Below are 56957 nucleotides of genomic sequence, written 5' to 3' on the forward strand. Positions count from 1 at the left end.
CCGAGACTTCGTGCAATAGCGCGGATTGCGAGACCCGCCGCGATCCCGCGAGAGATTTCTTCGCGCTCCGCCAGCCCGAGCGCCGAGGCCGCTCTACGCCTTGCTGACGGAGCAATGCCGCCGTGTAAGGATACGATCCGCTGAACGCCGGTCTTGTTCCGGCGGTCCAGTGCCCGCGAGATCGACGAAATGCTCTGACCTTGCTTCCATCGCTCCCAAAGCTCGGCCTTCTGCGCTGACGTAAACCAGATCCGTGACGTCACCATGCAACACCTCCTCATCCTCTCAGATTAAGAGTGTTGCGGCGACCTATTGAACCCACCCGGTCATGACCGACATTCGCCGCGCCCTTCCGGCAACGACGGAACTGGCGACGCTGGGAACATTGATCGGTGCTTTGTTCGGCGTGCCGCTTGGCGTGCTGGCCGCGGTCAAGCGCGGCAGCCTCATCGACCAGGTCGTGCGCATCATTGGCCTGATCGGCTATTCCGTGCCGATCTTCTGGCTCGGGCTGCTGGCGCTGGTGCTGTTCTACGCCAAGCTGCAATGGGTCGCCTTCCCGGCGCGGCTCGACGTCGTCTACGAATACACCTTCACGCCGATCACCGGCTTCTATCTGCTCGACTCCGCGATGCAGGGACAGTGGGATGTCTTTTACGATGCCTTCCGCCACATCATCCTGCCGGCCTCGCTGCTCGGCTATTTCTCGCTCGCCTACATCAGCCGCATGACGCGCTCGTTCATGCTCAACGAGCTCACCCAGGAGTACATCGTCGCGGCGCGCGCCAAGGGCCTGTCGGAAACCCGCATCATCTGGGGCCACGCGCTGCGCAACGCCGCCGTGCCGATGGTGACGGTGATCGCGCTGTCCTATGCCGGGCTGCTCGAAGGTTCGGTGCTGACTGAGACCGTCTTCTCGTGGCCTGGCATCGGTCTCTACATCACCAATTCGCTGCAGAACGCCGACATGAATGCCGTGCTCGGCGGAACCATCGTCATCGGCTCGGTCTTCATCGGCATCAATCTCCTGTCCGACCTGCTCTACCGCGTGCTCGATCCGAGGACCAAGACAGGATGAGCGCCGAGACCATCCAGAGCCGTCGCGACTGGCTGCTCAGCGAGCGGCCGGCGTCGCGCATGCAGGCAAGGCTCGGCCGCGCCTATGTCGCGTGGCGGCGCTTTTCCGCCAACCGGCTGGCCTTTCTCGGCCTGCTCATCATCATCGCCCTGCTGGTCGTTGCCGCCCTTGCCGGCGTGCTGGCGCCCTATTCGCCGACATTCGGCGACCTCAAGGGGTCGCGCCTGCTGGCGCCGAGCGCCGAGCACTGGTTCGGTACTGACGATCTCGGCCGCGATATCCTTTCGCGCATTCTCTATGGTTCGCGCTGGACGCTTTATGTGGTCATCCTGGTCGCCATCATAGCGGCGCCGATCGGCCTTTTGGTCGGCACTGTCGCTGGCTACGCCGGCGGCTGGATCGATGCCATCCTGATGCGCATCACCGACATCTTCCTCGCCTTCCCCAAGCTGATCCTGGCGCTCGCCTTCGTCGCCGCGCTTGGGCCCGGCATCGAAAACGCGGTGCTTGCCATCGCCATCACATCCTGGCCGCCCTATGCCCGCATTGCCCGCGCCGAAACGCTGACCGTGCGCAATTCCGATTACATCAAGGCCGTGCAACTGATGGGCGCCTCGCCTTTCCGCATTGTGCTGCGCCACATCATGCCGCTCTGCATCTCATCGCTGATCATCAGGGTGACGCTCGACATGGCCGGCATCATCCTCACCGCCGCGGGCCTCGGCTTCCTTGGCCTCGGCGCGCAGCCGCCACTGCCAGAGTGGGGCACCATGATCGCTTCGGGCCGCCGCTTCGTGCTCGACCAGTGGTGGGTGGCCGGCGCGCCGGGCTTCGCCATTCTCATCGTCAGCCTTGGCTTCAACCTGCTCGGCGATGGCCTGCGCGACGCGCTCGATCCCCGCAGTGGTGACCAATGAGCACGCAGTCAAAGGGTACTCTTCTTGACGTCGACGATCTGCGCGTCACCTTCCCGACCCGCACCGGGCTGATCGAGGCGGTGCGCGGCGTCTCCTTCTCGCTCGGTCGCGAACGGCTCGGCATCGTCGGCGAGTCCGGTTCTGGCAAATCGCAGACCGGCCGCGCCATCATGGGCCTAACGCCGCCGCAGGCCCGGATATCGGCAAACAAGCTCGCCTTCGACGGCATCGACCTGCTCGCCGCGTCGCCACGCGAACGCCGGGCGCTGCGCGGAAAACGCATCGCCATGATCCTGCAGGATCCGAAATATTCGCTCGACCCGGTGATGAGCATCGGCCGCCAGATCGTCGAGACGCTCCGCACGCATGAGAAGGTCGGCAAGGCCGAGGCGCGCGACCGCGCGCTGGCCATGCTGGAGGCGGTGCAGATCCGCGACCCCGCCCGTGTCTTCGACCTGCATCCGCATGAAGTGTCAGGAGGCATGGGTCAGCGCGCCATGATCGCCATGATGCTGATCGCCGGACCGGAAATGATGATTGCCGACGAGCCGACTTCGGCGCTCGACGTCACCGTGCAGCTCGACGTGCTCGGCATCTTAGACCGGCTGGTCAGCGAGCGCGGCATGGGGCTGATCTTCATCTCGCACGATCTGCGCCTGGTCTCCTCCTTCTGCGACCGCGTCATCGTCATGTATGCCGGTAAGGTGGTCGAGCAGCTCAAGGCGTCGGAACTCGGGCGGGCCCAGCACCCCTACACGCGCGGCCTGCTCAACTGCATGCCCAGGATCGGCTTCGAACGGCATCCGCTGCCGGTGCTCGACCGCAAGCCGGAGTGGGCGGCATGACAGCAGCGATTGCCATCGACGGGCTGGAAGTGATCTTCGACCGTTTTCGCGCGCTGAAAGGTGTCAGCCTCGAAGTCAGGTCAGGCGAATCCTTCGGCCTGGTCGGCGAATCCGGCTCCGGCAAATCGACGCTGCTGCGGGCCATCGCCGGCCTCGCGCCGGTCGCCTCTGGCAGCATTACCGTCAATGGCAAGAAACTCGGGCCACGCCGCGACAAGGCTTTTTACCGCGAAGTGCAGATGGTCTTCCAGGATCCGTATGGGTCGCTGCACCCGCGCCAGACCGTCGATCGCCTGCTGCAGGAACCGCTTGCCATCCATGGTTTTGCCGACGGCGAAAAGCGCATCCAGCGAGCGCTCGATGAGGTCGGTCTCGGCAGCGGTTTCCGCTTCCGCTACTCGCATCAACTGTCGGGTGGCCAGCGCCAGCGTGTGGCGATCGCGCGGGCGCTCATCCTCGAACCCTCGATCCTGTTGCTCGACGAGCCGACCTCGGCGCTCGATGCCTCGGTGCAGGCGGAAGTGCTCAACCTGCTGGAAGAAGTCCGCCGGCGGCGCAAGCTGACCTTCCTGATGGTCAGCCACGACCTCGCCATCGTCACCCATATGTGCGAACGGCTGATGGTGATGCAGGGCGGCGAGGCGGTTGAGAATCTGACGGCGGCCCAACTTGTCGCGCACCGCGTGACAGAGGATTATACGCGCAATCTGCTTAGGGCCAGCGAGGGTTTCGTCCGCACGGCTTGAGCGGCTTCAGGCCGCTCCGCCTTCCGTTCACCGTGCTGCCCCGGCTTCGGCTCCTTGATCCTGAACCAGGTGACATAAAGCGCCGGCAGGAACAGAAGCGTGATCGCCGTGCCGGCGATGATGCCGCCCATCATGGCATAGGCCATCGGGCCCCAGAACACTTCGCGGGCGATCGGGATCAGCGCGAGACTCGCGGCCGCCGCCGTCAACGCGATCGGCCGCATGCGGTGCTCGGTCGCCTCGATGACGGCCGCCCAGCGGTCCTTGCCCTCGCGCACCAAATCCTCGATCTGCACGATCAGGATGACCGAGTTGCGGATCAGGATGCCGATCAGCGCCAGCACGCCGAGGATGGCGACGAAGCCGAGCGGTGCCCCGCTCGGCACCAGCGCCGCCACCACACCGATCAGGCCGAGCGGCGCCACCGCAACGACGAGGAACAGGCGCTGGAAGCTCTGCAGTTGGATCATGAGGATGGTCGCCATGATGAACAGCATCAGCGGCACCACGGCGGCGATCGGGCCCTGGCTCTTGGCGCTTTCCTCGACTGAGCCGGCGGTGGCGATCGAATAACCCGGCGGCAGCTTGGCGATGAAGGCGTCGACCGAAGGCTTCAGCTCGTTGACCACGGTGGCCGGCAGCACGTCGCCGACCAGCCCGGCGCGCACGGTGATGGTTGGAATGCGATCGCGCCGCCACACTGTCGGCTGTTCGAGCTCGTAGCGGAAATTGGCCACCGCGGCGAGCGGGATGGATTCGCCCGTGCCGGTCGGCAGCTGCATGTTCTGCAGCGTTCCGATCGAGCCGCGCTCGGCCTCGCGCGAACGGGCCACCACATTGATCAGGTAGGTGGCGTCGCGCACCTGGGTGATGGTGGCGCCGCCGACCGTGCTGTTCAGTGCGCTGGCAATGTCGGAAGAGGTGATGCCGAGCTGGCGCGCCTTGTCCTGCAGCACATCGACCCTCAGCACACGCTGCGGCTCGTTCCAGTCGAAGGTCGGCGCGCCAAGCTTCGGATTGGCGGAAATCACGCCGGAGAACTGCTGTGCCAGCTCCCGCACCGTCTGGATATCGGGGCCGCTGACGCGGTACTGCACCGGGCGCCCGACCGGCGGCCCCAATTCGAGCGGCTTGACGAAGGCGTCTGTGCCGACGAACTCCTCGCGCAGCAGCCTTTCCAACGCCGGCTTGACCCGGTTGCGCGCCTCGATGCTCTTGGTGACGATCACGGTCTGGCCGAAATAAGGATTGGCCGGCTGCACGTCATAGGCAAGCACGAAGCGCACCGCGCCCTGGCCGATATAGGAGCTGAAATGGTCGATGTCGGGATTGCCGACCAGCGCCCGCTGCTCGAAGCGTTCCATCTGGTCGCGGGTCTCGGCGATCGATGAGTTCTGCGGCAGGTTCCAGTCGACGATCAGCTCCGGCCGGTCGGAGGGCGGGAAAAACTGCTGCTGGACAAGGCCGAAGCCGGCGATCGAGGCGGCAAACAACAGCACCGTGGCGATGATGGTCAGCCAGTGATGGCGCACGGAGCCGACCAGGACACGCCGGAACAGCGATGTGAAACGGCCAGGCTGGTCGTGATGTTGCTGCTTCATGGTCGCCGGCAGGATGGTGACGCCGAGCAGCGGCGCGAACAGCACCGCGACGATCCATGACACCAAGAGCGATACCGCGATGACGACGAACAGCGTGAAGGTGTATTCGCCGGCGGCGCTGTTGTTGAGGCCGATCGGAATGAAGCCGGCGACCGTCACCAGCGTGCCGGTCAGCATCGGGAAGGCGGTCGAGGTGTAGACATAGGTCGCCGCCTTGCGCAGATTGTCGCCGACCTCCAGCCGCGCCACCATCATCTCGACCGCGATCATGGCGTCGTCGACCAGAAGGCCGAGCGCGATGATCAGCGCGCCGAGCGAAATGCGCTGCAGCGAGATGCCGAGATAGGCCATGACCGTGAAGGTGATGGCCAGCACCAGCGGGATCGACAGCGCCACCACGAAGCCGGCGCGCATGCCGAGGCTGATGAACGACACCGCGAGCACGATGGCGACCGCCTCGAACAGAGCGCGCGTGAAGCCGGAGACGGCCTCCTCGACGATCACAGGCTGGTCGGCGACCAGATGCACGCCGACGCCGATCGGCAGGTCGGCCAACACCTTGTTCATCTCCTCATGCAGGGCCTCGCCGAATTGCAGCAGGTTGGCGTTGGGCTTCATACCTATGGCCAGCCCGATCGCATCCTCGCCGTTGAAGCGGAACAGCGCCGTCGGCGGATCGACATAGCCGCGGGAAATCGTCGCCACGTCGCTCAGCCGGAAGAAGCGGTCATTGACGCGCAGATTGATGGCGCGCAGGCTGTCCTCCGAGGTGAACTGGCCGCCGACCCGCACGCTGATGCGCTCCGGCCCCGACTGGATGACGCCCGACGGCGTTATCGCGTTCTGCGCCTGCAGGCTGGCCACGATCGCCTGCTGATTGAGGCCAAGGGCTGCGATCTGGCGGGTCGAGAATTCGAGATAGATCGCCTCGTCCTGCGCGCCGACGAGATCGACCTTGCCGGCATTGGGCACGGTCAGGATTTTTGTGCGTACATCCTCGACATAGTCGCGCAACTGGCGCGGCGTCAGCCCGTCCGACGTGAAGGCGTAGATGTTGCCGTAGACATCGCCGAAGCGGTCGTTGAAGAACGGTCCCTGCACGCCTTGCGGAAACTGCCCCTTGATATCGTTGACCATGTTGCGCACCTGAATCCAGTTCGGCACAACATCGCGCGCCTTGGTGGTGTCCTTCAGGTTGACGAAGATGACGGTCTGGCCGGCGGTGGTGACGGACTTGGTGAAGTCGAGGCTGTCGAGCTCCTCGAGCTTCTTCTCGATGCGGTCGGTCACCTGCTGCAGGGTCTCCTTGACCGACGCGCCCGGCCAGTTGGCCTGGATGATCATCGTCTTGATGGTGAAGTTGGGGTCTTCCTCGCGGCCGAGATTGAGGTAGGAGAACACGCCGGCGACGACGAAGACCAGCATGAAATACCAGACCATGGAACGATGGCTGAGCGCCCAGTCGGAGAGGTTGAAGCCTTTCACGTGGCCCCTCCTTCGAGAATCCTGACTTTTTGTCCCTCGGCCAGGCTATGTACGCCGGCGGTGACGACGCGCATGCCGGCCTCCAGTCCTTCGGCGACGGTAAAGGTGGCGGCGCCCTTGGCGGCAACCTTGATCTCGTGCGCGCTGACGCTCGATGTCTGCGGATCGACGATCCACACTCTGTCGGAACCGTCCTTTTCGAGCAGCGCCGACAGCGGCAGTTCGATCGTCGGCGCCACCTTGGTCATGCGCGTCGCGGTCACCGTCGAGCCGAGCCGGAAGGCCGGCGGCGAATCCGTCAGCGTCAGCCGGACGCGGCGGGTGCGGGTCGAGCCCTCGGCCTGTGGTGCTATCTCGCGCAGCTTGGCCTGGGTCTCGATCGTCGGCAGCGATTGCAGGATGACCTGGAACGGCGTGCCGGCGACGAGATCACCGGTCAACTGGTCGGGAATATCGACCACCGCTTCGCGAAGATCGGAGCGTGCCACAGTGACGACAGTCTGGCCCGCCGAGACCGTCTGCCCGACCTCGGCGCCGGTAGCGGTGACGACGCCGTCGAAATCCGAGAACAGTCTGGCATAGCCAAGCTGCTCCCGCGACTTGGCAAGCGCGGCCTTGGCCCGCTCGACACCGGCCTCGGCTGCCTTGCGCGCCTGTTGTGCGGCATCGAAGACGGCCTGCGAGGTGTTGGCGGCGGCAAGCAGCTGGCGTTGGCGTTCCTCGCTGGCGGCGGCGTTGGCGAACTGTGCCTCGGCATTGGAAAGTTCGGCCATGGCCGCCTGGACGGCCAGCTCCAGCGCGGTCGGGTCGAGCGCGGCGATCGTCGTGCCCTTGCTGACGATGTCGCCGACCTTGACGTCGCGCGAGACGACCCGGCCAAGCAGGCGGAAGGCCAAGTCTGCAGTGTACTGTGGCTCGACCGAGCCGGCGAAGCCGAAGGTCTGGGTGGTGCGCGGTTCGACCACGACCGACAGCACCGGCCGGACGATCTCCGGCGGCGGCTTTTCATCCGACTTCGAGCAGCCGGCGAGCGCGCCGAGCGCAAACAGGCCAAGCAGGATGCGCGGCAGCCGGTTCATTGGCCCGCTCCCGATATCTCGACCGTCTGTCCAGGGCTGAGCAACTGTCCGCCTGATGTAACGATGCTTTGGCCTTCGTCCAGCCCCTTGGCGATCACGACCGTGCCCGATTCGAAAGCCAGCACCTCGACCGGCGTCGTGGTCACCGCCTTGGTCGCGGGGTCGACCACCCACACCGCCGGATTGCCGGCGCTCGACGTCAGCGCCTGCCAGGGCAGCAGGACAGCCTTCGTCGGCTTGGCGCTGACCGAGCCGATGACCGCCGCCCCCAGCGGCATGCCGGCGGGCGTGTCGGGAATGCTGACCTTAACCCGGATCGAACCCGAAGCCGGATCGACCACCGGCGAGATTTCGCGGACCTTGCCCGTCGCCTTGACCTGGGGGTCGGACAGCAGCGTGATCGTCACCGCCGGAGCGGCCGGCGACCTGGCGACCAGAGTTTCCTGGACGTTGAACACCGCATCGCGGTCGCCGTCCTCGGCGACGGTGAAGACGGTTTGCGCTGCTTGCACCACCTGCCCCGCTTCGACCTGGCGGGCGGTGATCACGCCCGCGGCGCCTGCCTTGAGTTCGGTGAAGGACAGGTTCTGCTGGGCGTTGGCGAACGCGCTCTGCGCTGCATCGACGCTGCCTTGCGCCACCTTCAGCGCCTGGTCGGCCGCGTCATAGTCGCGCCTGGTGGTGAAACCCTGGGCCAGAAGTGTCTTCTGCCGCTCGAAGGCGGCAGCGGACTGGGTCAACTGCGCCTGCGCGGCGTCGAGGTCGGCCTGCGCCGAGCGCAGATCGGACTCCTGCTCCTGTGGATCGATGCGGGCGAGCACGGTACCTTGATCGACATGCTGGCCGACATCGACAAGCCGCTCGGCGACGCGGCCGCCGACCCGGAACGACAGATTGTTCAGCGTGCGCGCGGCGATCACCCCGGTCAGCGAGGTCCGCGGCGCAAAGTTGGCGATCGCCACCGTCTCCGTGCGCACCATCACCGGCAGCTTTTTTGCCGCCGCCTCCTGCTTCTGGCAGCCGGTCAGCAGCATCGCCGCCGTGCAGGCAAAAATTGCCGAGGCGGCTGGAAAAGACAAAAGGCTGGAAACTTTGACCGATGGCGGCGAGACGGACGATGTCGCGTTCCTGCTCATGGGCTCCCTCAGCCGCGGGCCGATCGCGATACCTCGCGGACAATCGGGAGGATAATCGATCCTCGGAAAAAGAAAACCGGTCTCGCATGCGTATCGCCAGACTGGTTAAGGGCATGTCGGAGCCGCAGGCCCAATCGACCGCCGGTGGTGCCGACTTGAGGAAAACGTGAAATAAGGTCAGAAGACGGTGATCAAACGAGAACGGGCGCCAGCCCGATGAGGGATATCATGAAGAATTCAGCCATTTCCGAACGCAAGAACCAGTCGATCTCACGCGGCGTCGGCATGACCACGCAGATTTACGCAGACCGGGCTGAAAACTCGGAGATCTGGGATGTCGAGGGTCGCCGCTATATCGACTTCTCGTCGGGCATCGCCGTTGTCAATACCGGACACCGCCACCCCAAGGTGATCGAGGCGGTCAAGGCACAGCTCGACCGCTTCACCCACACCTGCCACCAGGTGGTACCCTATGAGAGCTATGTGCGGCTGGCCGAACGGCTGAACGCCATGCTGCCCGGCAAGTTCGAGAAGAAGACGATCTTCGTCACCACCGGTGCCGAGGCGGTCGAGAACTCCATCAAGATCGCCCGCAACGCCACCGGGCGCCCGGCGGTCATCGCCTTCGCCGGCGGCTTCCACGGCCGCACCTTCATGGGCATGGCGCTGACCGGCAAGGTCGTTCCTTACAAGGTCGGCTTCGGCGCCATGCCGGGCGACGTCTATCATGCGCCGTTCCCGGTGGCGCTGCATGGTGTATCGGTTGCCGATTCGCTGGCCGCGCTCGACCGCCTGTTCAAGGCCGATGTCGATCCGGCCCGCGTTGCCGCCATCATCGTCGAGCCGGTGCAGGGCGAGGGCGGGTTCTATGAAGTGCCGCGCGATTTCATGGTGGCGCTGCGCAAGCTCTGCGACCAGCACGGCATGCTCTTGATCGCCGACGAGGTGCAGACCGGCTTTGCCCGCACCGGCAAGATGTTCGCGATGGACCATCACGACGTGGCGGCCGACATCACCACCATGGCCAAGAGCCTGGCCGGCGGTTTCCCGCTCGCCGCAGTCACCGGCCGCGCCGAAATCATGGATGCGCCCGGCCCCGGCGGGCTCGGTGGCACCTATGGCGGCAGCCCGATCGGTGTCGCCGCCGCCCATGCAGTGCTCGATGTGATCGAGGAAGAGAAGCTCTGTGACCGGGCCAACACGCTGGGCGGGCGATTGAAGCAGCGGCTGCAGTCGATCCGCGACGAGGTGCCTGAAATCGTCGATATCAGAGGCCCGGGCTTCATGAACGCGGTCGAGTTCAACGACGTCAAGAAGGGCCTGCCGTCGGCCGAGATCGCCAACGCGGTCAGGCTGAAGGCGCTCGACAAGGGCCTGATCCTGTTGACCTGCGGCGTCTACGGCAACGTCATCCGCTTCCTCGCCCCGATCACCATCCAGGATAGCGTCATGAACGAGGCGCTCGACATTCTGGAAAGCTCGATCCGCGAAGTCTGCGCCGCCTGATTTGGAATGTGCCGGTCTGGAGGGGCGGGATTATCCCGTCGCTCTGGCCGGCTCCTTCTCAAGGAAAGCGGCCAGCGCCGCTTTCAGGCCCTCGGGGCCGGCAGCGACGGTCTGCGGCGTCGGCGAGAAGCCGGCGCCGAGCATCTTGCGGCCAAGCATGTGGTCGCCGGGGCGGTTGACCGATTCGATGCCGAGCAGCCGGTCGCCGGCATAGTGGTAGATAGAGAACCTGTTGTCGGGCAGGTCGCCCAGCACGACGTGGCTGTCGCCGCCAGCGGTCAGGCCGACCATCTGCAGCTTCATGTCGCCAATGTCGGACCAGAACCACGGCACCGCCGAATAGGCGTCCGCGTGGCCGGTGATCGTGCGTGCGGCAAGCCGCGCCTGGTCGGTGGCGTTCTGCACCGATTCCAGGCGCACGTCGCCGCCGGTGAACCAGTGCCGGTAGGAAGCGGCGTCGCCGATCGCCAGGATTTCCGGCGCCGAGGTGCGCATCTGATGATCGACACGAATGCCGTTGGCGATGGCGAGGCCGGCGGCCTCAGCCAGTTCGACGTTCGGCACGGCGCCGATGCCGACAATGACCATGCGTGCGGGCAGCCTTTCACCTGACGAGGTGACCGCGGCCGTGACATGACCATTTTCGCCCTCCAGTCTTGCAACGCTGGTGCCGGTGAGGATGCGCACGCCGATCGCTTCCAGCCGTCGCCGGACATGGCTCGCCACGACCGGCGCCACGGCGCGGCCGAGCAGCCGGTCGACCGCTTCGACAACCGTCACCGTCCGTCCGGCTGCCCTGAGCGTGGCGGCGATCTCCAGCCCGATGAAGCCGCCACCGAGGATGACGACCTCGTCGCTCCGCGCGCTGAGGTCGCGGATCAGCCGCGCATCGGCGAGCGAGCGCAACGACACCACGCCGGACAGATCGGAGCCGGGCAGCGGCAGGGTGCGTGGCCGCGAGCCGGTCGCCAGGATCAGGTGGTCGAAGGCAAGCGCGCCGCCGCCGGCAAGCTCCAGGAGCCGCCCGCCGACATCGATCCGGTCGACCTTGACGCCCGGCCGATAGTCGATCGCGCCGCCGCTGTAGAAGGCTTCGCCGCGCAAGGGCTGCGGTTTCGCCTCAGCATCCTTGATGAAGGTCTTGGACAGCGGCGGCTTGTGATAGGGCAGTTCGTTCTCGTCACTGACGAGGATCAGTGGCCCGTCATATCCTTCCTCGCGCAGGCTCGCGGCCGCTTGCACGCCCGCATGACCAGCACCGACAATGACCACACCGTTCTTCATCGCAGCCCAAATTCCTCGACAGATTCTAGGACGTCTCGCCAGATGGCATCTGCCTGACACCGCCGCGAGAGCATGCGTTCGGGTCGCACCCGGAATGGCGTCTGTCAATCATGTGGTTCCACGGCGCGACTGACGCAGAAGCGGATAAAGTTGACAGTTGTAGTTTAGAATAGTTCTAAACTATTGTTTCAATTGAATTTTATCACTTTCGCCAGTTGACTTCCAGCGGCGCCGACGCTTTATGGAGGGCTAGCGCATCAAGCGCATCCCTTTGATGTCTGGGCCTTGAACCCTTTCGATTGGAGGCATTTCGGTGTCTTTCTACGCCAGCCGCGCCGTCGCGTGGTCCCTATCCCTTCCGGTTGCATGCGCATGCCCTGGCGTGGGCCGTCCGTTGCCGCGCCATTGGCGCCGGCTTTTCACTGAATTTCGAGGAGATAGCAGTCATGAGAGCGATGATCACGGCACGGTATGGCGGCAGGCTTGCAGCGATCGGCGCCACGGCACTGCTGACGGCGGCGGTGTTCGTACTGCCGGCCAAGGCGGAAACCGACGTGAAGGCGGTCATCAAGACCTATGCCGATATTGGGCTCGCCAAATATGAGGACTCGCTGACCACGGCGCAGGCGCTCGACAAGGCGGTCGACGCGCTGCTCGCCAAACCCTCGGTCGAAACGCTCAATACGGCTCGCGAAGCCTGGAAGGCGGCCCGCGTTCCCTACCAGCAGACCGAAGTCTACCGGTTCGGCAACAAGATCGTCGACGACTGGGAAAGCGAGGTGAATTCCTGGCCGCTGGACGAAGGCCTGATCGACTATGTCGCCAGGAGCTACGGCACCGAGTCGGACGCGAATTCGCTCTATACGGCCAATGTGATCGCCAACAAGGAGATCGAGATCAACGGCAAGAAGGTCGACGCCTCGAATCTGACGCCGGAATTCCTCTCCGGCACGCTCCAGGAAGCCGGCGGCATCGAAGCCAACGTCGCCACCGGCTATCACGCCATCGAGTTCCTGCTCTGGGGCCAGGACCTGCACGGCACCAATCCGGGGGCCGGCGAACGCCCTTATACCGACTACGATCTCAAAAACTGCACCGGCGGCAATTGCGACCGCCGCGCCCAGTACCTGAAGTCGGCGAGTGACCTTCTGGTTTCCGACCTGCAGAAGATGGTCAACGACTGGAAGGAAGACGGCGCCGCGCGCAAGAACCTCGTCGATGGCGAACCGAACACCGCCATCTCGATCATCTTCACCGGCATGGGCTCGCTGTCCTATGGCGAACTGGCCGGCGAGCGCATGAAGCTTGGTCTGCTGCTGCATGATCCGGAAGAGGAGCATGACTGCTTTTCCGACAACACCTACAACTCGCATCTCTACGACGCCATCGGCATTCGCGCCGCCTATCATGCCAGCTACACCAGGCTCGACGGCACCGTTGTTTCGGGTCCTTCGGTGTCGGATATGGTGAAGGCGGCCGATCCGGCGATCGACAAGGAGCTGTCGGACAAGCTCGATGTCAGCGTCGCCAGGATGGAGGCGATCAAGGCGCGGGCACTGGCCGGCGAGGCCTATGACCAGCAGATCGCCGAGGGCAATACGCAAGGCAACGCCACCGTGCAGGCAGCGATCGACGCACTGGTCGACCAGACCAAGTCGATCGAACGCGCTGTCGGCTCGCTGAAGCTGAACGACATTGCCTTCGAAGGCTCCGACAGTCTCGACGCGCCGGACAAGGTGTTCAAGTAAGAGCCGTCATGGCATGACCCGGAACCGGAGATCCGCGTAAGCGAAGAAGTGGAAGCCGGTTTTCGGAAAAGGTCACGCCCGACCAGGAAATACCAGCCAAACGGTGCCGGAGCGCCGTCAGCCAGAGCAACGTAATGCTGATCTGCCATTGCAACATCATCACCGAGAAGGAGATCGAGCAGACGATCATCGGGCTGCTGGATCAGGACCCCTGGCAACTGATCGTGCCGGCCAAGGTCTATCACGCCATGCAGAAGCGCGGTCGTTGTTGCGGCTGCTTTCCAAATGTGGTCGAAACCATCATTCGGGTCACCGAAAATTACCACGCCCGCTCGGAGGCGAGCGGCGTGGATGTCGTCTCACACCTGGATCGCGTCAGAGGCCTGCGCGTCCAATACGGGAGCAGAACCCATGAAAGGCGAAAAGCAGATCATCGAGCGGCTTAATGAGGCTCTGTTTCTGGAACTCGGTGCCGTCAATCAATACTGGGTGCATTTCCGTCTGCTTGAAGACTGGGGATATGCCAAGTTGGCGAAAAAGGAACGCGCGGAATCGATCGAGGAGATGCACCATGCCGACCGGCTCGTGGCCCGCATCATCTTCCTCGAAGGCCACCCGAACCTGCAGTCCGTGGCGCCGCTGCGCATCGGGCAGAATGTGAAGGAAGTGCTCGAATCCGATCTCGCCGGCGAGTATGACGCGCGCACCGCATACAAGCGGTCGCGCGAGATCAGCGAGGAAGCCGGCGATTACGTGACGATGAAACTGTTCGAGGAATTGCTGGCTGACGAGGAGAGTCACATCGACTTCCTCGAGACGCAACTCGACCTGCTTGCCTCGATCGGCGAGGAAAAATACGGCCAGCTCAACGCCGCATCGGCGGACGAGGCGCATTAAGGGCATGTTGGAATGCGGCGCCTGCTAGAATTCGTGCGCCGCTTGCGGCGGGCCGAAGGCTCGCCGCTCCGTCAGAAGACACCAGCCAGGTTGGCCGGCAGGCGCTGCGTCATCTTCGTGGTGGCGTTCACCTCTTCCGCGATGGCCGGCGACCCTCAGCCTCCCGGCCTCGCCACCACGCGCACCGACCTCGATGCGAAGGATCAGGCGCGCGTCACCGCCATCATCAGGCCGACCACTGACTTTTCCAAACCCGAGCAATTCGAGCTGATGCAGGGTGGCGCCGGGACGTCGCGGAAGGACTCCAGCCGCGATTCCTTCTCGCAATCCTCGGCCAACATCACCTTCGAGGAAGAGGGCACCTTCAAGTTCGGCAACGCCCTTTTCCGCAAGAACTGGGTGTCGTCGCCATCCTCGACGCAGGCATCGGACGGCCTTGGTCCGCTGTTCAACGAACGCGCCTGCCAGAACTGCCATCTGAAGGATGGCCGCGGCCATCCGCCGGAAGGCGACGCCGGCACCACGTCGATGTTCCTGCGACTGGCGCGCGAGGCGAGCAGCGCGCAGGAGAAAGCCGCGCTTGCCGACCACAAGGTGCTCAATTTCCCCGACCCGGTCTATGGCGCGCAGTTGCAGGAACTGGCCGTGCCCGGCCTGCGTGGTGAAGGCAGGATGCATGTCGCCTATCAGGAACGGAAGGTGACGCTGGCGGACGACAGCGTGGTTTCGCTGCGTAAACCCACCTATTCGGTCGCCGATCTTGCCTATGGGCCGCTTGATCCGCGCACCACGCTGTCGCCGCGCCTGACCCCGCCGATGATCGGCCTTGGCCTGATCGAACAGATTGCGCCGGCGGACATCCTCGCCAACGCCGACCCGGACGACCGCAACGGTGACGGCATTTCCGGCAGGCCGAACATCGTGCGCGACGGCCAGGGCGGCGAGCCGACGCTTGGCCGTTTCGGCTGGAAGGCGCAAACCGCTTCGATCCGACAGCAGGCGGCGGATGCCTTTGCCGGCGATATCGGCATCTCGACGCCCGAAATGCCGAAACATTGGGGGGATTGCACCGCCGCTCAGCCAGAATGTCTCGCCATGCCGAACGGCGTGCAGGGGCGCCTCGGCCCGGTCGAGGCACCGCCGCCGGTGATGGATCTCGTGACCTTCTATTCGCAGAACCTGGCCGTGCCGGCACGCCGCGGCCTCGACACAAGGCGAGTGCTGGCCGGCAAGAAGGTCTTCTACGAGATTGGCTGCATTGCCTGCCACACGCCGAAATTCGTCACCCGTCGCGACACGCCCAACAAGGCGCAGGCGTTCCAGCTGATCTGGCCCTATTCCGATTTCCTGCTGCACGACATGGGGCCTGGTCTGGCCGATGGCCAGGCCGTTGGGGAAGCGACGGGCAATGAGTGGCGCACGCCACCGCTGTGGGGCATCGGCCTCACTGAAACGGTCAACGGCAACTCTTTCTTTCTGCATGATGGACGCGCGCGCACCTTGGCCGAGGCGATCTTGTGGCACGGCGGCGAGGCGCAGAAGGCGCGTGACCGTTTTGCCGCCGCCAGCGCCACTGACCGCGATGCCCTGGTCAAATTCCTGGAGTCACTCTGATGCTCAAGCGTTCCGCACTGGTTCTCGTTCTGCCTCTGGCTCTGCTGGGCGTCTTCCCGGCGTCAGCGGCGGTGAAAGCCTCCGACATCATCCAGCGAGCGATCGATGGGTTTGTCCGCCCGGCCTATGCCAGCCTGCACCAGCATGCGGAAACCTTGACCGGATCCGTGCGCAAGCTCTGCACCACGCCCTCGCAAGGGGAGCTTGATGTGGCACGTGCCGAATTTTCAGCCACGGTCGATGCCTGGTCGTCAGCCGAAATCATCGGCTTCGGGCCGATCAAGGAGAACAACAGGCTGGAACGCATGCTGTTCTGGCCGGACCGCAAGGGCATCGGCCTGAAACAGGTGCAGGTTGCCTTGGCGGACAAGGATCAGACCGCCACCGATCCCGCTCAACTGGCCGGCAAGAGCGTTGCCATACAAGGGTTGGGCGCGCTGGAGTTCGTCCTTTATGGCGACGGCGCCGATGCGCTGACCGGCAAAGGCGGTTCCTATCGCTGCGCCTATGGCGCTGCGCTTGCCGGCAACATCGAAACCATGGCCGGCGACGTCAGCGATGCCTGGAACAAGCCGGACGGATTTGCCGCCCTTTGGGCCAATCCGGGGCCGCGGAACCCACTATACCGCGACGGCAACGAGGCGGTGACGGAACTGGTCGGCGTCTTCATCAATGAGCTGGAAATGGTCCGCGATGTCCGCCTGAAAGGCTTTTTCGGCGGCAGGCCGGATGCGGACAAGCCGAAACAGGCGATCTACTGGCGCTCGCAAAACACCACCAATTCACTGGCTGGAAACCTCGCCGGCATCGATACGCTGTTCCAGGCTTCGAAGCTTGGCGACGCATTGCCGCCCGATGCGCGCTGGATGGCGGAATCGATCCAGATCCAGCTGGTCAACGGCGTTGCCACCGCCAAGGCCGTCAAAGGTCCAATCGACAAGGCACTCGCCGATCCGGCGCTGCGTGACAAACTCGACCATTTCGCGCTGATCACCTCCAGCCTGTCGACCCTGTTCGGCACCAGGCTGACCGCCGAATTCGGCCTGACCGCCGGCTTTTCGTCGCTGGATGGGGACTGAGCATGATCCCGAAAAGTGGAAGCCGGTTTTCGGAAAGATCATGCTCAAGAAGCGAGACTGATCCTTGAAAACGCCACTCATGGATCGCCGTGATTTCCTCAGGGCCGCCGGGGCAGGCTTCATGGCCGCAATGGCGCCGTCGGCATGGGCGAAGACACTTGCCGCCGACGCCGTCTTCGCCACCGCTTTCGTCAAGCGCGATGGCAGTTATGGCGCTGCCGTGCTGTCCGAGGCCGGCAAGGTCCTGCATGCGATCGATCTGCCCGATCGCGGCCACGACGTCACTTTCGATCCGGTGTCGAAGCGTTCGGTGGTCTTTGCTCGCCAGCCCGGTACCTTCGCGGTCGTTTTCGATCACACCGGGCGCGACGCGCCGCTGACCATCGCCAGCATCACCGGCCGGCATTTCTTCGGCCATGGCGTGTTCTCGACCGACGGGACGCTGCTTTACGCCACCGAGAATGACTTCGACAGCGCCGCCGGCGTTGTCGGCGTCTATGATGCACGCGCGAAATTCAACCGTATAGGCGAGTTCCCGACCTATGGAATGGGGCCGCACGAGCTTCTGCTCATGGGGGACGGCAGCACGATTGCCGTCGCCAATGGCGGCATCGAGACCCACCCGGACTACGGCCGCGCCGAACTCAACATCGCGACCATGAAGCCGTCCTATGTGCTCATCGACCGCGTCACCGGCGACCTTGTCGAAAAGCACGAATTGCCGGCAGCACTACACCAGCTGTCGATCCGCCACATGGACACGGACCAGACCGGCACCGTCTGGTTCGGTTGCCAGTACAGGGGACCGGGCACCGATCGTCCACTGTTGGTTGGCCGCGCCGCGCGCGGCAAGGATTTGCAGTTGCTCGACATGCCGCGGGACGTGCTGACCGGCTTCCGCAACTATATCGGCTCCGTCGCCGTCAATCCGGTTGCCGGCACCGTCGCCGTCTCGTCGCCGGAGGGCAATTCGCTTGCCGTGATCGATGTGGCGAGCGGCAAGGTCGTCTCGACCAGCGCACTGGTCGAGGTCTGCGGCGTGGCGCCCGACGGAACCGGCTTCATGGCGACGACCGGCACTGGCGAGATCGTCGCGGGCAGTGGTGCGACACGCTCCGAGCCAGACTATGTCTGGGACAACCATATGCTGCGTATCGAGCCAGTCGCGTAGATGCTTTTCCGGCCAGGCCGAAGCGAAGCCGCTTAACAAATTATGCACTATCCCCTTGCGGTGGCGCGCCGTGGCGGGCACAGGGAAACGGTTTCTCGAACCGGTCGTTTCATGAAAGTGCTCGCCATCGACTGTGCCGCCAATCTCTGCGCCGCTTGCGTCTATGACGCGGAGGCGAAGCAGGAACTCGGCCGCTCGGTGCTCGATCTCGGCAAGGGCCATGCCGAGCACTTGATGGCCGTCATCGCTGAAGCGCTCAAAGCAGCCGCTACCAACTATTCCGGTCTTGGCGCCATTGCCGTCTCTGTCGGCCCCGGTTCCTTCACCGGTCTGCGTGTCGGCGTCTCGACCGCGCGCGGTCTGGCGCTGGCGTTGAAGATTCCGGCGATCGGGGTGACAACGCTCGAGGCACTGGCGGCTGAAGCAGCCGTGACATTTCCCGGTCGCGCCGTGCTGGCGGCGCTCGATGCCGGGCGCGAGGAAATCCATGCCGCCCTTTACGATGAAATGTCGGTTTTGACTTACGGTCCGGCGGTGACCACCTTGGCGGATGCCGTCACCATGGCGACGGAAAGCTCGTCGGTGCTTGCCGGCACTGCGGCAGCGCAGATTGCCGCATCGGCCGGGCGCGCCTTCGATATCGGCCCTCGGACGGCTACCGCCGATATTCTCACATACGCTCGGCTGGCTACCGCCAAGGGGGAGGGCGAAAGGCCGAAACCGCTCTATCTACGCGGCGCGGACGCCAAGCCGCAGGCCGGGTTCATATTGTCGAGGCTCGGACCATGATCCCGAAAAGTGGAAGCCGGTTTTCGGAGAAGATCATGGTCAAACAAGAAGACGGAAGTTAATGCGCATACCTTTTCTCCAGCCGCGTCGTCGGGACTATGCGCTCGAGCCGCTGAAGATCGCCGACAGCCCGGCGGTCTCGCTGCTGCACCGCGAGGACTTTGTCCGCCCGTGGACCGACGGCGAATTCGCCGCCTTGCTCGAACAGGATACCGTGTTCGGCTATGCCGCGCGCGAAACCGGGCAGGGCTCCAAGCCGCCGGTCGGCTTCGTGCTGGCCAGGCTGGCCGCCGGCGAAGGCGAGATCCTGACCGTCGCGGTGGCGCGGTCCCATCGCCGGCAGGGGCTTGGCTGGCAGTTGATGGATGCAGTGCTGCGCGAACTGCACGCGCAGCGCGCCGAAGCGCTCTTCCTCGAAGTCGACGAGACCAATGTCGCCGCGATCGCGCTCTATCGGCGGCTGGGCTTCCGCGAGGTCGGCAAGCGTCCGAATTACTACAAGTCGCCCGAGCGCGGCCCGACCGGTGCGCTTGTCATGCGCCGCGATCTTCGCTAGCCAGAGGCCGGGATAGGGCGATGATCAAGAAAATCAGGATTTTCCTGGCGCTGGGCCTCGTTGTCGCCGGTTCGCTGATACTCGTGCCGCTGCAGATCCTGTCGATGAAGACCGGCTGGTGGCCGGAAACGTTCATCCTGAAGATCTGGCACAGGCTGATCATCAGGGCGCTCGGCATGCACGTCCATGTCCACGGCACGCTTTCGACCAAGCGCCCGTTGCTGGTGGCCGCCAACCACGTCTCCTGGACCGATATCATGGTGCTCGGCTCCATGGTCGATGTGAAGTTCATCGCCAGGGCGGATATGGAAGGCTGGCCGCTGATCGGCATGCTGTCGAAGCTGCAGCGCACCGTCTTCATCGAGCGCGAGCGCAAGCGCTCGTCGGGCGACCAGGCGAGCGAGATCGCCAGCCGCATGGCCAAGGGCGACGCCATGGTGCTGTTCGCCGAGGGTTCGACCGGCGACGGCAACGTCGTCCTGCCCTTCAAGAGCACGCTGTTTGGCGCCGCCTCGATGGCGATTTCCGAAGGCGCGGCGGAGCAGGTGTTCATCCAGCCGGTGGCGATCGCTTACACGCGCCTGCATGGCGTGCCGCTCGGCCGCCGGCACCGGCCGCTTGCCGCCTGGATCGGCGATGAGGACCTGATGCCGCATCTCAGGGTGCTGCTGGCGGAGGGCGCCCTCGATGTCGAGGTGCATTTCGGCGAGCCGATCGCCTTTTCCAAGGGCTCGAACCGCAAGGAAACGTCGAAGCTGATGGAAAGCAAGGTGCGCGAGATGATGCACGCGGCGCTTGCCGATCCTCGCCCCAGCCGTTAGCCGGGCTGCGCGTCCGCCGGCAAGCATGACGGTGGCAGCGGAGAATCGTCTGTTTTTTGTCACGGAAAGGCGTTAGAAGCCGCCGGATGGACTTGAACACGATAGAGCGTGACGACATCGACGCCACCGCCGAAGGGATGGCCGCGCCGGCTGGAGCGACCAGGAAGGTCTTCATCAAGACCTATGGCTGCCAGATGAACGTCTATGATTCGCAGCGCATGACCGATGCGCTGGCCGCCGACGGCTATACCGCGACCGACACCATCGGCGAGGCCGATCTGGTGCTGCTTAACACCTGCCACATCAGGGAGAAAGCGGCCGAAAAGGTCTATTCCGAGCTTGGCCGTATTCGCGAGATGAAGGCAGAACGCGCCGGCACCGGGCGCGAAATGCTGGTCGGCGTCGCCGGCTGCGTGGCGCAAGCCGAAGGGGCCGAGATCATCCGCCGTTCGCCGGCCGTCGATCTGGTCATCGGCCCGCAGACCTATCACCGGTTGCCCGACGTATTGGCGCGGGTGCGCGGCGGCGAAAAGATCGTCGAAACCGACTACGCCATCGAGGACAAGTTCGAGCATCTGCCCCAGCCGAAGCGCGCCGAGGTCATCAAGCGCGGCGTCACTGCATTCCTCACCGTGCAGGAAGGCTGCGACAAGTTCTGCACCTTCTGCGTCGTGCCTTATACCAGGGGCTCCGAAGTGTCGCGGCCGGTGGCGCAGATCGTCGCGGAGGCGCAGCGTCTGGCGGAAGCCGGCGTGCGCGAGGTGACGCTGCTCGGCCAGAACGTCAATGCCTGGCATGGACAGGGCGAAAATGGCGAGGAATGGGGCCTTGGCCGGCTGCTGTTCAGGCTCGCCGAAATACCCGGGCTGGCGCGCTTGCGCTACACCACCAGCCACCCGCGCGACATGGATGACGAACTGATCGCCGCCCACCGCGATCTGCCGGCGTTGATGCCTTATTTGCATCTGCCGGTGCAATCGGGCTCCGACGGCATCCTCAAGGTGATGAATCGCCGGCATACGGCGAAGGACTATCTGGCGCTGCTCGACCGCATCCGTGCCGCCCGGCCGGATATCGCGCTTTCCGGCGACTTCATCGTCGGTTTCCCCGGCGAGACCGAAGCGGATTTCGAGGCGACCATGGAACTGGTGCGCGAGGTCAATTACGCCTCGGCCTTTTCGTTCAAATATTCGCCGCGCCCCGGCACGCCGGGCGCCGAGATGGCCGATCACGTGCCGGAAACCATCAAGGATGAGCGCCTGCAGCGGCTGCAGGCACTGCTCGTGAAACAGCAGCAGGACTTTGGCTCGAGCCTCGTCGGCAGCACCATCGACACGCTGATCGAGAAGCCCGGCCGCCAGGCCGGCCAGAAGGTTGGTCGCTCGCCTTGGCTGCAGCCGGTTATTGTTGATGAAAAGGCCGGCGAAATCGGTGACATTATCCAGGTGCGAATCACGAAGACGGGCTACAACAGCCTGTTCGCCGAATTGGCCTGAGGGTCTCGGCAGATGAGGAGAGACGGTTGAGCGCAGCAGAGCTGAAGAACCTGCCCCCGGTACCGGCATCTGGGGCTTCTGACATGGCGCACATCGTTCTGACTTTCGACAACAACAAGCTTGCTAGCGCCCTTTACGGTCAGTTCGACGAAAATCTCGCCAGGCTCGAGCAGAAGCTCGGCGTCGACATTCGCTCGCGCGGCAACCAGCTGACCATCAAGGGGTCCGCTTCGGCCGCCGAGCAGGCGCGCCGCGCCCTGGATAATCTCTACGGCATTCTGCAGAAGGGCGTCGATATCGGTCAGTCCGACGTCGACGGCGCCGTGCGCATGGCGGTCGCCGCCGATGATCAGCTGACTCTGCCGACGCTGGAGCGCAAGGGCAAGGTCTCCGCCGCCCAGATCGCCACCCGCAAGAAGACCATCTATGCCCGCTCGCTGAACCAGGACGCCTATATGCGGGCACTGGAGCGGTCGGAACTCGTGTTCGGCATCGGTCCGGCGGGCACCGGCAAGACCTATCTGGCGGTGGCGCATGCGGCGATGCTGCTCGAACGCGGCATGGTCGAACGCATCATTCTCTCGCGGCCAGCGGTCGAGGCCGGTGAGCGGCTGGGCTTCCTGCCGGGTGACATGAAGGAGAAGGTCGATCCCTACCTGCGTCCGCTCTATGACGCGCTCTACGACATGATGCCGGCCGACAAGGTCGAGCGGGCCATTGCCGCCGAGGTGATCGAGATCGCACCGCTCGCCTTTATGCGCGGCCGCACGCTGGCGCATGCCGCGGTCATTCTCGACGAAGCGCAGAACACCACGCCGATGCAGATGAAGATGTTCCTGACGCGTCTGGGCGAGAACTCGCGCATGATCGTTACCGGCGATCCAACCCAGATCGACCTTCCCCCAAGCACCAAATCCGGCCTGGTCGAAGCCTTGCGTGTGCTCGACGGCGTGGCGGGCGCGGTGACCGTGCGCTTCAACGATGTCGACGTGGTTCGCCATCCGCTGGTGGCGGAAATCGTCAGGGCGTACGACCGGGACGCCAAGCTGGCGCGCGGCCTCGGCGCCGAGAATTGATTTGACGATGCGGCTTCATGCCTGAGGACATAAAACCGGTCGAGGGGGAGATTTCGCTGCCCGTCGACATCGACTTGGCCGTCGAAGCGGGAAACTGGCCTGAAGAGGCCGGACTTTTGCGGCTGGTCGAACGGGCTGCCGGTGCCGCTTTCGCCGAAACCGGCGCGGCGGGACGCTCCGAACTCAGCGTCGTTTTTTCCGACGATGCCCATATACGCACGCTCAATGCCGGCTGGCGCGGCAAGGACAAGCCAACCAACGTCCTGTCTTTTCCGGCTTTTCCGTTTCCCAAGGGTGGCCCGCTGCCGCCGATGCTGGGCGATATCGTGCTGGCCGCTGAAACGGTCGCGCGCGAAGCGGCACTGGAAGAGAAGCCCTTGCAGAACCATATCTCCCATCTCGTCATCCATGGCCTGCTGCATCTCCTGGGCTATGATCACGAGACCGACGCCGAGGCCGAGGAGATGGAGGCCATCGAACGCGCTGCGCTCGCGAGGCTTGCCATTCCCGATCCCTACGCGTAACTAGAAAAGACCAATTGACCGGACGACGATGAACGACAAACCAGAGACTGCCGCCCGCCCCGACGCCGGCAGTGCTACCAAGGCTTCCGATACTTCGGAAGAGGGATCAAGTCCGAGTACCGTTACCGGCAGCGCTGCCAGCGACTCTTCGCCTGCCGGTCCCTCCCTGTTCGAACGCGTTTTGGGCTTGTTCCGGCAACGCAATGGCACCAGCCTGCGTGAGGAAATCGCCGGCGCGCTTGCCGAAACGACGAGCGATGCCGGCGCCTTCTCGCCCGGTGAACGCGCCATGCTCAACAACATCCTGCGGCTGCGCGAAGTGCGCGTCGAGGATGTCATGGTGCCGCGCGCCGACATCGAGGCGGTCGAGATCACGACGACGCTCGGCGATCTCCTGGGCACCTTCGAGCAATCCGGCCATTCCCGCATGCCGGTCTATTCCGAGACCCTCGACGACCCGCGCGGCATGGTCCATATTCGCGACGTGCTGGCCCACATCACCAAGATCGCGCGGGTCAAGAAGGGCCGCACGAGCAGGAAAACCCCTGCCGCCACGGTTCTCGATCTCGCGCAGGTCGACCTCGCGCGCACCATTGGCGACCTCAACCTGATCCGCCCGGTGCTGTTCGTGCCGCCGTCGATGCTTGCCTCCGACCTGATGGGCCGCATGCAGACGACGCGCACGCAGATGGCGCTGGTGATCGACGAATATGGCGGCACCGATGGCCTCGTCTCGCTGGAAGACATCGTCGAGATGGTCGTCGGCGACATCGAGGACGAGCATGACGACGACGAGCCGATGATCACCCAGAGCGGTGACGGCGTGTTCATCGTCGACGGCAAGGCCGAGATCGACGATGTCGCCAAGATGATCGGTGGAGATTTCGCCGCCGGCGAACACGGCGAATATGTCGACACCATCGGCGGCATGATCTTCAACACGCTTGGCCGCGTTCCGGCCCGGGGCGAGGTGGTGCAAGCCATTCCCGGTTTCGAGTTCCACGTGCTCGATGCAGATCCGCGCCGCGTCAAGCGTGTGCGCATCGTGCAAATCCAGAAGGCTGAACGCCGCCGGCGCGCCACCGCCCGCGCCGAGCGAGCGTGAGCCTTTCGCGCGCCCGATGACGCTGGACGACCCGTTCAAGCACTCAAGTCTGGGCTCCGGTGTCTTCTACAAGGATCCGCGTGCCGCGCTGGACTGGCTTGAAGCTGCTTTCGGCTTCGTGCGCAGCATGGTGATCAGCGATGCCGAGGGAAAGCTGGTCCATTCCGAGATGCGGTTCGGCGACAGCTGCATCATCGTCGATTCCGAATGGGCCGACTACGTCGCCAGTCCGGCTTCGGTCGGCGGCAGGAACACGCAGTGCGTCTATGTGCGCCTGAAGGATGGGCTGGACGCCCATTGCGAACAAGCCAGGGCAAAGGGCGCGGAGATCATCCAGGAGCCCGCCGATCAGTTTTATGGCGAACGTCAATATCGGGCCCGTGATCCCGAGGGGCATGTCTGGACCTTCACACAACCCATTCGCCTGGTTCCGCGCGAGGAGGCGGAGCGATTGAGCGGCCTGCGCATCGACGGCTGGCATCGCTAGGCTCGGCCCGGGCGTGCTTCTCGCCAGATCGCTGCCGTTTGGAGCGCGGACCACGGCCTGTTAAATCTTGCTTCCTGATTCGCGCGACTCGGAAGTATGCATGGAGCGCCTTGCCGGCCGGATAATTCTGCTTTGGGGTTGGCAGCGAGCGCTCGTGGCGTTTCTCGCGGGGGCGCTGGCGGTGCTTGGCCAGGCACCTTACGATTTCTTCGCTGCCTGTTTCATCTCGTTTCCCTTGCTGGTCTGGCTGCTCGACGGCGCCACCGGGGAAGCCTCCGGCAGCCTGTTCCGGCGCCTGCGGCCGGCTTTTGCCGTCGGCTGGTGGTTCGGCTTCGGCTATTTCCTTGCCGGCCTGTGGTGGATCGGGTCGGCGCTGCTGGTCGAGGCCGACAGCTTTGCCTGGGCGCTCCCCTTCGCGGTGGTCGGCATTCCCTTCGGGCTCGCCTTTTTCTACGGCTTTGCGGCAATGGTGGCGCGGCTTTTGTGGAGCAGCGACATAGGCCGTATTGCCGCCCTTGCCTTCGGCTTCGGGCTGGCGGAATGGCTGCGCGGCTTCCTGTTCACCGGTTTTCCCTGGAATGCGATCGGCTACGCCGCAATGCCCGTTCCCTTGCTGATGCAGAGCGTCTCGGTCACCGGCATGATCGGCATGAACGTGCTCGCCGTGTTCCTCTTCGCGCTGCCGGCTCTGCTGGTGGCGCGCCGGCATCTTCGCCTCGGCGCGGCGCTGTTTGTCATCCTCGCCGCTGCACATGCCGGCTTCGGCTATGTCAGGCTTACCGCTCCCGAGAAGCCGGCGGCGCGCAGCCTGGATGTCCGCATCGTCCAGCCGGCCGTGGACCTGTCGGAAAAGTGGGACGCCTCGGTGCGCGACCGCATCTTCGCGGTCCTGATGGGCCTGTCGGCCAAGGCACCGGATCCCGGTCATGCAAAGCCGCAACTGATCCTGTGGCCGGAAACCTCGGTGCCATTCCTGTTCACCGAGCGGCCCGACGCGTTGACGGCGCTGGGCGACATGCTGGGCGATGGCCAGACGCTGATAGCCGGCGTCGTGCGCGAGGAAGGCGGCTCGGCCGCCAGCGCCGACAGCCGCTACTACAACTCCGTGGTGGCGATCGATGACAAGGGTGAAATCACTGATGCCGTGGACAAGGTTCATCTGGTGCCGTTCGGCGAATACCTGCCTTTCGCCGATCTGCTCGAGCGTTTCGGCATCGAGCAAATGGTTGCCGGACCGATGACATTTACCGCCGGCAACGAGCGGCATGCCCTCACGCTGCCGGGCGGCATCCGCGCGCTGCCATTTATTTGTTATGAGGTGATTTTTCCCGATCTGGTGGCAGTTGACGCAACGTCAGCGCAGCTTATTGTGAACGTCACAAACGATGCCTGGTTCGGCGATACGCCGGGTCCGTACCAGCATTTCAGGCAGGCTCAGATTCGCGCGGTGGAGAATGGATTGCCATTGTTGCGTGCTGCCAACAACGGCATCTCGGCCGTTGTCGATCCACGCGGACGCATCGTCGATGCGCTGGCGATCGACGCGCGCGGAGCCATCGATGCACATGTGCCGATTTCCGAACAGAGGATCGTATCCTCCGACCAGCGGTGGATTAACGGAATGCTGATCATGTTGCTGTTTGCCGTTGCGGCGGCGCTGTTGAACGTAAGGCAAAGGCTACGGGTGAATTGACAGCCCGCACATTAGAAACTCATACTGTAACGCCTGAAATTTCTCGAAGTCGGTTGATCGTTCTGTTGGGGCAGTTGCCTCCGGCTCCATTTGGGCAGGAAAAAAATAGAGAAAGCCGAAAAAATTCGGCGAGGAAAAAATGGCAGAAGACAACAAGAAGAAACCGAATCCGATCGATATCCATGTCGGGAGCCGCATCCGGCTTCGCCGCAATATGCTGGGAATGAGCCAGGAGAAACTGGGCGAGAATCTCGGCATCACATTTCAACAAATTCAGAAATATGAAAAGGGCACCAATCGCGTCGGTGCCAGCCGCCTGCAGGCGATCGCTTCCATACTCGGCGTGCCTGTCGCCTTCTTTTTCGAGGATGCGCCGGGCCAGGAGGCTGTTGCGGGCCGTGGCTTTGCCGAAGATGCGTCGATGGCTTTCGCCGTCGAATTCTGCGGCAGTCCCGAAGGACTTCAGCTCAACCGGGCCTTTGTCAAGATCGCCGACGCCAAGGTGCGCCGCAGGATCATAGATCTGGTCAAGTCCCTCTCCGCCGACGATCCCGACTGATCCGCAATACCGTTGCACCGGCGGCGACTTGCCGCCGGTGGCACAAGATAACTGCATTGACATTCATGCCAGGACGGCGGCACCGCTTGACGAGCAGCGCTCCGCCCCGCTAACACGTGGCGCGCCAAAATCGGCAGCCTGCCGATCGTTTTTCAAGAGGGGACACCCGTGACGCGGCAGAACTACTTCTTTACCTCGGAATCCGTTTCCGAGGGCCATCCCGACAAGGTCTGCGACCGGATCTCCGACGAGATCGTCGATCTGGTCTATCGCGAAGCCAAGAAGACCGGCATGGATCCGTGGAAAGTCCGCGTCGCCTGTGAGACGCTGGCAACCACCAACCGCGTCGTCATCGCCGGTGAGGTGCGCGTCCCCGAGACGCTGCTGAAGAAGGACAAGGAAGGCAACATCCTGAAGGATGCCGCCGGTCACCCGATCGTCAATCCGGCCAAGTTCAAGTCGGTCGCCCGCAAGGCGATCCGTGAAATCGGCTACGAGCAGGCCGGCTTCCACTGGAAGACGGCGAAGATCGAGGTCCTGCTGCACGGCCAGTCGCCCGACATCGGCCAGGGCGTCGACAATGCTTCCGACCGTCAGGGCGAGGAAGGTGCCGGCGACCAGGGCATCATGTTCGGCTATGCCTGCCGCGAGACGCCGGATCTGATGCCGGCGCCGATCTACTACAGCCACAAGATCCTCGAACTGCTGGCCGCCGCACGCCACGAAGGCAGCGGCGAGGCCGGTAAGCTCGGGCCAGACGCCAAGAGTCAGGTCACTGTTCGCTATGTCGACGGCAAGCCGGCGGAAGCGACGCAGATCGTGCTCTCCACCCAGCACCTGGATGCAAGCTGGGATTCCAAGAAGGTGCGCCAGGTTGTCGAACCCTATATCCGCGAGGCGCTGGGCGACCTCAAGATCGCCGACAATTGCATGTGGTACATCAACCCGACGGGCAAGTTCGTCATTGGCGGACCGGATGGCGACGCCGGGCTGACCGGCCGCAAGATCATCGTCGACACCTATGGTGGTGCGGCACCCCATGGCGGCGGCGCCTTCTCCGGCAAGGACACCACCAAGGTCGACCGTTCCGCGGCCTATGCGGCCCGCTATCTGGCCAAGAACGTCGTCGCGGCGAAACTCGCCGACCGTTGCACGATCCAGCTTTCCTACGCCATCGGCGTCGCCCAGCCGCTGTCGGTCTATGTCGACCTGCACGGCACCGGCAAGGTCGACGAGGCCAAGCTCGAGGAAGCGCTGCGCACCGTCATGGATCTCTCGCCGTCCGGCATCCGTCGCCATCTGGATCTCAACAAGCCGATCTATGCCAAGACGTCGTCCTACGGCCATTTCGGCCGCAAGGCCGGCCGGGATGGGTCTTTCTCCTGGGAGAAGACCGATCTCGCCAAGGCACTCAAGGACGCGGTTGCCGCCTGATAGCGGCGCCAAGGCCTCGCTATGGAACCGAAGGACAGACCACGTCGCGCGACCGAAGCATTTTTCGGTCGCCGGCGCGGCAAGGCCATGCGTCCGCAGCAGGCGGCCGCGCTGGAAAGCGGCTTCGGCAGATACCGGCTCGATCTGACGGCTGAACCGCCGGCTGATCCGCGCTCTCTGTTTGAAGCGGATGTTTCGGCCGTTCGCCTCGAAATTGGCTTTGGCGGCGGCGAACATCTGCTGCATCGTGCCACCGAGGCGCCGACGATCGGCTTTATCGGCGTCGAACCCTTCGTCAACGGCATGGCCAAGATGATGATGGCGGTCAAGGAAAAGCCACTCGCCAATCTTCGGGTTTATGACGACGACGCCACCCGGCTGCTCGACTGGTTGCCGCAAGCTTCGCTCGACGGCATTGACCTTCTCTATCCGGATCCCTGGCCGAAGAAGAAGCACTGGAAGCGCCGTTTCGTCAGCCCCGTCAATCTCGACCGTTTCGCGCGCGTCCTGAAGCCGGGTTCAAAATTCCGCTTCGCCTCCGACATCGACACCTATGTAAACTGGACTTTGCTGCATTGCCGGGCGCATGGCGAGTTCGCGTGGCAGGCTTCGGAGGCGGCGGACTGGCATCGTCCCTATGACGGCTGGCCCGGCACACGCTACGAGGCGAAGGCCATTCGTGAGGGCCGGCGGCCGGCCTATCTTACCTTCGTGCGAGGCTGATCCCGATTCGCCGTTGAAAAGGTGACGCGCACGCGCAGGCCGCGATCGTCCTTGCCCGCCGACAGATCGAGCCGGCCGCCGAACAGCGCCCCGATCTCCTCTACGATCGGAAGGCCCAGTCCAGCGCCCGGCTTGCCGCCGGCATCGCCGCGCACGAAGCGCTGGCGCACGCTGTCCAGTCTGTCCGCCGCGATGCCGGGTCCGGTGTCTTCCACTTCCAGAACGACATCAGCGCCGCTACCGAAAACCTTGACGGTCGCCTCCGTCCCGCTGCCGGCATAGGCAAGCACATTTTCGATCAGATTGCGGATCATCTCGCTCAACAGCATCGGCTCGCCGCGGACAAACAGCGACCGCTCGCCCTCGAAGCCGAGGTCGATGCCGGCACTGCGGGCGTGAGCGACAAAGTCAGCGGTCAGCGTCTGCGCAAGTTCGGTCAGATTGATCGCGCCAAGGCTCTTCAGCCGATCGGACAGCGCTTCGTCGACCTTGGCAAGCAATAGGAGCTGGGCGATGACCCGCTCGGCATGGGCGATCGCCTCGTCACCGATCGCGGCGGCATGGCGTGCTTCTTCAATCGAACGAGCGCGCGCCGAAAGCGCCAGCTGTGTGCGGATGATGGCCAGCGGCGTGCGCAGCTGATGGCTGGCATTGCCCGTGAAATGCCGCATCGCGCCGAGCGCCGAACCAAGTCTTCCCATGAACGAGTTGACGGTGTCGACCAGCCCGCGCACCTCCTTTGGCACGGATTGTTCGATCGGGTGCAAATCGTCGGGGTTGCGCTCGGCAATGGCATCGCGCAGCCGATAGAGCGGCCTCAGCGAAAAGGTGACGGCGAGCCACACGATCGCCGCTGCCCCGCCGATCAGGATGGCCAGGCGCAATGCGGAGCGTAACAGGATGGTCCGGGCCAGTTGCGAGCGGGCAATCGTCGTTTCGGCGACGGTAACGACAAAGGGAACGGAACTCGCCCCCGTCGAAGCGGCGCGGGACAGCGATGTCAGCCGGATAGGCTCGCCGCGAAAACTGCCATCGGCATAGCCGCTTTCCTCGCGCGCAAGCCCTTTGATCACCGGCAACGTCTGATAGCCGGTTATGAAGACGCCACTGGGGCCGTCGACGCGGTAGAAGACGCGGTCCTGTGCCGCCGATGTCAGCATTTCGAGCGCCACATAGGGAACGTCGACCTCCAGCATGCCGTTCTCGGCCACCACAATGCGCTCGGCAATGGCCAGCGCCGAGCCGGCCAGCACTCGGTCTGATACGGCGTTTGCCGTGTTCACGGCCTCGCGATAAGTATCGGCGAGCGCAATCAGGCCCATGATGACCAGCGGCACCAGCAGCCAGACCAGCAGCCGCCGTCGCAGTGAATATGGCATTGTCTGCACCATCAGGCGCTTGGGATCTTTTCGAGATAGTAGCCAATGCCACGTGCGGTTCTGACCGTCAGTCCGTAAGGCGCCAGCCGCTTGCGCAGGCGGCTGGCATATTGCTCGATGGCGTTGGCGCTCAGATCCTCGTCGAAACCGGCAAGCGATTCGATAATCGCCTGCTTGGCCACCACCTTGCCGGCGCGCATGAACAGCGTTTCGAGCAATGCCAGCTCGCGCGCGGGAATGTCGATTGCTGCTCCCTGGGACGAGAAACTGCGCGTGTTGAGGTCGAGCACTACCTCGCCAAAGGCAACGGTGGCTGCCTTGAGGCCGGCGCGACGGCGCAGCAGCGTGCGGACCCGCGCCTCCAGTTCGCCCACATCGAAGGGCTTGACCATGTAGTCGTCGGCGCCAAGGTCGAGCCCCTTGACCCTTTCGTCCAGCGAGTGGCGTGCCGACAGGATCAGCACCGCCGCGTCATGCTGGCGGCCGCGCATGGTGCGCAACACCTCGAGACCGTCCATCTGGGGCAGGTTGAGGTCGAGAATGACGAGGTCGAACCGCTCGGTGGCAAGTACGGCCACGGCCGACGCACCATCGCCGACCACGTCGACGGCGTAGCCGCTGCCTCTCAGCACGGCCGCAAGCCCACCGGCCAACGTCTGATTGTCCTCTACCACCAGAATGCGCACTGGGTTCTCCCTGCAGGGACGATGCCTATTCGACAGGCAAAGGTCCAGAGCCGCTTCATTTGCGTCTGTCGCGTGTCGCCGTTGTACGACCCGCATTGTTGATGCATGGTCTGGCGACCATGCGCTTGGCCATCCTCATCGTTCTGGTTTGTCTTTCGGCGCCCGCGCGGGCGGAGGTCACCCTCTTTCCCGCACTTGACGGCGCTTCGAATGCACGCACACTGGTCGTCTATTCCTCGCTTGACGTGCCGTTGGCCAAACCGATGATCGACGGCTTCCAGAGGGCCAATCCCGATGTCGCCGTGCGCTACGAGGATTTGTTGACGACCGACATTTATGATCGTGTCGTGGCCGAAACGGACGCCGGCAAGGGCACCGCCGACATCGCTTTTTCCTCGGCCATGGATCTCCAGGTCAAGCTCGCCAATGACGGCTATGCTCAGGAAAGCCGTCTGCCGCTCTCCGATCGCTGGCCGCGCTGGGCAAACTGGCGCGACACTGCCTATGCGCTGACCTTCGAGCCCGCGGTGTTCGTCTATCACAAGCCGAGCTTCAAGGACGTTGCGCCGCCGGCCACGCGCGGCCAGCTCGTCGATTTCCTCAGGACGCAGGGCGACAAGATCTATGGCCGCATCGCCACTTACGACATCGAGCGTTCCGGCGTTGGTTTCATGTTCATGGCGCGCGACCAGGAGCAGTATCCGGACATCTGGTCGGTCATCCGCGCCATGGGAGCGGCAGGTGTGAAGCTCTATTCGACCAGCTCCGCCATCCTCGAGCGGATCGCCGATGGCCGCTTTGTGCTTGGCTACAACATCCTGGGTTCTTATGCCGCCGATTGGGCCGCCAGAGATCCCGACGTCGGCATTGTCCTGCCCAAGGACTATACGGTGGTGATGTCGCGCATCGGGCTGGTGCCGACCGGCTCCCACTCCCCCGACCTCGGCCGCCGCTATCTCGAATATTTCATGTCCGCAGAAGGACAGACGGTGATGGCGCGCGAACTCGAGATCGCTGCCGTCAATCCAGAGGTTTCGGGTGAGAACACGGCAAACAGGATGCAGGAGGTTCTCGGTGCGCAGTTGCGTCCGGTCCCGGTCAGCCCGGGGCTGATGGTCTATCTCGACCAGGTAAAGCGCATGCGCCTCATCGAACGCTGGAACGCGGCGCTGCGCAGTCCCTGATAGCGCGATCTTCCTATCCTGTTGCATCGGTGTCAGTCTGATGTCAGGTTGCCATGCTAGGTAGGTTTTGGCCCATCCGTGGAGGCGGCGAGGCTCGGAAAGTTCGGGAGGACTTCGAACACGTTTCCGCAAAGACTACCGATGGTCGGCGCTCCCGCCGTGCAGGTAGCCTGGAAACGCTGCCCATAGTGGCCGGACCCTGACCCGGCCAGCTCCTTCCTTGTTATTTCGGGACGCTGCCTGACGCAGGCTTCGAAACTGAACAAGCATTTGCCCCGCACATGCGGGTTGCAAGGGAGGAACGGCAAATGAAGCAATTCGTGTTGGCATCCATCATCGCGGGCGCACTCGCCCTGCCGGCCGCAGCGGCCGACTACAAGATCATGGCTCCCGCAGCCCCCGGCGGCGGTTGGGACCAGACGGCGCGTTCGATGCAGACCGCGCTCCAGGACGAAAAGATATCGAGCAGCGTGCAGGTCAACAACGTTCCCGGAGCCGGCGGCACCATCGGCCTCGCGCAGTTCGTCAATCAGGCCAATGGCGATCCGACCCAGCTCATCGTCGGTGGCTATGTCATGGTCGGCGCGATCCTTACCAACGCTTCGCCGGTGACGCTCGACCAGATCACCCCGATCGCCCGCCTGACCGGCGAATATGAAGCGATCGTTGTTCCGGCCGCGTCAGACATCAAGGATATGGCTGGGCTGGTTGCCAAGCTCAAGGCTGATCCGGGCGCGGTCTCCTGGGGCGGCGGCTCTGCCGGAGGTACCGACCACATTGCTGCGGGCCTGCTTGCCAAGGCCGTTGGCGTTGACCCCACCAAGATCAACTACATCGCCTTTTCCGGCGGCGGTGAAGCTCTTGCCGCCATTCTTGGCGGTCAGGTGACGGTCGGCATTTCCGGCTATGGCGAATTCGAATCGCAGATCAAGGCCGGTCAACTCCGCATCATCGGCATCTCCAGCGAAGCCAAGGTAGAAGCCATCGATGCGCCGACCTTCAAGGAAAGCGGCGTGGATGTTTCCATCCAGAACTGGCGCATGGTTGCTGCCGCTCCTGGCCTCTCCGCCGATCAGAAAGCCGCCGTGCTTGCCGACGTCGACAAGATGGTGCAGTCGGCGACGTGGAAGAAGATTCTCGCCGACAAGGGCTGGGCCAACACCTATCTCGCCGGTGACGAATTCTCCGCCCAGCTCAAGAAGGACACCGAAGCGACGGCGGCGATCCTGAAAGATATCGGTTTGGTGAAATGAGCCAGACTGACCACCAGCAAGCGAAGCGCCGCCCGGATCGGGCGGCGCTTGTCATCGCCGCCGCCCTCGCCATCGTGGCCGTGGTGATTGCGTGGAGCACCGCCAGCCACGGTGTCGGGGCCAATTATGCGCGCGTTGGCCCCACGACCTTTCCATACTTCATTGCCGCGGTGTTCCTCGGTCTGTCGATCTGGACGGCTTTCGAAGCCTTTCGCGGTGATTTTCCCGAACGCGAACATCAGGAGATCAGTCCGATCCTGTGGATCGTCGGCGGCCTCGTGGCCCAGATGCTGCTGCTGAAGGTGGCCGGCTTCGCGATTGCCACGGGCCTGCTCTTTGCCGCGACCGCGCGCGCATTCGGCCGCGGCCCGTTGTGGCAGACGATCCCGATCGGCCTCGTGCTGTCATTCGTCATCTGGATCATCTTCGCCAAGGGGCTGCAGCTTTCGCTGCCTGCCGGCCCGCTCGAACAGCTGTTCTAGCGATTTTCGTGGGAGTTCGGCCCTGATGGATACGTTCGGTCTGCTGGCGCAAGGGTTGTTGACGGCTCTCGAGCCGATGAACCTGCTCTATGCGCTCATCGGTGTCACGCTCGGCACGGCTGTCGGCGTTCTTCCCGGCATTGGCCCGGCGCTCACCGTGGCGCTGCTTTTGCCCGTCACCTACAAACTGGACCCGGCTGGCTCGCTGATCATGTTTGCCGGCATCTACTATGGCGGCATGTATGGCGGCTCGACGACGTCGATCCTGCTCAACACGCCGGGCGAAAGTGCCTCGATCGTTACCGCGCTGGAAGGCAACAAGATGGCTCGCGCCGGGCGCGGCGGGCCGGCACTTGCGACGGCCGCCATTGGCTCTTTCGTCGCCGGCCTGATTGCCACTATCGGCCTCGCCTTCATCGCGCCAACCATCGTCAAGATGGCTTTGTCGTTCGGTCCGGCGGAATATTTCGCGCTGATGATCCTCGCCTTCATGACTGTTTCGGCCGCCTTCGGCGACTCCACGCTGCGCGGTCTCACCGCGCTGTTCATCGGTCTGGGGCTCGGGTTGATCGGCATTGACTTGCAGACAGGGCAGGCGCGTCTCGCCTTCGGCATTCCCGACCTGCTCGATGGTATCGAGGTGACCACGCTTGCGGTGGCGCTCTTTGCCATCGGCGAAGCGCTGAGCGTTGCCGCCGGCAAGAGCAGCAGTTCAACCATCCAGGCGGTCAAGGGTTCGGTCTGGATGACCCGCGAGGACTGGCGCCGCTCATGGAAGCCTTGGCTGCGTGGCACCGCCATAGGCTTTCCGATCGGCGCCATGCCGGCTGGTGGCGCCGAAATCGGCACGTTCCTTTCTTACTCCGTGGAAAAGCAGCTTGCGGAAAAACCGGAAGAGTTCGGCCACGGTGCGATCGAAGGCGTTGCAGGTCCGGAAGCGGCCAACAACGCTTCGGCTGCCGGCACGCTGGTGCCGTTGCTGACGCTGGGACTGCCGACCACGGCCACGGCCGCGATCATGCTGGCTGGCTTCCAGCAGTTCGGACTGCAACCAGGCCCGCTGCTGTTCGCCACAAACCCTCAGCTTGTCTGGGGTCTGATTGCCAGCCTGCTCGTTGCCAATCTGATGCTTCTGGTGCTCAACCTGCCGCTGATCGGTGTCTGGATCAAGCTTTTGACCATACCGACGCCTTGGCTCTATGCCGGCATCCTGACGTTTGCGACGCTCGGAACGATCGGTGCCAATGCGGCTGTATCGCAGGTCAACGTCCTAGGGCTGTTCACCTTGCCCGTTTCGTTCGAACTGGGCATGCTTTTGGCGTTCGGTCTGCTCGGTTACGGCCTGCGCCGCTTCGGCTATCCGATTGCGCCGGTCGTAGTGGGATTGATCCTGGGGCCAATGGCGGAGCAACAACTGCGCCGCGCGCTGGCCATCAGCCAGGGCGATCTGTTGATCCTGATCGGATCTCCGATTGCGGTGATCCTGTTGCTGCTGGCGGCGACTGCGGTGCTTTTGCCGCTCTATCTGCGAGCCCGTGGCCGGGGCAAGGTTCTGGCTCAGCTTGGTGCCAGTGAGGACTGACAGGCTCTAGAAGCGCCGGATTCGGTGGAAATCGCGCGGCTCGATGCCCAGCGCCATCAGGTCCCGATTGTCGGGGCGGCGACCACGCTCAACAGCGGCGGATACGGTAATTGCGCTGCCAAACAGGCGGATCAGTTCGCCAATGGCGCCAAACGGCTTGTAGGTGTTCATTTGTTTTCTTCCTTGCTGCCGTGCATCATCGAAATTGCACGGCTTGCCGGACATAGGTACTGGAAAGGCAGCCGGTTAGTGGCGCAACTGCATGCTTGCCATGCGCTTGCTGCAACAGTCGGTTGAATTCCGTTCGGGGGGCGCCGCCGCCTACGGGACTTGAAAGGCGCGCCACCTTCGTTTATATCAGCTTCAAATTCTTGGTCGGTATGACGAAGAGTGGGTCCACCCGGTCCCGCTCTTTTTTATTACCTGCCGATAGCTTCGAATCGAACGACAGGGATCGAATGACTGCAACGGCAAGCGAGGGCGACGAACGCATCATCCGCGAGAGCGGCATCGATGCGCGCATCGCGTTGATCGTCCAGCCGGTGCTGCGCGCGATCGGCTTCCGCCTTGTGCGGGTGCATCTGTCGGGCCAGAACGGGCTGACGCTGCAGATCATGGCCGAGCGCGAGGACGGCACCATGACCGTCGAGGATTGCGAAGAGGTCAGCCGCGCGGTGTCGCCGGCGCTCGATGTCGATGATCCGATCGAAAAGGCCTATCATCTCGAGGTCTCGTCGCCCGGCATCGACCGGCCATTGGTCCGCAAGTCTGATTTCGCGACGTGGACGGGTCATCTGGTCAAGATGGAAACATCGATCATTGTCGCCGATCGCAAGCGGTTCAAGGGCAAGATCGTCGAGGCCGGAGAAAATGACGTGCTGATCGAGCGCGACAAGGCCGCCTATGGCGAAGAGCCGACGGTGCGCGTACCTTACGATGCGATCGCCGAAACCCGGTTGATCCTGACCGACGATCTCATCCGTGACGCGCTGTCGAAGGACAATAGGGCGCGCAAGGAAGCGAAGAAACGCCGCGGCGAGCCGGAAGACGAGGCGACAGAGGGCGCGGAAAACGAAACCGAACAGGAAATGTGATTGGGCTGCCGGGCGCAAAGGCTCGGCAACAAGCTCGGGAGAAAAAAACATGGTTGTAAGCGCCAACAGGCTTGAACTGCTGCAGATCGCCGATGCGGTCGCGCGTGAAAAGTCGATCGACAAGTCGATCGTCATCGCCGCCATGGCCGATGCGATCCAGAAGGCGGCGCGCTCGCGTTACGGCCAGGAGACCAACATCCGAGCCGACATCAATCCCAACACCGGCGAGATGAAGCTGCAGCGGCTGATGGAAGTGGTCGAGAAGGTCGATGATTACGCCACGCAGATCGCCATATCCTCGGCGCGTGAGCGCAATCCCGACGCCCAGCTCGGCGACTTCATCGCCGAACAGCTGCCGCCGATGGATTTCGGCCGCATCGCCGCCCAGTCGGCCAAGCAGGTCATCGTGCAGAAGGTGCGCGAAGCCGAGCGCGACCGCCAGTACGACGAATACAAGGACCGCATCGGCGAAATCGTCAACGGCACGGTCAAGCGCGTGGAATACGGCAATGTCATTGTCGATCTCGGCCGTGGCGAGGCGATCATCCGTCGCGACGAGCTGATCCCGCGCGAGAACTACAAATATGGCGATCGCGTCCGCGCCTATGTCTACGACGTGCGCCGCGAGCAGCGCGGCCCGCAGATATTCCTGTCGCGCACCCATCCGCAGTTCATGGCGAAGCTGTTCACCATGGAAGTGCCGGAGATCTATGACGGCATCATCGAGATCAAGTCGGTCGCCCGCGACCCGGGCTCGCGTGCCAAGATCGCCGTCATCTCGCGGGACTCCTCGATCGATCCGGTCGGCGCCTGCGTCGGTATGCGCGGCAGCCGCGTCCAGGCGGTCGTCGGCGAATTGCAGGGTGAGAAGATCGACATCATTCCGTGGTCGCCTTCCGCCGCGTCCTTCATCGTTAACGCGCTGCAGCCGGCCGAAGTCGCCAAGGTCGTGCTCGACGAGGATGCCGAACGCATTGAGGTCGTGGTTCCCGACGACCAGCTGTCGCTGGCCATCGGCCGCCGCGGCCAGAACGTGCGGCTCGCCTCGCAGCTCACCGGCTGGGATATCGACATCCTGACCGAGGCTGAGGAATCCGAGCGCCGTCAGAAGGAATTCGTCGAGCGCTCGTCGCTGTTCATGGAAGCCCTCGACGTCGACGAGATGGTCGGCCAGGTCCTGGCTTCCGAAGGCTTCACCAGCGTTGAGGAAGTCGCCTATGTCGACGCCGGCGAGATCGCCTCGATCGATGGCTTCGACGACGACACCGCTTCGGAGATCCAGACCCGCGCCCGCGAGTATCTGGAGAAGATCGAGGCGGAGCACGACGACAAGCGCAAGGCGCTGGGCGTCAAGGACGAGCTGCGCGAAATCCCCGGCATCACCACCGCCATGATGGTGACGCTCGGTGAGGACGGCATCAAGACGATCGAGGATTTCGCTGGCTACGCGGCCGACGACCTGACCGGCTGGAAGGAACGCAAGGACGGCGAGACAAAGGTATTTCCGGGTGTGCTCGCCAGCCATGGCGTGACGCGCGCCGATGCCGAGCAGATGGTTCTGGCTGCCCGCCTCAAGGCTGGCTGGATCACCGAAGACGAGCTTGCAGCCGAAGAAGAACCGGCTGACGAAGCCGTTGGTGCGTGAGGTGAAACCGCATCGCACCGAACCCGCCCTTGGACGAGATGAACGATCGCACCTGCATCGTCACCCGCAGGCAGGCCGAACCGGATGAACTGATCCGATTCGTCGTCGGCCCGGATTCGGCCGTCGTTCCAGACATCAAGAGAAATCTGCCCGGCCGTGGTTGCTGGGTGAGCGCCGACCGCCTACATATCGACAAGGCTGCGGCGAAAAACCTCTTTGCCCGCGCCTTCAAGGCACAGGTGGTCGTGCCGCCCGATCTTGGCGGTATGGTCGACGGGCTGCTCTCCAGATACGCTCTGGGCATGCTGGGGCTTGCACGCAAGGCAGGCGCAATTTCGCTTGGCGCCACCAAGGTGGAGAGCGCGGTGCGCGGCGGGCTGGCGCTTTTCGTGCTCCATGCGGCCGAGGCATCCGACGACGGCGTACGCAAGATCAGCCAGGCGCGGCGGGCGACAGTCCATCTCGGCGGGCCTGCTATCCTTGCCTACAAACTTTTCTCCGAGGCCGAGTTGAGCTTGGCATTGGGGGGTACAAATGTGATACATGCTGCCGTTCTCGCGGGAGACGCGGGCAGGGCGGTCCAGAAGCGCATGGTTGCGCTCGACCGGTATCGGGGCGGTTCCCCGGACGATCTGGCAATGCTTGCGGCTGTTGCTGACGAAGATGATGCCGCAGAGGATATGGAATGAGCGATACGAAATCGGGTGACGACAATACGCTGAGTGTGACGCCGAAGAAGACCTTGACGCTGAAGCGCCCCGGTATGGAACAGGGCACTGTGCGCCAGAACTTCTCGCACGGCCGCACCAAGCAGGTCGTCGTCGAAACCAAGAAGCGCAAGTTCTCGATGCCCGGCGACAAGCCGGAGCCGGTTGCCGCACCTGTGTTCACGCCGAAGCCGCCGGTCGTGGCAGCGCCCGTCGTGCAGGAAGCGCCCAAGGCGCCGCCGCCACCGCCGCCGCCTCCGGTCGAGCGCAGCGGCATGGTGCTGAACGAACTGTCGCGCAGTGAAATGGAAGCGCGCCGCAGGGCGCTCGAAGGCTCGAAGGTGCGTGAGGTCGAGGACCGCCAGCGCGCCGCCGAGGACGCCAAGCGCCGCGCCGAGGACGAAGAGCGCCGCAAGCGCGAACGCGAGGAATCCGCGCGCCGCCAGGCCGAGGAAGAGGCGCGGTTGCAAGCCGAGGCCGAGTCCCGCCGTCGGGCCGAGGAAGAGGCACGCCGCCGCGCGCCGCTGGCCGCTGAACTGGCGACGGTCGACGACGAGGAAGAGGTCAAGCCGAAGCGGACTGGCGCCGGTGTGCCGGTGCGCCGTCTGGTCACGCCCGAAGTGGCGCGCCCGGCCAAGCCGACCAAGAGCGAGGAAGATCGCCGCCGGGGCAAGCTGACGCTGAATTCAGCATTGTCCGACGAAGACGCGCGGGCTCGTTCGCTGTCGTCGATGCGTCGCCGCCAGGAGAAATTCAAGCGCGCGATGCACAATGAGCCGCGCGAGAAAGTCATGCGCGAAGTGATCCTGCCAGAAACCATTACCATCCAGGAACTTGCGCAACGCATGTCCGAGCGCGCCGTCGACCTGGTCAAGTTCTTCATGAAGCAGGGCCAGATCCTGAAGCCGGGCGACGTCATCGACGCCGACACGGCAGAGCTGGTCGCGACCGAATTCGGCCATACGGTTCGCCGCGTCGCCGAGTCCGACATCGAGGAAGGCCTGTTCAACATCGCCGACAATGCTGAGGACCTGGTGTCGCGACCGCCCGTGGTTACGATCATGGGCCATGTCGATCACGGCAAGACCTCGCTGCTTGACGCCATCCGCAACGCCAATGTCGTGTCCGGCGAGGCCGGCGGCATCACCCAGCACATCGGCGCCTATCAGGTCGAGAAGAATGGTCACAAGATCACCTTCATCGACACGCCCGGCCACGCCGCCTTCACGGCAATGCGCGCCCGCGGCGCCCAGGCCACCGACATCGCCATCCTGGTGGTGGCAGCCGACGACAGCGTGATGCCGCAGACGATCGAGTCCATCAGCCATGCCAAGGCGGCCGGCGTTCCGATCATCGTGGCGATCAACAAGATCGACAAGCATGATGCCGATCCGCAGAAGGTGCGTTCGGAGCTGTTGCGCCACGAGGTCTTCGTCGAATCGATGGGCGGTGAAGTGCTGGACGTCGAAGTGTCGGCGACCAAGGGCACCAATCTCGACAAGCTGCTGGAGGCGATCCTGCTGCAGGCCGAAATTCTCGACCTGAAGGCCAATCCGGACCGCACCGCCGAGGGTGTTGTCATCGAAGCTCAGCTCGACAAGGGCCGTGGCCCGGTTGCCACCGTGCTGGTGCAGACCGGCACGCTGATGCCGGGTGATATCCTTGTCGCCGGCAACGAATGGGGCCGGGTGCGTGCGCTGGTCAACGATCGTGGCGTGCAGATCAAGGAAGCGCCGCCGGCAATGCCGGTCGAAGTGCTTGGCTTGCAAGGCACGCCACAGGCCGGCGACCGCTTTGCCGTGGTCAACAACGAGGCCCGTGCCCGCGAAATCACCGAGTACCGCCAGCGTCTGGCGCGTGAGAAGGCGGTTGCCAAGCATGCCGGCCAGCGCGGGTCGCTCGAGCAGATGATGTCGCAATTGCAGACGAGCGGACTGAAGGAATTCCCGCTGGTCATCAAGGGCGACGTGCAGGGCTCGATCGAGGCGATCAACGCGGCGCTGGACAAGCTCGGCACCGACGAGGTGCGTGCGCGCATCGTTCATGCCGGCGCCGGCGCCATCACCGAAAGCGACGTGTCGCTGGCGGAGACTTCGGGTGCGGCGATCATCGGCTTCAATGTCCGCGCCAACGTCCAGGCGCGTGCAGCTGCCGCGGCGGCGGGCATCGAGATCCGCTACTACTCGATCATCTACAATCTCGTGGATGACGTGAAGGCGGCTCTGTCGGGCCTGTTGTCGCCGGAACGTCGCGAGACCTTCATCGGCAATGCGCAGATCCTCGAGATCTTCGACATCACCAAGGTCGGCAAGATCGCCGGCTGCCGTGTCACCGAAGGCAAGGTCGAGCGTGGCGCGGGCGTGCGCCTGATCCGCGACAACGTCGTCATCCACGAAGGCACGCTGAAGACGCTGAAGCGCTTCAAGGACGAGGTTTCGGAGGTCCCCGGCGGCCAGGAATGCGGCATGGCCTTCCAGAACTACGAGGACATGCGTGTCGGTGACGTCATCGAGTGCTTCCGCGTCGAGATGGTGACCCGGACGCTCTGAGTTCGAGTGACTTGTCCATACCGGGCGGTGGTCGAAAGACCGCCGCCCAACACATATGAGACATGCGGCACGGTCCCATCCCGCGCCCCACGCTTTCAGGATTGAGAAAAATGCCCCGTCCTACCACTTCAAGTCCATCCCAGCGCATGCTGCGTGTCGCCGAACAGGTGCGCCATGCGCTGTCCGAAACCTTGCAGCGCGGTGAGATCATCGATCCGCTGATCGAGAATACCGTGATTTCGGTCTCGGAAGTGCGTATGTCTACCGATCTGAGGGTCGCCACCGCCTTCGTCTCGCCACTTGGAGCCAAGGATGCCGACGCGGTGGTCGAGGCGCTCAACAAGCATGCGAAATTCGTGCGTGGCCGCGTTTCCGGGGCGCTGCGGCAGATGAAGTTCATGCCTGAGTTCCGCTTCAAGCTCGACACTTCCTTCGACAATTTCGCCAGGATCAATGAGCTCCTCAAGTCGCCCGAAGTGGCGCGCGACCTGGACCCGGACGCCCAAGATAAAGCCGACCAGAACAAAGACGACAACAAGGACACCGAATAGTGGCGCGTCGCGGCAAGAAGAAGGGCCGGCCGATCTCTGGCTGGCTGGTGCTGGACAAGCCGGTCGGCATGGGTTCGACCGAAGCCGTCTCCAAGATCAAGTGGCTGTTCCAGGCGGAAAAGGCCGGCCATGCCGGCACGCTTGATCCGCTGGCTTCCGGCATGCTGCCGATCGCGCTCGGCGAAGCCACCAAGACCGTGCCTTACGTGCAGGACGGCGCCAAGATCTATCGTTTCACCGTTGCCTGGGGGCAGGAGCGTTCGACCGACGACCTCGAGGGTCCGGTAACCAAGGATTCCGACCAGCGTCCGTCGGAGGCCGAGGTGCTGGCGCTGCTGCCGAAATACACCGGCGTCATCATGCAGACGCCACCGCAATTCTCGGCCATCAAGATCGCCGGCGAGCGCGCCTACGATCTGGCCCGCGAGGGCGAAACGGTCGACATCCCGCCGCGCGAGGTCGAGATCGGCCGTCTCGATCTTGTCGTGCACAATGCCGACCACACCGTTTTCGAGGTCGAGTGCGGCAAGGGCACGTATGTACGTTCGCTGGCCCGCGACATGGGCCGCGATCTCGGCTGTTTCGGCCATATTTCGGAATTGCGCCGGGTCGAGGTCGAGCCGTTCACGCCGGAAGACTTCGTCACCATCGCCGAGCTGGAAGCCGCTCGCTTCGGTGAAAAGGGCGACGAAGGTTCGGAAACGGTTGATGAAGTGGAAAAGCCGATCGATTTCGGTGCGATCGACGCGCTGCTGGTCGACACGTCGGCCGCGCTCGACTGTCTGCCGCAGATCGCCATCAGCGACGATGCGGCGACAAGGATCCGCCTCGGCAACCCGGTCATCATACGCGGGCGCGACGCGCCGGTCGAAGCGGAAGAAGCCTGCGCCACCGCACGCGGCAAGCTGGTCGCCATCGGCGCAATCGAGCAAGGCATGTTCAAGCCCAAGCGGGTCTTTGCCGGGTGACGGCGCTCGTCTAGTTTCTTTCGACACGACGCGCGAGGGGGCTCCATGACAAAGGCTGAGACGGTCAAGAAGCGGGCGCCGGCGAGGACGCGGCGGCCACCGGTCGGCGCGTCGCCCGGCACGCTGATCGCTGACCCGACGGCGCGGCGCTCGGAACTGCGGCTGACCCTGATCTCGCCGCAAAAGTTCAAGACCATCGACAACGCCAGCATCGACGACGTCGCCGCCAATTGCGAAAAATGGCCGATCATCTGGCTCGATTGTACCGGACTCGCCAGCATTTCGCTGATCGAGGAGATCGGCCGCATTTTCAGCCTGCACCCGCTGGCGCTGGAAGACGTCGTCAACACAGGCCAGCGGCCGAAGGTGGATTTCTTCGAGGACCATGCCTTCGTCGTCGTCAGGATGATCGACGACGTCACCGCGCACCGCTACGAGCAGATCGCCGTTTTCTTCGGCAAGGGTTTCGTCGTCACTTTCCAGGAACGGGAAGGCGATCCGTTCGATCCGGTACGCAAGCGCATCGAGAGCTCGGCGCCCAACCGGCTGCGCGCGCGTGGCGCCGACTATCTTGCCTATGCGCTGATCGATGCCATCGTCGACAGCTATTTTCCGCCAATCGAGACTGCCGGCGACCTGGTCGACAGCATCGAGGACGAGATGATGAATACGCCGCACAAGCATCAGATGCGGCAGCTGCATGAGTTGCGGCGCGACGCCAATGTGCTGAAGGGCGTGCTGTGGCCGATGCGCGATGCGCTGGCGACCCTGATCCGCAACGACGTGCCCTATGTGAAGGCCGAGACCAAGGTCTTCCTCAACGACACGCTCGATCACTCGCTGCGGCTGATCGAATTGGTGGAAACCCAGCGCGACATGCTGACCGGCCTGATCGAGATGCATCTGTCGCTGAGCCAGGCGCGCACCAACGACGTCATCAGCTACCTGACCATCGTCTCCGTCATCTTCATGCCGCTGACTTTCCTGGTTGGCGTGTGGGGCATGAATTTCAGTCCCGACGCCTCGCCATGGAACATGCCGGAACTGCGATCCTACTACGGTTATCCGGCCGCACTCGTCTTCATGCTGCTTGTCGCGATCGGGCTGATCTCCTTCTTCAGATGGAAGAAGTGGCTTTAGCCGCGGCGAAAGTCTTCTTTTGGGCCACAAAAGCTGCGACGAAGCCGGCTTGTGAATTGGGCTGGTGTTTTCCGGGGAATTGCACTATATGCGCCGCAGCATCGCGCCCTGACGCGTTGCGTGCACCGGCCCCTGCTGGACGACATCCCGGCTGAGGGCGACCCGTTTCCTCAAACAGATAAGGAAAAACACGATGTCGATTACTGCCGAGCGCAAAAAGGAATTGATGGGTGAATTCGCAACCGCCAAGGGCGATACCGGGTCTCCGGAAGTCCAGGTGGCCATCCTTTCCGAGCGCATCAAGAACCTGACCGACCATTTCAAGGACCACAAGAAGGATAACCATTCCCGCCGTGGTCTGCTTGCTCTCGTCTCCCAGCGCCGCAGCCTGCTTGATTATCTCAAGCGCAAGGACGACGCGCGCTATCAGACGCTGATCGAGAAGCTCGGTCTGCGTCGTTGACGAATTGACCGGCGGGCTTTCTTCGGAGAGCCCGCCGGTCACGCATTCTGCCAGTCGTATCGATTGGCCAGACCCGGTTTCGAGCGTGCAGAGGGCCACTCGAAACCGCCCATGGACGGTCATGGGGCAGGATTGCAGGACGCTCGCGCGCGCTCGCCGCGCAGAAATTACCCGAGCTTCCCGTTGTCTTGCCCGTGGCTGCCCGAGAAAGGAAGCCAGGGAAAGGGCATCCGCGCACCGTGAAACGGCGCGGCCCTTTCCGCTTATTAAGGACAAGACATGTTCAATCACCACAAAGTGGAAATCGAATGGGGCGGCCGCCCGCTCATCCTCGAAACCGGCAAGATCGCGCGCCAGGCTGACGGCGCGGTGCTCGCCACCTACGGCGAGACCAAGGTTCTCGCCACCGTCGTTTCGATGAAGGAGCCGAAGCCCGGCCTCGATTTCTTCCCGCTGACCGTCAACTACCAGGAAAAGACCTACGCCGCCGGCAAGATCCCGGGCGGCTATTTCAAGCGCGAAGGTCGTCCGAGCGAGAAGGAAACGCTGGTTTCCCGCCTGATCGACCGCCCGATCCGCCCGCTCTTCGCCTCAGGCTACAAGAACGACACCCAGATCGTCGTCACCGTCGTCCAGCATGACCTCGAGAACGATCCCGACATCCTGTCGATCGTCGCCACCTCGGCTGCGCTCACCCTGTCGGGGGTTCCGTTCATGGGCCCGGTCGGCGGTGCCCGCGTCGGTTACATCAACGGCGAGTATGTGCTCAACCCGCATGTCGACGAAATGCAGGAATCCAAGCTCGACCTCGTCGTCGCCGGCACCGCCGACGCCGTGCTGATGGTCGAGTCCGAAGCCAAGGAACTCGGCGAAGAGCTGATGCTCGGCGCTGTCATGTTCGGCCACAAGGGCTTCCAGCCAGTGATCGACGCCATCATCAAGCTGGCCGAAGTTGCCGCCAAGGAGCCGCGCGACTTCACCGCGCCGGACTATTCCGCGCTTGAAGCCGAGATGCTGAAGATCGTCGAAGGCGAACTTCGCGACGCGTACAAGAATGTAGACAAGCAGAAGCGTTACGCCGCCGTCGACGCCGTCAAGGCGAAGGTCAAGGCCGCGTTCGCGCCGGCTGAAGGCGAAGAGGCCAAGTACACCTCCGAGCAGATCGGCACCGTGTTCAAGGAACTCCAAGCCAAGGTCGTGCGCTGGAACATCCTCGACACCGGCTCGCGCATCGATGGCCGCGACCTCAAGACGGTCCGCAAGATCGTCTCGGAAGTCGGCGTCCTGCCGCGTACCCATGGTTCGGCGCTGTTCACCCGCGGCGAGACCCAGGCACTGGTCGTAGCCACGCTCGGCACCGGCGAGGACGAGCAGTATGTCGATTCGCTGACCGGCATGTACAAGGAGAAGTTCCTTCTGCACTACAACTTCCCTCCCTACTCAGTAGGTGAAACCGGCCGCATGGGCTCGCCGGGCCGCCGCGAAATCGGCCACGGCAAGCTCGCCTGGCGCGCCATCCGCCCGATGCTGCCGAGCGCTGACCAGTTCCCATACACGCTGCGCGTCGTCTCGGAGATCACCGAGTCCAACGGCTCGTCGTCGATGGCCACCGTCTGCGGCACCTCGCTGGCGCTGATGGATGCGGGCGTTCCGCTGGCCAAGCCGGTCGCCGGCATCGCCATGGGCCTGATCAAGGAAGGCGAGCGCTTCGCCGTGCTCTCCGACATCCTTGGCGACGAGGATCACCTCGGCGACATGGACTTCAAGGTCGCCGGCACCGCCAACGGCATCACCTCGCTGCAGATGGACATCAAGATCGAGGGCATCACCGAGGAGATCATGAAGATCGCGCTGGACCAGGCCAAGGATGGCCGCCAGCATATCCTCGGCGAAATGGCTCAAGCCCTGACCGGCGCCCGCCCCGAGCTCGGCGAGTTCGCGCCACGCATCGAGGTCATGCACATCCCGACCGACAAGATCCGCGACGTGATTGGTTCGGGCGGCAAGGTCATCCGCGAGATCGTCGAAAAGACCGGCGCCAAGATCAACATCGAGGATGACGGCACGGTCAAGATCGCTTCGTCGAACGCCAAGGAGATCGAGGCGGCCAAGAAGTGGATCCACACCATCGTCGCCGAGCCGGAAGTCGGCGAGATCTACGAAGGCACGGTCGTCAAGACCGCCGACTTCGGCGCTTTCGTCAACTTCTTCGGTCCGCGTGACGGCCTCGTCCATATCTCGCAGCTTGCCAACGACCGGGTCGCCAAGACCTCGGACGTTGTCAAGGAAGGCGACAAGGTCTGGGTCAAGCTGATGGGCTTCGACGAGCGCGGCAAGGTTCGCCTGTCGATGAAGGTCGTCGACCAGGCCACCGGCAAGGAACTCGCCCGCGACAAGAAGACCGAAGGCGAAGAAAACGCCGCCTGATCGGTCCGGCCAATAAATCAAAACGGGCGCGCCGGTAGGCCGCGCCCGTTTTCATTTGAAGGGACATCGGAATGCCTGCTGAGGCGCTGAAGACGCTTTTCCATCCATTCGAGGCCGAGGCTGTCGCCTTGCCGCGATCGGGCGAGCGGGTCCTCTTTCTCGGCGCCGAACCAGGCTTTCGCCTACCTGCCGGTTTCGAGGCCGAGCTCCACCTCGTGCAAGGCTTCCGGCCCTACTTTCGCGCGCTGCAGGCTTCTGGTGTCGTCACTCCGCAAGCGGAAGGCGATGGTTTTGGTATGGCGCTTGTGTTTGCCGGCCGCCATCGCGGCCTGAACGAATTGCGCATCGCCCAGGCGCTCGAGAGCGTGGCGCCGGGTAGGCTGATCGTCATTGCCGGCGGCAAGGATGATGGTATCGCCAGCCTGCGCAAGCGCATTGGCGAGCTTGTGCCGCTCGACGGCCATCTGCCGAAATATCACGGCATTGCCTTCTGGCTCCGCCGTCCCGCCGATCTGGCGGCGGCGCAAGAACTGCGCGCCGCCAATCCAGCCTTGCTGGTGGAAGGCCGCTTCCATACCGCACCGGGCATGTTTTCCTTTGACCGGATCGATACCGGCTCGAAATTGCTGGTTGAGAACTTGCCCAATGATCTGCGCGGCAGCGTAGCCGATTTCTGCGCCGGCTGGGGCTACCTGGCAGCCGAGGTCGCCGCGCGCTCACCCGGTATTCTGGCGCTCGACCTTTATGAGGCGGACTTCGCCTCGCTCGAAGCTGCAAAGCTCAATCTGCCAGGGGTTAGCCAGTCGATCACACGGAATTTCTTCTGGACAGATCTGCTGAGCGAGCCGGTCGAACGGCGCTACGACGCGATCGTCATGAACCCGCCGTTTCACCGCAGCCGCGCAGCCGAACCTGAGATCGGGGCCGGTATGATCCGCGCGGCAGCCAAGGCATTGAAGCCTGGAGGTCGGCTGTTCATGGTGGCCAACCGTCAGCTTCCCTATGAGCCGATACTGTCGGCCGCCTTCTCGAGCCATGCCGAGCTTGCCCGCGACGGCATGTTCAAGGTGCTTTCGGCACGTCGTTGAAGCATTAATCCGAACCGAGGGTCTGCGTAGGCAGGTGCCGCGCCGTGCTCAATGCAGATTGGCGACGCGTCGGACCTCGTCGGTGGCATACCCGTCGCCGGCCCTGAACTTGAGCGGCGCCGGCCTGCCGAACAGGTAGCCCTGCACCACTTCGCAGCCGGCTGCCCTCAGCAGCGTCGCTTGGCTTTCGGTCTCGACGCCTTCGGCAATGATGCTGACGCCGAGCGCGCGCGAAAGCCCGACGATGGTCGAGACGACCGCGCCGGAGCTGGTATCGGTGTCGATGCGGCTGACGAAGGAGCGGTCGATCTTCAGCTTGCCGAACGAGAAATCGATCAGGTAGCTCAGGTTGGAATAGCCGGTGCCGAAATCGTCGACAGCGACCGAGATGCCCATGTCGGCAAGCTGCTTCAGGATGGTGGCGGCGCGGTCGCGGTCCTGCATCATCGCCGTCTCGGTCACTTCCAGCTCCAGCCGCGACGGCTTGATACCGGTGCTCGTCATGGTGTCACGCACGATGCCGACGAAGTCCTTGGTCATGAACTGCACGGGCGAGATATTGACCGCGACAAAGCAGTCGTCGGGCAGATGGCGGGCGTCGCTGCAGGCCTTGCGCAGCACCCATTCGCCGATCGGACCAATCATGCCTGTTTCCTCGGCGATCGGTATGAAATCCATCGGAGGGATCATTCCGCGTTCCGGGTGCCGCCAGCGGATCAGCGCCTCGTAACCGACGATGCGACCGGTCGGAAGATCGAGCTGCGGCTGGTAGTGAAGGTCGAAGTCACCGCGCTCGAAGGCGATGTGCAACTCGGATTCGATCCATTGGCGATGGTCGGCGACCCTGCCCATTTCGGCATGGAAGACCGACCAGTTGCCGACCCCGCTGGCGCGCGCATTCTGCAGCGCCAGATTGGAGCGGCGCAGGATGAGGATGGGATCGATACCGTCCTTCGGCATCGCCACGATGCCCACCGACAGGCTGACCGATTGCATGTGGGTGCTGAGCTCATAGGGCTCCATCATCTCGTCGATGAGCCTTTCGATGAAGCTCTCCAGCGTCCCCTGCACCTGATTGTCGGGGAGCAGCACCGCGAACTCACCGGCGCCGATGCGCCCGATCAGCGCTCGCTGCGGCACGCAAGCCTTGAGTCGCTTGGTGAAGGCGCGGATCAATTCGTCGCCCTGACTGTAGCCGATCGCGTCGTTGACCTGCTTGAACCGATCGATGTCGATGTCGATGAGGAACATCGGTTCGCCGGTCCGGCTGGTTGTGCATGCCGCCTCGGCAATCTTGCCAACCATCGCCGGGCGTGCCAGCAGGCCGGTCAGCTTGTCGAAGTGAGTTTCCTTGAAGACGAAATCCGCCGATTCATCGACGCCGGCGAAGAAGGACATCGCGGCTCCCGCCGCCGCCAGGGCGCAAAGGGCGGCCATGATCGCGACCATCATGCCCGCCGATATGCCGGCAAAGCCATCGCCGAGACCGAGCTTCAGGCCCCAGATGCCGAGGACGAAACTGCCAATGCCCGAGCTTGCTATGGTGAGAAACCGGAACACCGGTGTTCGCTTCGGGTTGCTGACAGCGGCCATTCAAAGGTCCCCAGAGTATGGGGCTTTCTAGCAGATACCTCCTTAAAATGAGTTTCCGCGAATGCGTCCAATTTTATTGGAAGGAATTATCTCTTTACTGGAGAAGAGACTATTTTCTAGAGCGGCCTATTCCCGCGCGCCGTCGGTCTGCTTCAATTCGTCGAGCGTCGGCATCGAGACGATGTGATAGCCGGAATCGACATAGTGGATTTCACCGGTGACGCCGGAGGCGAGATCGGACAACAGATAAAGCGCGGAGCCGCCGACCTCGTCGATGGTCACGGTGCGGCGCAGCGGCGAGTTGCGCTGCTGGTAGGAAAACATGTGGCGCGCGTCGGAAATCCCGGCGCCGGCAAGCGTGCGCACCGGTCCAGCCGATATGCCGTTCACCCTGATGCCGCGCGGACCGTAGTCGTTGGCGAGGTAGCGCACGCTGGCCTCCAGTCCGGCCTTGGCGACGCCCATGACGTTGTAGTTCGGCATGACGCGCACGGACCCCGCATAAGTCAGCGTGATCATCGATCCGCCGTCCTGCATCAAGGCCGCGGCATGGCGGGCGATCTCGGTGAAGGAGTAGCAGGAGATCACCATGGTGCGGACGAAATTGTCCCGGCTGGTATCGGCGTACAGGCCCTTCAGCTCATTCTTGTCGGAAAAGCCGATGGCGTGGACGATGAAGTCCAGCCCGCCCCAGGCCTTGCCCAAGGTCTCGAACGTGGCGGCGACCGAAGCACTGTCCTCGACGTCGCACGGAACGACCAGCGAGGCGCCGAGCTTGTCGGCGAGTGGCTTGACCCGGCGCCCAAAGGCGTCGCCCTGGTAGGTGAAGGCGAGTTCCGCCCCATGTTCGGACAATTTCCGCGCGATGCCCCAGGCGATCGAATGGTCGTTGGCGACACCCATGACAAGCCCGCGCTTGCCCTTCATCAATCCGTCCATGGTCGGCAGTCCTTATGCGGAATAGCGCTGGAAAACGAGCGTTGCGTTGGTGCCACCGAAACCGAACGAATTTGACAAAACGGTGTCGATCCTGGCGTTGTCGATGCGCTTTCGCACGATCGGCATGCCCTCGAATTCCGGATCGAGGTTCTCGATATGGGCGCTCTCGCCGATGAAGCCGCCTTGCATCATCAGGATCGAGTAGATCGATTCCTGCACGCCGGCGGCACCCAGCGAATGGCCTGTCAGCGATTTCGTCGAGGTGATGTACGGCATCTTCTCGCCGAACACCTCGCGGATCGCGCCCATCTCCTTTGAATCTCCAACCGGCGTCGACGTACCATGCGTGTTTATGTAGTCGATCGGCGTGGCGACGGTCGCCAGCGCCTGGCGCATGCAGCGGATCGCGCCTTCGCCTGACGGCGCCACCATGTCGTAACCGTCCGAGGTCGCGCCATAGCCGACGATCTCGGCGTAGATCTTGGCGCCGCGCGCCTTGGCATGCTCCAGTTCTTCGAGCACCAGCACGCCGGCGCCGCCAGCGATGACGAAGCCATCGCGATTGGCGTCATATGCGCGGGAAGCAGTCGATGCTTTGTCGTTGAATTTCGACGACATGGCGCCCATGGCGTCGAACAGGTCCGACATCGTCCAGTCGAGATCCTCGTGGCCGCCGGCAAAGACCATGTCCTGCTTGCCCCACTGGATCAATTCGTAGCCATTGCCGATGCAGTGCGCCGAGGTCGAACAGGCCGACGAGATCGAATAGTTGACGCCGTGGATCTTGAACCACGTGGCAAGCGTCGCCGATGCGGTCGACGACATCGCCTTCGGCACCGCGAACGGGCCGATGCGCTTGGGGCTGCCGTTCTTCAGCGTGATTTCGGCCGCTTCGACGATGGTCCGGGTGGATGGCCCGCCCGATCCCATGACGATGCCGGTGCGTTCATTGGTGATGTCGCTCTCTCCGAGGCCAGCGTCCGCGATCGCCTGATCCATGGCGACGTGGTTCCAGGCCGCCCCTTGCGACAGGAAACGCATCGCACGGCGATCGATCATGCCAGACGGGTCGAGCGTCGGCGCGCCCCACACCTGGCAACGGAAGCCATGCTCGGCGAAGGAATCGGAGAAGCTGATGCCGGATCTGGCGTCATGCAGCGACGCCTGCACCTCGTTGGCATTGTTGCCGATCGACGACACAATGCCGAGGCCTGTGACTACGACACGTCTCATTCGCAACTCCTTCCAGGGGGGCCGGTCAGCGACCGGTCAGCCGGCCGCCGATTGCTTGGACAGACCGACCTTCAAATCCGTTGCCGAGTATATGGGCTCGCCATCCGCTTTCAGCCAGCCATCGGCGATGCCGAGCACCAACCGGCCACGCATCACGCGCTTGAAGTCGATGCCATACTCGACCTTCTTCACCGCGGGCGTCACCATGCCTTTGAACTTAACCTCACCGGTCGACAACGCCATTCCCTTGCCCGGCTCACCAAGCCAGCCGAGGTAGAAGCCCGTCAACTGCCACATCGCATCGAGGCCGAGGCATCCCGGCATGATCGGATTGCCGATGAAATGGCAGGCAAAGAACCACAGGTCCGGCTTGATGTCGAATTCGGCACGGATGAAGCCCTTTTCGAAGGCTCCGCCCGTCTCGCTGATCTCGGTGATGCGGTCGAACATCAGCATGGGCGGATAGGGGAGTTGGGCATTGCCCGGTCCGAACAGTTCGCCGCGGGCGCAGGCCAGCAATTCATCGTAGTCGTAGCTGGATTTCGAACCCGCCATCAATCTCGTCCCCATGTCGTCTCGGGCTATAGCGCGCCCTTGTCGTTGGTTTCCTAACACAATCTGTTTCAGGCCGGAAACCGGCGTTTGCGCTTAACCCGCCCGTCTGCCTGGGTCAATGCGCGCTATTGATCGCATTCGGGCGACAGAATATATGTCAGCACGGGTCCGGTTTCGGCAGGCGTTCATTTTTTTGCCACTCTGGGCGCGTCTTGGGGCGGAACTGTGAGCTTGGACGAATAGATGGACCTGAGCTGCCGGAAGGAAAATGTCGCTGTGGACAAGCGGGTCCGTGAAGCCGGCCTGAGGCCGACACGCCAGCGCATTGCGCTGGCCGACCTGCTTTTCGCCAAGGGCGACCGCCATCTGTCGGCCGAGGAACTGCACGAGGAGGCAGTCGCCGCCGGCGTGCCGGTGTCGCTGGCCACCGTCTACAACGCCCTTCACCAGTTCACCCAGGCCGGACTGTTGCGCATCCTCGCGGTCGAGGGCGCCAAGACCTATTTCGACACCAACACTTCCGACCACCACCATTTCTACGTCGAAGGCGAAAACCGGATATTCGACATCGCCGGCGGTCCAGTGACTGTTGCCAACCTGCCAGCGCCGCCAGAGGGGATGGAGATCGCCAATGTCGACATCGTGGTGAGGCTGCGCCCCAAACGCCCAGAATGACCCGCGAGGGATGAAACTCCTCGATTCGATAATCCGGCTCGAATGGGCCATCGTGGCGGTCGCCGCTGTCGGATTCTATGGATCGGTCGGCGTTTCCTGGTGGCTATTCGGATTGCTCATCCTGGCGCCGGACCTGTCGATGTTGGGCTATCTTGCCGGGCCGCGCGTCGGCGCCATCGCCTATAACGCCCTGCACATCCTTATTGTACCGGTGCTGTTGCTGCTTGCGGGGCACATGTCCGGCAATGCGGCCGCGATGGCGGTCGCATTGATCTGGATCGCCCACATCGCCATCGACCGGGCGCTGGGCTACGGCCTGAAGCTGTCAACCGGGTTTCAGGACACTCATCTGGGCCGTATCGGGCGCTAGATCGGGACCCTGTCTTTGGGAAAGATCGGCGTCAAACAGTCAGAAAATCAGTCCTTGACCCGTTCGCCGGGATAGGCGCCCCAGACAAGCGACTGGGCGAGCCAGCCGGTATGGCCGTCGAGCGTCATTTCGCACCACTGGCCGTCGCAGGATTTGATCGTGCCCATGACACCCGGCTCGACGAGCGCGACCACCCTTGCGTCTTTTTCGGGGCTGTTGACCATATTGATCTGGCCGCCCTTGCCGCGTTGCCACGGCGCGACGATCGCGGTGCGCCGGCCTGAAAGCAGCGACTGGTTGATCCAGCCCTCCGAACCGTCGGCATCGCGCACGCGGCGCCATGTATCGAATTCCTGGATGATCTCCATCGGCAGGCCGGCCTTCATATACATCCAGTCGACCGAGTAGTTGGCGCCGGGGCCGACGCGCGAGTTGACGCGGCCGGATTTCAAGCTGACGAATCGCGGCAGCGGCAGGCCGCTCGGCCCGAGCGTGACGACGCTCTGGGCGGGTGCTGCCGCACCTTGTGCGGCCAGTTGCGGGGAATAAAGGAGAGCGCCGAGAAATGCTGCGCTGAGGGTCAGGCGAAGCGACGCGAAACCAGACACTTTCATTCCTTTCGGCGCTTGCCTGCCGGCGTCGGCGCCCCTTTTTCTTTGTCTTCGGCGGCACCGCTTGTTACATGGGTAATCGGCACCACGACCGGCTCCCAGTTTCGCCGGTCTTGGTTAAAGAGGTCTCAACGAGGGAAACAATGGTAGGCAAAAAGAAGCCTCTCGTGGTCATCACGCGAAAGTTGCCCGACCCGGTCGAGACCCGCATGCGCGAGCTGTTCGATGCCCGCCTGAATGTCGAGGACAGGCCGATGACGCAGCCGGAACTGGTTGCGGCGGTCAAGGAAGCCGATGTCCTCGTCCCCACCGTGACCGACCAGATCGACGCGGCGCTGATCGCCCAGGCCGGCGACAACCTCAGGCTGATCGCCAACTTCGGCAACGGCGTCGACAAGATCGACGTGGCGGCTGCGGCGAAGCGGGGCATCACCGTCACCAACACGCCGAATGTGCTGACCGAAGATACCGCCGACATGACCATGGCGCTGATGCTGGCGGTGCCGCGGCGGCTGGTGGAAGGCGCCAATGTGCTCACAGGCGACAAGAAATGGGCCGGTTGGTCGCCGACCTGGATGCTTGGACGTCGCATCTGGGGCAAGCGGCTCGGCATTGTCGGCATGGGGCGCATCGGAACCGCGGTCGCCAGGCGGGCCAAGGCGTTCGGCCTTTCCATCCACTACCACAACCGCCATCGCGTGCTGCCGGAGGTCGAGGACGGGCTGGAGGCGACCTATTGGGAAAGCCTCGACCAGATGCTGGCCCGCATGGACATCATCTCGGTCAATTGTCCGTCGACGCCGGCGACCTTTCACCTGCTTTCGGCGCGGCGGCTGGCGCTGCTGCAGCCGACGGCCTACATCGTCAACACAGCGCGCGGCGACATCATCGACGAGGAAGCGCTGGTCAAGCTGATCCAGGACGGCAAGATCGCCGGCGCCGGCCTCGATGTCTACGAGCACGAGCCGGCGTTGAACAGCAAGCTGCTCAGGCTCGCCGCCAAGGGCAAGGTCGTGTTGTTGCCGCATATGGGCTCGGCGACGCTCGAGGGCCGCATCGACATGGGCGAAAAGGTCATCATAAACATAAAGGCGTTCGTCGACGGCCACCGCCCGCCGGACCGCGTGCTGCCGCTCAGAACCTGATCCTATCGAAGCGCGACATTTCGCGGCCTTTCAAATGAAAGCCCGGGCTTACGCAAGAACCTTGCGCATGGTGATCGAGGTCGGCCGGAGGTAGCCCTCATGTGCCGTCCGCTCGGTCTCGTGAAAACCGAAGCGGGCAAAGGCCGCATGATTTCCGGTCAGCTCGATCCGGGTCTGAAGCTCGAGGGCGGCCTTGCCGCGCCTGCGGGCAAGATCTTCGACCGCCTGCATCAGCCGCCGGCCAATGCCTTGCCCCTGACAGTCCGGCGCGACGGCGAGCTTGCCGACATAGAGCTCCGCCACCTTCTCGAGAGCAAACACGCAGCCGACGATCCTGTCGCCCTTGAACGCCACGAAACCGGCTTCCCGCCGCGCCTTGTCGCGCAGAGTGTCGGCGGTAAGCAGGTGCGCCGAGGAGGGAGGGTCGATGACACCGTCCATCGAAGCGAAGGCACGCATGATCAGTGCGAGCACATCGTTCCAACGATCGAAATCGGCCGGGATCCGGGTAACGGAAACGGCTCCGGTCCGGTCCACGGTCAGTTTCTCTTGTAGCGGATCGTTTCGAAGCGCGCGGCCAGCGCATCGTAGAGCAGCAGCCGGCCAACGAGCGGCTCGCCGATGCCGGTGATCAACTTGATGGTCTCCATCGCCTGCAGCGTGCCGACGACGCCGGTCAACGCACCAAGCACCCCGGCCTCGGCACAGGATGGCACCACGCCTGGAGGCGGCGCTTCCGGAAACAGGTCGCGATAGCCTGGGTTGGGCTTGCCATCCTTGCCGTCCTCGAATGGCTTCAGCACGGTCACGGAGCCATCGAAGCGCCCGACGGCGGCGTGCACCAGCGGTTTCCTTTCGCTCTCACAGGCATCGGCCACCGCATAGCGGGTTTCGAAATTGTCGGAACCGTCAACGACGATGTCATAACGGGCGACGAGGGCCGCGGTGTTGTCCGGGGTCAGCCTGAATGTGTGCGTTTCGACAATGGTGTTGGGATTGATGCGGGCGATCGCCGCCTGCGCACTGTGGGTTTTTAGCATGCCGACAGTATCCGTGCCGTGAATCACCTGGCGCTGCAGGTTGGAGAGCGACACGGTGTCGTCATCGACCACGCCGAGTGTGCCGACGCCGGCGGCGGCAAGGTACTCAAGCACCGGTGCGCCCAGCCCGCCCGCGCCGATCACCAGAA

General features: G+C 63.6%; 54 protein-coding genes and 1 pseudogene (1 of these 55 running past the window's edge). 40 read left to right on the forward strand and 15 right to left on the reverse strand.

The window, feature by feature from the left end; translation table 11 throughout:
- Positions 1-266: helix-turn-helix domain-containing protein (locus BLS48_RS35955; protein ID WP_208604631.1), on the reverse strand; the 266-nt coding region annotated here is incomplete at its 3' end.
- A 50-nt stretch (positions 267-316) separates the two neighbouring features.
- On the opposite strand from BLS48_RS35955, the pseudogene BLS48_RS16980 reads away from it, so the two are divergent.
- The 4 genes and pseudogenes from BLS48_RS16980 to BLS48_RS16995 all read left to right on the forward strand — a co-directional run.
- A pseudogene (locus BLS48_RS16980) lies at positions 317-1078 on the forward strand (ABC transporter permease); the annotation flags it as partial.
- Positions 1075-1995 carry a nickel transporter permease gene (nikC, locus tag BLS48_RS16985; protein WP_091579511.1) on the forward strand — a complete coding sequence of 307 codons (921 nt, stop codon included), beginning with the start codon at positions 1075-1077 and terminating at the stop codon, positions 1993-1995. The pseudogene BLS48_RS16980 and the gene nikC, both read left to right, overlap by 4 nt.
- Positions 1992-2840 (forward strand): ABC transporter ATP-binding protein, encoded by an 849-nt coding sequence (locus BLS48_RS16990; RefSeq protein ID WP_091579515.1) that lies wholly within the window; start codon positions 1992-1994, stop codon positions 2838-2840. Before nikC ends, BLS48_RS16990 begins: the two co-directional genes overlap by 4 nt.
- Positions 2837-3586, forward strand: coding sequence for an ABC transporter ATP-binding protein (locus BLS48_RS16995; RefSeq protein ID WP_091580037.1), 750 nt, complete (start codon positions 2837-2839; stop codon positions 3584-3586). Before BLS48_RS16990 ends, BLS48_RS16995 begins: the two co-directional genes overlap by 4 nt.
- On the opposite strand, the gene BLS48_RS17000 is transcribed toward BLS48_RS16995, so the two are convergent.
- The 3 genes from BLS48_RS17000 to BLS48_RS17010 are packed head-to-tail and all read right to left on the reverse strand — an operon-like array spanning position 3535 to position 8887.
- On the reverse strand, positions 3535-6672 hold the full coding sequence (locus BLS48_RS17000; protein WP_244529638.1) for an efflux RND transporter permease subunit: 3138 nt from the start codon (positions 6670-6672) through the stop codon (positions 3535-3537). The genes BLS48_RS16995 and BLS48_RS17000 overlap by 52 nt on opposite strands.
- On the reverse strand, positions 6669-7751 hold the full coding sequence (locus BLS48_RS17005; protein WP_091579518.1) for an efflux RND transporter periplasmic adaptor subunit: 1083 nt from the start codon (positions 7749-7751) through the stop codon (positions 6669-6671). The genes BLS48_RS17000 and BLS48_RS17005 overlap by 4 nt, the downstream gene beginning before the upstream one ends.
- Positions 7748-8887 carry an efflux RND transporter periplasmic adaptor subunit gene (locus BLS48_RS17010; RefSeq protein WP_091579520.1) on the reverse strand — a complete coding sequence of 380 codons (1140 nt, stop codon included), beginning with the start codon at positions 8885-8887 and terminating at the stop codon, positions 7748-7750. The genes BLS48_RS17005 and BLS48_RS17010 overlap by 4 nt, the downstream gene beginning before the upstream one ends.
- Positions 8888-9115: 228 nt before the next feature.
- Here BLS48_RS17010 and BLS48_RS17015 point away from each other — a divergent pair, with 228 nt between their 5' ends.
- Entirely contained in the window at positions 9116-10393 is a 1278-nt protein-coding gene (locus tag BLS48_RS17015; RefSeq protein WP_091579523.1) for a 4-aminobutyrate--2-oxoglutarate transaminase, read from the forward strand.
- Between the two features lie 30 nt (positions 10394-10423).
- Here BLS48_RS17015 and BLS48_RS17020 read toward each other — a convergent pair whose 3' ends face one another.
- Positions 10424-11677, reverse strand: coding sequence for an NAD(P)/FAD-dependent oxidoreductase (locus tag BLS48_RS17020; protein ID WP_091579525.1), 1254 nt, complete (start codon positions 11675-11677; stop codon positions 10424-10426).
- Between the two features lie 455 nt (positions 11678-12132).
- On the opposite strand from BLS48_RS17020, the gene BLS48_RS17025 reads away from it, so the two are divergent.
- From BLS48_RS17025 to trmB, 18 genes are all read left to right on the forward strand, one after another.
- Entirely contained in the window at positions 12133-13425 is a 1293-nt protein-coding gene (locus BLS48_RS17025) for an imelysin family protein (RefSeq protein WP_208604634.1), read from the forward strand.
- A gap of 134 nt (positions 13426-13559) precedes the next feature.
- The gene (locus tag BLS48_RS17030) at positions 13560-13871 is read left to right on the forward strand and encodes a (2Fe-2S)-binding protein (protein ID WP_091579528.1); all 312 of its coding nucleotides are present in this window, start codon (positions 13560-13562) and stop codon (positions 13869-13871) included.
- Positions 13837-14322: a bacterioferritin gene (gene bfr / locus BLS48_RS17035; RefSeq protein WP_091579531.1), complete on the forward strand. Its 486-nt coding sequence runs from the start codon at positions 13837-13839 to the stop codon at positions 14320-14322. The genes BLS48_RS17030 and bfr overlap by 35 nt, the downstream gene beginning before the upstream one ends.
- A gap of 12 nt (positions 14323-14334) precedes the next feature.
- On the forward strand, positions 14335-15936 hold the full coding sequence (locus BLS48_RS17040) for a di-heme oxidoreductase family protein (protein ID WP_091579533.1): 1602 nt from the start codon (positions 14335-14337) through the stop codon (positions 15934-15936).
- Positions 15936-17015: an imelysin family protein gene (locus BLS48_RS17045; RefSeq protein WP_091579536.1), complete on the forward strand. Its 1080-nt coding sequence runs from the start codon at positions 15936-15938 to the stop codon at positions 17013-17015. Before BLS48_RS17040 ends, BLS48_RS17045 begins: the two co-directional genes overlap by 1 nt.
- A 64-nt stretch (positions 17016-17079) precedes the next feature.
- Complete coding sequence (locus tag BLS48_RS17050; RefSeq protein WP_091579539.1) at positions 17080-18186, forward strand: DUF1513 domain-containing protein; 1107 nt, start codon at positions 17080-17082, stop codon at positions 18184-18186.
- 111 nt (positions 18187-18297) lie between these two features.
- Positions 18298-18975, forward strand: a complete 678-nt coding sequence (gene tsaB, locus BLS48_RS17055) for a tRNA (adenosine(37)-N6)-threonylcarbamoyltransferase complex dimerization subunit type 1 TsaB (RefSeq protein WP_091579541.1) — start codon at positions 18298-18300, stop codon at positions 18973-18975.
- Positions 18976-19036: 61 nt separating this feature from the next.
- On the forward strand, positions 19037-19531 hold the full coding sequence (gene rimI, locus BLS48_RS17060; RefSeq protein ID WP_091579544.1) for a ribosomal protein S18-alanine N-acetyltransferase: 495 nt from the start codon (positions 19037-19039) through the stop codon (positions 19529-19531).
- 20 nt (positions 19532-19551) lie between these two features.
- Positions 19552-20352 carry a lyso-ornithine lipid O-acyltransferase gene (olsA, locus tag BLS48_RS17065; protein WP_091579547.1) on the forward strand — a complete coding sequence of 267 codons (801 nt, stop codon included), beginning with the start codon at positions 19552-19554 and terminating at the stop codon, positions 20350-20352.
- A 137-nt stretch (positions 20353-20489) separates the two neighbouring features.
- Positions 20490-21848 carry a tRNA (N6-isopentenyl adenosine(37)-C2)-methylthiotransferase MiaB gene (miaB, locus tag BLS48_RS17070; RefSeq protein WP_244529693.1) on the forward strand — a complete coding sequence of 453 codons (1359 nt, stop codon included), beginning with the start codon at positions 20490-20492 and terminating at the stop codon, positions 21846-21848.
- Between the two features lie 83 nt (positions 21849-21931).
- Positions 21932-22924 (forward strand): PhoH family protein, encoded by a 993-nt coding sequence (locus tag BLS48_RS17075; RefSeq protein ID WP_019863063.1) that lies wholly within the window; start codon positions 21932-21934, stop codon positions 22922-22924.
- A gap of 17 nt (positions 22925-22941) precedes the next feature.
- Positions 22942-23448 carry an rRNA maturation RNase YbeY gene (gene ybeY, locus BLS48_RS17080; RefSeq protein ID WP_091579552.1) on the forward strand — a complete coding sequence of 169 codons (507 nt, stop codon included), beginning with the start codon at positions 22942-22944 and terminating at the stop codon, positions 23446-23448.
- A gap of 28 nt (positions 23449-23476) precedes the next feature.
- Positions 23477-24553, forward strand: coding sequence for a hemolysin family protein (locus BLS48_RS17085; RefSeq protein WP_091579554.1), 1077 nt, complete (start codon positions 23477-23479; stop codon positions 24551-24553).
- A gap of 16 nt (positions 24554-24569) precedes the next feature.
- On the forward strand, positions 24570-25040 hold the full coding sequence (locus BLS48_RS17090) for a VOC family protein (RefSeq protein WP_091579557.1): 471 nt from the start codon (positions 24570-24572) through the stop codon (positions 25038-25040).
- 100 nt (positions 25041-25140) lie between these two features.
- Positions 25141-26733: an apolipoprotein N-acyltransferase gene (gene lnt / locus BLS48_RS17095; RefSeq protein WP_091579560.1), complete on the forward strand. Its 1593-nt coding sequence runs from the start codon at positions 25141-25143 to the stop codon at positions 26731-26733.
- Between the two features lie 139 nt (positions 26734-26872).
- The gene (locus BLS48_RS17100; RefSeq protein WP_091579562.1) at positions 26873-27292 is read left to right on the forward strand and encodes a helix-turn-helix domain-containing protein; all 420 of its coding nucleotides are present in this window, start codon (positions 26873-26875) and stop codon (positions 27290-27292) included.
- Between the two features lie 168 nt (positions 27293-27460).
- A complete protein-coding gene (gene metK, locus BLS48_RS17105; protein WP_091579565.1) occupies positions 27461-28726 on the forward strand; it encodes a methionine adenosyltransferase in 1266 nt (421 codons plus the stop codon).
- Positions 28727-28747: 21 nt separating this feature from the next.
- Complete coding sequence (gene trmB, locus BLS48_RS17110; protein ID WP_091579567.1) at positions 28748-29449, forward strand: tRNA (guanine(46)-N(7))-methyltransferase TrmB; 702 nt, start codon at positions 28748-28750, stop codon at positions 29447-29449.
- Here the strand turns inward: trmB and BLS48_RS17115 are convergent.
- Positions 29425-30828 (reverse strand): sensor histidine kinase, encoded by a 1404-nt coding sequence (locus tag BLS48_RS17115; RefSeq protein WP_244529640.1) that lies wholly within the window; start codon positions 30826-30828, stop codon positions 29425-29427. The two genes, trmB and BLS48_RS17115, sit on opposite strands and share 25 nt — an antisense overlap.
- 11 nt (positions 30829-30839) lie before the next feature.
- Positions 30840-31514, reverse strand: a complete 675-nt coding sequence (locus BLS48_RS17120) for a response regulator transcription factor (RefSeq protein WP_091579573.1) — start codon at positions 31512-31514, stop codon at positions 30840-30842.
- A gap of 119 nt (positions 31515-31633) precedes the next feature.
- Here BLS48_RS17120 and BLS48_RS17125 point away from each other — a divergent pair, with 119 nt between their 5' ends.
- From BLS48_RS17125 to BLS48_RS17140, 4 genes are all read left to right on the forward strand, one after another.
- Positions 31634-32698: an ABC transporter substrate-binding protein gene (locus BLS48_RS17125; protein WP_091580043.1), complete on the forward strand. Its 1065-nt coding sequence runs from the start codon at positions 31634-31636 to the stop codon at positions 32696-32698.
- A gap of 308 nt (positions 32699-33006) precedes the next feature.
- The gene (locus BLS48_RS17130; protein ID WP_091579576.1) at positions 33007-33951 is read left to right on the forward strand and encodes a Bug family tripartite tricarboxylate transporter substrate binding protein; all 945 of its coding nucleotides are present in this window, start codon (positions 33007-33009) and stop codon (positions 33949-33951) included.
- Positions 33948-34433, forward strand: coding sequence for a tripartite tricarboxylate transporter TctB family protein (locus BLS48_RS17135; RefSeq protein ID WP_091579579.1), 486 nt, complete (start codon positions 33948-33950; stop codon positions 34431-34433). The genes BLS48_RS17130 and BLS48_RS17135 overlap by 4 nt, the downstream gene beginning before the upstream one ends.
- A 25-nt stretch (positions 34434-34458) precedes the next feature.
- Positions 34459-36015 carry a tripartite tricarboxylate transporter permease gene (locus BLS48_RS17140; protein ID WP_091579581.1) on the forward strand — a complete coding sequence of 519 codons (1557 nt, stop codon included), beginning with the start codon at positions 34459-34461 and terminating at the stop codon, positions 36013-36015.
- 6 nt (positions 36016-36021) lie between these two features.
- Here BLS48_RS17140 and BLS48_RS35690 read toward each other — a convergent pair whose 3' ends face one another.
- Complete coding sequence (locus tag BLS48_RS35690; protein ID WP_167365124.1) at positions 36022-36186, reverse strand: hypothetical protein; 165 nt, start codon at positions 36184-36186, stop codon at positions 36022-36024.
- 287 nt (positions 36187-36473) lie between these two features.
- Between BLS48_RS35690 and rimP the strand changes: the two genes are divergently transcribed.
- From rimP to BLS48_RS17190, 10 genes are all read left to right on the forward strand, one after another.
- Positions 36474-37109, forward strand: a complete 636-nt coding sequence (gene rimP / locus BLS48_RS17145; protein ID WP_091579584.1) for a ribosome maturation factor RimP — start codon at positions 36474-36476, stop codon at positions 37107-37109.
- Between the two features lie 49 nt (positions 37110-37158).
- Positions 37159-38754: a transcription termination factor NusA gene (gene nusA / locus BLS48_RS17150; RefSeq protein ID WP_091579586.1), complete on the forward strand. Its 1596-nt coding sequence runs from the start codon at positions 37159-37161 to the stop codon at positions 38752-38754.
- Positions 38755-38792: 38 nt separating this feature from the next.
- Positions 38793-39443, forward strand: a complete 651-nt coding sequence (locus tag BLS48_RS17155) for an RNA-binding protein (protein ID WP_091580046.1) — start codon at positions 38793-38795, stop codon at positions 39441-39443.
- Positions 39440-42010: a translation initiation factor IF-2 gene (infB, locus tag BLS48_RS17160; RefSeq protein WP_091579589.1), complete on the forward strand. Its 2571-nt coding sequence runs from the start codon at positions 39440-39442 to the stop codon at positions 42008-42010. The genes BLS48_RS17155 and infB overlap by 4 nt, the downstream gene beginning before the upstream one ends.
- A 110-nt stretch (positions 42011-42120) precedes the next feature.
- On the forward strand, positions 42121-42561 hold the full coding sequence (gene rbfA / locus BLS48_RS17165; RefSeq protein WP_091579590.1) for a 30S ribosome-binding factor RbfA: 441 nt from the start codon (positions 42121-42123) through the stop codon (positions 42559-42561).
- Positions 42561-43529: a tRNA pseudouridine(55) synthase TruB gene (gene truB, locus BLS48_RS17170; RefSeq protein WP_091579593.1), complete on the forward strand. Its 969-nt coding sequence runs from the start codon at positions 42561-42563 to the stop codon at positions 43527-43529. Before rbfA ends, truB begins: the two co-directional genes overlap by 1 nt.
- Positions 43530-43574: 45 nt before the next feature.
- Positions 43575-44669, forward strand: a complete 1095-nt coding sequence (corA, locus tag BLS48_RS17175; protein ID WP_091579595.1) for a magnesium/cobalt transporter CorA — start codon at positions 43575-43577, stop codon at positions 44667-44669.
- 193 nt (positions 44670-44862) lie between these two features.
- Entirely contained in the window at positions 44863-45132 is a 270-nt protein-coding gene (gene rpsO, locus BLS48_RS17180) for a 30S ribosomal protein S15 (RefSeq protein WP_006337962.1), read from the forward strand.
- A 279-nt stretch (positions 45133-45411) separates the two neighbouring features.
- Entirely contained in the window at positions 45412-47559 is a 2148-nt protein-coding gene (pnp, locus tag BLS48_RS17185; RefSeq protein WP_091579598.1) for a polyribonucleotide nucleotidyltransferase, read from the forward strand.
- 71 nt (positions 47560-47630) lie between these two features.
- Positions 47631-48647 carry a class I SAM-dependent methyltransferase gene (locus tag BLS48_RS17190; protein WP_091579601.1) on the forward strand — a complete coding sequence of 339 codons (1017 nt, stop codon included), beginning with the start codon at positions 47631-47633 and terminating at the stop codon, positions 48645-48647.
- Positions 48648-48695: 48 nt separating this feature from the next.
- Here the strand turns inward: BLS48_RS17190 and BLS48_RS17195 are convergent, their stop codons facing one another.
- The 4 genes from BLS48_RS17195 to fabA all read right to left on the reverse strand — a co-directional run bounded on the left by BLS48_RS17195 (position 48696) and on the right by fabA (position 52967).
- Positions 48696-50240 carry a putative bifunctional diguanylate cyclase/phosphodiesterase gene (locus tag BLS48_RS17195; RefSeq protein ID WP_091579603.1) on the reverse strand — a complete coding sequence of 515 codons (1545 nt, stop codon included), beginning with the start codon at positions 50238-50240 and terminating at the stop codon, positions 48696-48698.
- Between the two features lie 126 nt (positions 50241-50366).
- Positions 50367-51179 (reverse strand): enoyl-ACP reductase FabI, encoded by an 813-nt coding sequence (gene fabI / locus BLS48_RS17200; RefSeq protein ID WP_091579606.1) that lies wholly within the window; start codon positions 51177-51179, stop codon positions 50367-50369.
- A gap of 12 nt (positions 51180-51191) precedes the next feature.
- A complete protein-coding gene (fabB, locus tag BLS48_RS17205; protein ID WP_091579608.1) occupies positions 51192-52412 on the reverse strand; it encodes a beta-ketoacyl-ACP synthase I in 1221 nt (406 codons plus the stop codon).
- 36 nt (positions 52413-52448) lie between these two features.
- A complete protein-coding gene (gene fabA, locus BLS48_RS17210; protein WP_091579611.1) occupies positions 52449-52967 on the reverse strand; it encodes a 3-hydroxyacyl-[acyl-carrier-protein] dehydratase FabA in 519 nt (172 codons plus the stop codon).
- Between the two features lie 243 nt (positions 52968-53210).
- On the opposite strand from fabA, the gene irrA reads away from it, so the two are divergent.
- Together irrA and BLS48_RS17220 are read left to right on the forward strand one after the other, a co-directional pair.
- Positions 53211-53642, forward strand: coding sequence for an iron response transcriptional regulator IrrA (gene irrA, locus BLS48_RS17215; RefSeq protein ID WP_091579613.1), 432 nt, complete (start codon positions 53211-53213; stop codon positions 53640-53642).
- 10 nt (positions 53643-53652) lie between these two features.
- The gene (locus tag BLS48_RS17220) at positions 53653-54012 is read left to right on the forward strand and encodes a DUF4260 domain-containing protein (protein WP_091579616.1); all 360 of its coding nucleotides are present in this window, start codon (positions 53653-53655) and stop codon (positions 54010-54012) included.
- A gap of 47 nt (positions 54013-54059) precedes the next feature.
- Here BLS48_RS17220 and BLS48_RS17225 read toward each other — a convergent pair whose 3' ends face one another.
- Positions 54060-54620 (reverse strand): SH3 domain-containing protein, encoded by a 561-nt coding sequence (locus BLS48_RS17225; RefSeq protein ID WP_091580049.1) that lies wholly within the window; start codon positions 54618-54620, stop codon positions 54060-54062.
- Positions 54621-54766: 146 nt separating this feature from the next.
- On the opposite strand from BLS48_RS17225, the gene BLS48_RS17230 reads away from it, so the two are divergent.
- Complete coding sequence (locus BLS48_RS17230; protein ID WP_091579619.1) at positions 54767-55768, forward strand: 2-hydroxyacid dehydrogenase; 1002 nt, start codon at positions 54767-54769, stop codon at positions 55766-55768.
- A 48-nt stretch (positions 55769-55816) separates the two neighbouring features.
- On the opposite strand, the gene BLS48_RS17235 is transcribed toward BLS48_RS17230, so the two are convergent.
- Positions 55817-56305 (reverse strand): GNAT family N-acetyltransferase, encoded by a 489-nt coding sequence (locus tag BLS48_RS17235; RefSeq protein ID WP_091579621.1) that lies wholly within the window; start codon positions 56303-56305, stop codon positions 55817-55819.
- A 2-nt stretch (positions 56306-56307) separates the two neighbouring features.
- Positions 56308-56957, reverse strand: partial view of a molybdopterin-synthase adenylyltransferase MoeB gene (locus BLS48_RS17240; RefSeq protein WP_091579624.1) — the 3' portion only. It continues 106 nt past the right edge of the window; the window shows 650 of its 756 coding nt (coding positions 107-756); its start codon lies off the right edge, out of view; the stop codon is at positions 56308-56310.

Origin of the sequence: Mesorhizobium qingshengii (assembly GCF_900103325.1) — a bacterium.
Classification (GTDB): domain Bacteria; phylum Pseudomonadota; class Alphaproteobacteria; order Rhizobiales; family Rhizobiaceae; genus Mesorhizobium; species Mesorhizobium qingshengii.

Coding starts and splice junctions, on each gene's coding strand:
- BLS48_RS17220 (WP_091579616.1), top strand. CDS start 53,653: ATGAAACTCCTCGATTCGATAATCCGGCTCGAATGGGCCATCGTGGCG.
- BLS48_RS16990 (WP_091579515.1), top strand. CDS start 1,992: ATGAGCACGCAGTCAAAGGGTACTCTTCTTGACGTCGACGATCTGCGC.
- lnt (WP_091579560.1), top strand. CDS start 25,141: ATGGAGCGCCTTGCCGGCCGGATAATTCTGCTTTGGGGTTGGCAGCGA.
- BLS48_RS17030 (WP_091579528.1), top strand. CDS start 13,560: ATGCTGATCTGCCATTGCAACATCATCACCGAGAAGGAGATCGAGCAG.
- rimI (WP_091579544.1), top strand. CDS start 19,037: ATGCGCATACCTTTTCTCCAGCCGCGTCGTCGGGACTATGCGCTCGAG.
- rimP (WP_091579584.1), top strand. CDS start 36,474: ATGACTGCAACGGCAAGCGAGGGCGACGAACGCATCATCCGCGAGAGC.
- BLS48_RS17230 (WP_091579619.1), top strand. CDS start 54,767: ATGGTAGGCAAAAAGAAGCCTCTCGTGGTCATCACGCGAAAGTTGCCC.
- tsaB (WP_091579541.1), top strand. CDS start 18,298: ATGAAAGTGCTCGCCATCGACTGTGCCGCCAATCTCTGCGCCGCTTGC.
- rbfA (WP_091579590.1), top strand. CDS start 42,121: ATGCCCCGTCCTACCACTTCAAGTCCATCCCAGCGCATGCTGCGTGTC.
- BLS48_RS17005 (WP_091579518.1), bottom strand. CDS start 7,751: ATGAACCGGCTGCCGCGCATCCTGCTTGGCCTGTTTGCGCTCGGCGCG.
- rpsO (WP_006337962.1), top strand. CDS start 44,863: ATGTCGATTACTGCCGAGCGCAAAAAGGAATTGATGGGTGAATTCGCA.
- fabI (WP_091579606.1), bottom strand. CDS start 51,179: ATGGACGGATTGATGAAGGGCAAGCGCGGGCTTGTCATGGGTGTCGCC.
- BLS48_RS17025 (WP_208604634.1), top strand. CDS start 12,133: ATGATCACGGCACGGTATGGCGGCAGGCTTGCAGCGATCGGCGCCACG.
- corA (WP_091579595.1), top strand. CDS start 43,575: ATGACAAAGGCTGAGACGGTCAAGAAGCGGGCGCCGGCGAGGACGCGG.
- BLS48_RS17100 (WP_091579562.1), top strand. CDS start 26,873: ATGGCAGAAGACAACAAGAAGAAACCGAATCCGATCGATATCCATGTC.
- nikC (WP_091579511.1), top strand. CDS start 1,075: ATGAGCGCCGAGACCATCCAGAGCCGTCGCGACTGGCTGCTCAGCGAG.
- nusA (WP_091579586.1), top strand. CDS start 37,159: ATGGTTGTAAGCGCCAACAGGCTTGAACTGCTGCAGATCGCCGATGCG.
- BLS48_RS16995 (WP_091580037.1), top strand. CDS start 2,837: ATGACAGCAGCGATTGCCATCGACGGGCTGGAAGTGATCTTCGACCGT.
- BLS48_RS17140 (WP_091579581.1), top strand. CDS start 34,459: ATGGATACGTTCGGTCTGCTGGCGCAAGGGTTGTTGACGGCTCTCGAG.
- BLS48_RS17015 (WP_091579523.1), top strand. CDS start 9,116: ATGAAGAATTCAGCCATTTCCGAACGCAAGAACCAGTCGATCTCACGC.
- pnp (WP_091579598.1), top strand. CDS start 45,412: ATGTTCAATCACCACAAAGTGGAAATCGAATGGGGCGGCCGCCCGCTC.
- BLS48_RS17195 (WP_091579603.1), bottom strand. CDS start 50,240: ATGGCCGCTGTCAGCAACCCGAAGCGAACACCGGTGTTCCGGTTTCTC.
- ybeY (WP_091579552.1), top strand. CDS start 22,942: ATGCCTGAGGACATAAAACCGGTCGAGGGGGAGATTTCGCTGCCCGTC.
- BLS48_RS17115 (WP_244529640.1), bottom strand. CDS start 30,828: ATGCCATATTCACTGCGACGGCGGCTGCTGGTCTGGCTGCTGGTGCCG.
- BLS48_RS17090 (WP_091579557.1), top strand. CDS start 24,570: ATGACGCTGGACGACCCGTTCAAGCACTCAAGTCTGGGCTCCGGTGTC.
- BLS48_RS17155 (WP_091580046.1), top strand. CDS start 38,793: ATGAACGATCGCACCTGCATCGTCACCCGCAGGCAGGCCGAACCGGAT.
- BLS48_RS35690 (WP_167365124.1), bottom strand. CDS start 36,186: ATGAACACCTACAAGCCGTTTGGCGCCATTGGCGAACTGATCCGCCTG.
- BLS48_RS17010 (WP_091579520.1), bottom strand. CDS start 8,887: ATGAGCAGGAACGCGACATCGTCCGTCTCGCCGCCATCGGTCAAAGTT.
- BLS48_RS17085 (WP_091579554.1), top strand. CDS start 23,477: ATGAACGACAAACCAGAGACTGCCGCCCGCCCCGACGCCGGCAGTGCT.
- irrA (WP_091579613.1), top strand. CDS start 53,211: ATGGACCTGAGCTGCCGGAAGGAAAATGTCGCTGTGGACAAGCGGGTC.
- BLS48_RS17190 (WP_091579601.1), top strand. CDS start 47,631: ATGCCTGCTGAGGCGCTGAAGACGCTTTTCCATCCATTCGAGGCCGAG.
- trmB (WP_091579567.1), top strand. CDS start 28,748: ATGGAACCGAAGGACAGACCACGTCGCGCGACCGAAGCATTTTTCGGT.
- BLS48_RS17040 (WP_091579533.1), top strand. CDS start 14,335: ATGCGGCGCCTGCTAGAATTCGTGCGCCGCTTGCGGCGGGCCGAAGGC.
- BLS48_RS17125 (WP_091580043.1), top strand. CDS start 31,634: ATGCGCTTGGCCATCCTCATCGTTCTGGTTTGTCTTTCGGCGCCCGCG.
- infB (WP_091579589.1), top strand. CDS start 39,440: ATGAGCGATACGAAATCGGGTGACGACAATACGCTGAGTGTGACGCCG.
- BLS48_RS17045 (WP_091579536.1), top strand. CDS start 15,936: ATGCTCAAGCGTTCCGCACTGGTTCTCGTTCTGCCTCTGGCTCTGCTG.
- fabB (WP_091579608.1), bottom strand. CDS start 52,412: ATGAGACGTGTCGTAGTCACAGGCCTCGGCATTGTGTCGTCGATCGGC.
- BLS48_RS17020 (WP_091579525.1), bottom strand. CDS start 11,677: ATGAAGAACGGTGTGGTCATTGTCGGTGCTGGTCATGCGGGCGTGCAA.
- BLS48_RS17130 (WP_091579576.1), top strand. CDS start 33,007: ATGAAGCAATTCGTGTTGGCATCCATCATCGCGGGCGCACTCGCCCTG.
- miaB (WP_244529693.1), top strand. CDS start 20,490: ATGGCCGCGCCGGCTGGAGCGACCAGGAAGGTCTTCATCAAGACCTAT.
- fabA (WP_091579611.1), bottom strand. CDS start 52,967: ATGGCGGGTTCGAAATCCAGCTACGACTACGATGAATTGCTGGCCTGC.
- olsA (WP_091579547.1), top strand. CDS start 19,552: ATGATCAAGAAAATCAGGATTTTCCTGGCGCTGGGCCTCGTTGTCGCC.
- BLS48_RS17075 (WP_019863063.1), top strand. CDS start 21,932: ATGGCGCACATCGTTCTGACTTTCGACAACAACAAGCTTGCTAGCGCC.
- bfr (WP_091579531.1), top strand. CDS start 13,837: ATGAAAGGCGAAAAGCAGATCATCGAGCGGCTTAATGAGGCTCTGTTT.
- BLS48_RS17135 (WP_091579579.1), top strand. CDS start 33,948: ATGAGCCAGACTGACCACCAGCAAGCGAAGCGCCGCCCGGATCGGGCG.